Annotated in this window: 40 protein-coding genes and 1 pseudogene (1 of these 41 running past the window's edge); 12 read left to right on the top strand and 29 right to left on the bottom strand. The window is 47.2% G+C overall.

The genetic code is table 11. From position 1 onward, the window contains the following. The 7 genes from QUB33_RS09495 to glyA all read right to left on the bottom strand — a co-directional run. A protein-coding gene (locus QUB33_RS09495; protein WP_333349746.1) for an HDIG domain-containing metalloprotein crosses the window boundary here: on the bottom strand, window positions 1–461 show its start. 2,095 nt of this gene lie to the left of the window's left edge; 461 of the gene's 2,556 nt are visible here — the first part of the coding sequence; it begins with the start codon at window positions 459–461; its stop codon lies off the left edge, out of view. Between the two features lie 418 nt (window positions 462–879). Beyond that, window positions 880–2,025 (bottom strand): ADP-ribosylglycohydrolase family protein, encoded by a 1,146-nt coding sequence (locus tag QUB33_RS09490; RefSeq protein WP_333349744.1) that lies wholly within the window; start codon window positions 2,023–2,025, stop codon window positions 880–882. A 167-nt stretch (window positions 2,026–2,192) separates the two neighbouring features. Then, a complete protein-coding gene (aroQ, locus tag QUB33_RS09485) occupies window positions 2,193–2,633 on the bottom strand; it encodes a type II 3-dehydroquinate dehydratase (protein WP_138920973.1) in 441 nt (146 codons plus the stop codon). Window positions 2,634–2,752: 119 nt separating this feature from the next. After that, window positions 2,753–2,890: a hypothetical protein gene (locus QUB33_RS09480; protein ID WP_333349742.1), complete on the bottom strand. Its 138-nt coding sequence runs from the start codon at window positions 2,888–2,890 to the stop codon at window positions 2,753–2,755. A 299-nt stretch (window positions 2,891–3,189) separates the two neighbouring features. Next, window positions 3,190–4,446, bottom strand: coding sequence for a competence/damage-inducible protein A (locus QUB33_RS09475; protein WP_333349740.1), 1,257 nt, complete (start codon window positions 4,444–4,446; stop codon window positions 3,190–3,192). Window positions 4,447–4,550: 104 nt separating this feature from the next. Beyond that, the gene (locus QUB33_RS09470; protein WP_333349738.1) at window positions 4,551–5,606 is read right to left on the bottom strand and encodes an MraY family glycosyltransferase; all 1,056 of its coding nucleotides are present in this window, start codon (window positions 5,604–5,606) and stop codon (window positions 4,551–4,553) included. 455 nt (window positions 5,607–6,061) lie between these two features. Then, the gene (gene glyA / locus QUB33_RS09465; RefSeq protein WP_333349736.1) at window positions 6,062–7,345 is read right to left on the bottom strand and encodes a serine hydroxymethyltransferase; all 1,284 of its coding nucleotides are present in this window, start codon (window positions 7,343–7,345) and stop codon (window positions 6,062–6,064) included. 168 nt (window positions 7,346–7,513) lie between these two features. On the opposite strand from glyA, the gene QUB33_RS09460 reads away from it, so the two are divergent. Both QUB33_RS09460 and QUB33_RS09455 read left to right on the top strand, forming a co-directional pair. Then, entirely contained in the window at window positions 7,514–7,711 is a 198-nt protein-coding gene (locus tag QUB33_RS09460; RefSeq protein ID WP_006631916.1) for a hypothetical protein, read from the top strand. 142 nt (window positions 7,712–7,853) lie between these two features. Next, window positions 7,854–8,327: a Tic20 family protein gene (locus QUB33_RS09455; protein ID WP_190663120.1), complete on the top strand. Its 474-nt coding sequence runs from the start codon at window positions 7,854–7,856 to the stop codon at window positions 8,325–8,327. 87 nt (window positions 8,328–8,414) lie between these two features. On the opposite strand, the gene QUB33_RS09450 is transcribed toward QUB33_RS09455, so the two are convergent. The 8 genes and pseudogenes from QUB33_RS09450 to QUB33_RS09410 all read right to left on the bottom strand — a co-directional run bounded on the left by QUB33_RS09450 (window position 8,415) and on the right by QUB33_RS09410 (window position 17,556). Next, window positions 8,415–9,194 (bottom strand): fumarylacetoacetate hydrolase family protein, encoded by a 780-nt coding sequence (locus QUB33_RS09450; protein ID WP_333349734.1) that lies wholly within the window; start codon window positions 9,192–9,194, stop codon window positions 8,415–8,417. Window positions 9,195–9,296: 102 nt separating this feature from the next. Continuing rightward, on the bottom strand, window positions 9,297–9,971 hold the full coding sequence (locus QUB33_RS09445) for a 5-formyltetrahydrofolate cyclo-ligase (protein WP_333349732.1): 675 nt from the start codon (window positions 9,969–9,971) through the stop codon (window positions 9,297–9,299). Between the two features lie 152 nt (window positions 9,972–10,123). Beyond that, window positions 10,124–11,336: pseudogene (locus QUB33_RS29645) on the bottom strand (transposase). A 143-nt stretch (window positions 11,337–11,479) separates the two neighbouring features. After that, window positions 11,480–11,707 (bottom strand): hypothetical protein, encoded by a 228-nt coding sequence (locus QUB33_RS09430; protein ID WP_333349726.1) that lies wholly within the window; start codon window positions 11,705–11,707, stop codon window positions 11,480–11,482. A gap of 669 nt (window positions 11,708–12,376) precedes the next feature. Continuing rightward, the gene (locus QUB33_RS09425; protein ID WP_333349724.1) at window positions 12,377–13,321 is read right to left on the bottom strand and encodes a GDP-L-fucose synthase; all 945 of its coding nucleotides are present in this window, start codon (window positions 13,319–13,321) and stop codon (window positions 12,377–12,379) included. Between the two features lie 605 nt (window positions 13,322–13,926). Beyond that, window positions 13,927–14,958 carry a GDP-mannose 4,6-dehydratase gene (gmd, locus tag QUB33_RS09420; protein WP_333349722.1) on the bottom strand — a complete coding sequence of 344 codons (1,032 nt, stop codon included), beginning with the start codon at window positions 14,956–14,958 and terminating at the stop codon, window positions 13,927–13,929. 456 nt (window positions 14,959–15,414) lie between these two features. After that, entirely contained in the window at window positions 15,415–16,146 is a 732-nt protein-coding gene (locus QUB33_RS09415; protein ID WP_333349720.1) for a sugar transferase, read from the bottom strand. 243 nt (window positions 16,147–16,389) lie between these two features. Next, window positions 16,390–17,556, bottom strand: a complete 1,167-nt coding sequence (locus QUB33_RS09410) for a glycosyltransferase (protein ID WP_333349718.1) — start codon at window positions 17,554–17,556, stop codon at window positions 16,390–16,392. 300 nt (window positions 17,557–17,856) lie between these two features. Here QUB33_RS09410 and QUB33_RS09405 point away from each other — a divergent pair, with 300 nt between their 5' ends. Continuing rightward, window positions 17,857–19,941, top strand: a complete 2,085-nt coding sequence (locus tag QUB33_RS09405; protein ID WP_333349716.1) for an iron uptake porin — start codon at window positions 17,857–17,859, stop codon at window positions 19,939–19,941. Window positions 19,942–20,413: 472 nt separating this feature from the next. On the opposite strand, the gene QUB33_RS09400 is transcribed toward QUB33_RS09405, so the two are convergent. Beyond that, window positions 20,414–22,177 carry an NFACT RNA binding domain-containing protein gene (locus QUB33_RS09400; protein ID WP_333349713.1) on the bottom strand — a complete coding sequence of 588 codons (1,764 nt, stop codon included), beginning with the start codon at window positions 22,175–22,177 and terminating at the stop codon, window positions 20,414–20,416. 229 nt (window positions 22,178–22,406) lie between these two features. Next, window positions 22,407–23,960 carry an NAD(P)/FAD-dependent oxidoreductase gene (locus QUB33_RS09395; RefSeq protein WP_333349794.1) on the bottom strand — a complete coding sequence of 518 codons (1,554 nt, stop codon included), beginning with the start codon at window positions 23,958–23,960 and terminating at the stop codon, window positions 22,407–22,409. A 67-nt stretch (window positions 23,961–24,027) separates the two neighbouring features. On the opposite strand from QUB33_RS09395, the gene QUB33_RS09390 reads away from it, so the two are divergent. Beyond that, the gene (locus tag QUB33_RS09390; RefSeq protein ID WP_333349711.1) at window positions 24,028–24,612 is read left to right on the top strand and encodes a hypothetical protein; all 585 of its coding nucleotides are present in this window, start codon (window positions 24,028–24,030) and stop codon (window positions 24,610–24,612) included. Window positions 24,613–24,841: 229 nt separating this feature from the next. On the opposite strand, the gene QUB33_RS09385 is transcribed toward QUB33_RS09390, so the two are convergent. Next, window positions 24,842–25,189, bottom strand: coding sequence for a hypothetical protein (locus tag QUB33_RS09385; RefSeq protein ID WP_333349709.1), 348 nt, complete (start codon window positions 25,187–25,189; stop codon window positions 24,842–24,844). Window positions 25,190–25,535: 346 nt separating this feature from the next. On the opposite strand from QUB33_RS09385, the gene QUB33_RS09380 reads away from it, so the two are divergent. Continuing rightward, on the top strand, window positions 25,536–25,721 hold the full coding sequence (locus tag QUB33_RS09380) for a ribbon-helix-helix domain-containing protein (RefSeq protein ID WP_332952640.1): 186 nt from the start codon (window positions 25,536–25,538) through the stop codon (window positions 25,719–25,721). 313 nt (window positions 25,722–26,034) lie between these two features. On the opposite strand, the gene QUB33_RS09375 is transcribed toward QUB33_RS09380, so the two are convergent. From QUB33_RS09375 to QUB33_RS09355, 5 genes are all read right to left on the bottom strand, one after another. Further along, the gene (locus QUB33_RS09375; RefSeq protein WP_333349706.1) at window positions 26,035–28,074 is read right to left on the bottom strand and encodes a HAMP domain-containing sensor histidine kinase; all 2,040 of its coding nucleotides are present in this window, start codon (window positions 28,072–28,074) and stop codon (window positions 26,035–26,037) included. A gap of 499 nt (window positions 28,075–28,573) precedes the next feature. Further along, complete coding sequence (locus QUB33_RS09370) at window positions 28,574–30,490, bottom strand: HEAT repeat domain-containing protein (RefSeq protein ID WP_333349704.1); 1,917 nt, start codon at window positions 30,488–30,490, stop codon at window positions 28,574–28,576. 459 nt (window positions 30,491–30,949) lie between these two features. Continuing rightward, on the bottom strand, window positions 30,950–32,125 hold the full coding sequence (locus QUB33_RS09365) for a family 10 glycosylhydrolase (protein WP_333349702.1): 1,176 nt from the start codon (window positions 32,123–32,125) through the stop codon (window positions 30,950–30,952). 210 nt (window positions 32,126–32,335) lie between these two features. Next, entirely contained in the window at window positions 32,336–33,598 is a 1,263-nt protein-coding gene (metK, locus tag QUB33_RS09360; RefSeq protein ID WP_190663141.1) for a methionine adenosyltransferase, read from the bottom strand. Between the two features lie 322 nt (window positions 33,599–33,920). Beyond that, window positions 33,921–35,111: a transposase gene (locus QUB33_RS09355; protein WP_333349700.1), complete on the bottom strand. Its 1,191-nt coding sequence runs from the start codon at window positions 35,109–35,111 to the stop codon at window positions 33,921–33,923. Window positions 35,112–35,254: 143 nt separating this feature from the next. On the opposite strand from QUB33_RS09355, the gene QUB33_RS09350 reads away from it, so the two are divergent. Beyond that, entirely contained in the window at window positions 35,255–36,979 is a 1,725-nt protein-coding gene (locus tag QUB33_RS09350; RefSeq protein ID WP_333349698.1) for an AAA-like domain-containing protein, read from the top strand. 91 nt (window positions 36,980–37,070) lie between these two features. Here the strand turns inward: QUB33_RS09350 and QUB33_RS09345 are convergent, their stop codons facing one another. Continuing rightward, on the bottom strand, window positions 37,071–37,418 hold the full coding sequence (locus QUB33_RS09345) for a rhodanese-like domain-containing protein (protein ID WP_333349696.1): 348 nt from the start codon (window positions 37,416–37,418) through the stop codon (window positions 37,071–37,073). Between the two features lie 112 nt (window positions 37,419–37,530). Then, a complete protein-coding gene (locus tag QUB33_RS09340; protein ID WP_333349694.1) occupies window positions 37,531–38,160 on the bottom strand; it encodes a hypothetical protein in 630 nt (209 codons plus the stop codon). Between the two features lie 196 nt (window positions 38,161–38,356). Here QUB33_RS09340 and rpsD point away from each other — a divergent pair, with 196 nt between their 5' ends. Then, window positions 38,357–38,965, top strand: a complete 609-nt coding sequence (rpsD, locus tag QUB33_RS09335; RefSeq protein WP_193975783.1) for a 30S ribosomal protein S4 — start codon at window positions 38,357–38,359, stop codon at window positions 38,963–38,965. A 387-nt stretch (window positions 38,966–39,352) separates the two neighbouring features. On the opposite strand, the gene QUB33_RS09330 is transcribed toward rpsD, so the two are convergent. From QUB33_RS09330 to QUB33_RS09315, 4 genes are all read right to left on the bottom strand, one after another. After that, the gene (locus tag QUB33_RS09330; RefSeq protein ID WP_333349693.1) at window positions 39,353–40,555 is read right to left on the bottom strand and encodes a catalase; all 1,203 of its coding nucleotides are present in this window, start codon (window positions 40,553–40,555) and stop codon (window positions 39,353–39,355) included. Window positions 40,556–40,735: 180 nt separating this feature from the next. Continuing rightward, on the bottom strand, window positions 40,736–42,400 hold the full coding sequence (locus QUB33_RS09325; protein ID WP_333349690.1) for a peroxidase family protein: 1,665 nt from the start codon (window positions 42,398–42,400) through the stop codon (window positions 40,736–40,738). 75 nt (window positions 42,401–42,475) lie between these two features. After that, window positions 42,476–43,498 carry a DUF2235 domain-containing protein gene (locus QUB33_RS09320; RefSeq protein ID WP_333349688.1) on the bottom strand — a complete coding sequence of 341 codons (1,023 nt, stop codon included), beginning with the start codon at window positions 43,496–43,498 and terminating at the stop codon, window positions 42,476–42,478. A 632-nt stretch (window positions 43,499–44,130) separates the two neighbouring features. Beyond that, window positions 44,131–45,564, bottom strand: a complete 1,434-nt coding sequence (locus QUB33_RS09315; protein ID WP_333349792.1) for an MFS transporter — start codon at window positions 45,562–45,564, stop codon at window positions 44,131–44,133. A gap of 810 nt (window positions 45,565–46,374) precedes the next feature. On the opposite strand from QUB33_RS09315, the gene cbiD reads away from it, so the two are divergent. From cbiD to QUB33_RS09290, 5 genes are all read left to right on the top strand, one after another. Beyond that, entirely contained in the window at window positions 46,375–47,532 is a 1,158-nt protein-coding gene (cbiD, locus tag QUB33_RS09310) for a cobalt-precorrin-5B (C(1))-methyltransferase CbiD (protein WP_333349686.1), read from the top strand. Between the two features lie 347 nt (window positions 47,533–47,879). Continuing rightward, window positions 47,880–49,484 (top strand): glutamine-hydrolyzing GMP synthase, encoded by a 1,605-nt coding sequence (gene guaA / locus QUB33_RS09305; protein WP_333349789.1) that lies wholly within the window; start codon window positions 47,880–47,882, stop codon window positions 49,482–49,484. A 705-nt stretch (window positions 49,485–50,189) separates the two neighbouring features. After that, on the top strand, window positions 50,190–55,991 hold the full coding sequence (locus QUB33_RS09300) for a CHAT domain-containing protein (RefSeq protein WP_333349684.1): 5,802 nt from the start codon (window positions 50,190–50,192) through the stop codon (window positions 55,989–55,991). Between the two features lie 304 nt (window positions 55,992–56,295). Continuing rightward, window positions 56,296–56,511: a hypothetical protein gene (locus QUB33_RS09295; protein ID WP_190659239.1), complete on the top strand. Its 216-nt coding sequence runs from the start codon at window positions 56,296–56,298 to the stop codon at window positions 56,509–56,511. Window positions 56,512–56,666: 155 nt separating this feature from the next. Next, entirely contained in the window at window positions 56,667–57,563 is an 897-nt protein-coding gene (locus QUB33_RS09290; protein WP_333349682.1) for a pirin family protein, read from the top strand. Window positions 57,564–57,671 lie beyond the last annotated feature (108 nt).

Raw genomic sequence — 57,671 nt, 5'->3', positions numbered from 1 at the left:
TCTCGATAAATTTGTCCATCAACTGCAGGATCGAGCATTAATATCGCTACAGCTCCGATCCGCGCTGCTTTCCGCTGTTCTTCAGTAGTCTTGTAATCGGGGATGCTAGCACTAGCAGGAGCCTTAATCGTCTGAGGAGCTTTCGTCCCCACATCCAGTTTCGGCTGATTGTAGAAGCGGTGGCCCAGAGTGCTGCTTAGGGAAACTACCGCTACGAGCGCCAACATAGGGGAACGAGCTTGATTTTTGAGGCTTGATTTGGAGGTTTTACTTGTAAATACTGTAGTAAAAGTCTCGGGAAGAAGCCATTTCTGGCGCGACAAACGGCTCAGGAGAGGCCCGCCAGCGCGTGAGGTATCTGCTTTGCTGCAGCCATTTTGCACTTTAGCAATGTGTTGGCGTAGTGAGCGCGCAGCCCCTAGCTGCTCAATCTGCCGCATCAATGAGGAGAGCGTATTCATTTGTGTCGAAGATATATCACTGTTATCCAGCAGCTTTGTCAGAATTTCTGACTATGCATCTTGATTGATTTTATCCGAACTACCCTGGCTGAATATTCAACCCTCCAGGCTACTTTGCCTGACTATCGCCAGCAGTTGGCTTTCCTAACGGTGGCCAACAACCCAAGCAGCTTCTTTGCTTCCCTTGTTTATCTTGAACAGAACTGGCGCGCGAGGGCTAAAAACCCCGTTTCTCCGTAGATTCTTCGTTTCCCAACCCCATATTCTCGTTTAAACCTGGCTTGTTGGGGCAGGCGCGTCCGATTTAATTTTTCACTTTTTAATCTTTAATTGTCGCTCTCCTTCCACTTTCGCTGTTGACTTGTTAATGGCTAATTGCTAATTTCTGGTTTCCCCTTACCGTTCAAAGCTCCAAACTTTATATTTTACGAGGTCTAATGACATAAGGTGCAGCCACCGCTCGGGCTAGCGGGGCGGAATCCAGTCCGGCATCTGGCCTGTAAACTCCCGCCCAAACAGCAAACAGGTTATTTGCTAACTCTACAATTTTTGCATCGCTGCCAGTTCCCCAGAGCGAAGTTTCTCGACCGTCGGCTAGCTGCTGGGATTTAACGTCAGGCGAAGATACCTGTCGCCATTCTACTGGAATCGCAGCAACGCCGTTATAGGCTCCAGACAAAGCTCCTGTCAAAGCGCAGGTGAGTTGTGCAGCTATACCACAGCGGGCCGCCCGCACCACTGACAAGCGTAAATCTTCTGGGGTGTTCAAGAAGCAGTAAAAAGCTAAGGTAATGGGAATGAAATTTCCTGGGTTAATTGACTCGGTTTGTAATTTTTTCTCGCCTTCGCCCTGTCTTTCTCGCAAAGCTGTGGCAGTTTTGCACAGATGAGTGGTGGCTGTTTCTAAATCGGCTCCCTTTTCTAGTAGTATTTGCACTTGCAGCAGCAGCTCTGTTAAGGCATTATCTGTTTTCAGGTAAGCAAGTATTTGCTCAATCGCTGTCGCCGGGTCAAGTCTTTCTTTGAGAGCTCTGGCGATCGTATATGCTACTGCTAAAATTGCTGTTTCCCATTCTGGCTGGTTTTCATGATGCCAAACCTCTATCGCCAGCATGATTTTTTCTCGCAGCTTGGCTTTATTTTCGTGAAAAAACATCGCGGATGGCAGCGCAGCAACGGCAGCTTCACCAGGGTTAAGCAGGGTTTGAAACTCACTGTTGCGGGGATGGTAAATTTCCGACTTGGCAAATGCTTCCCAAGTATCGCGCCAATCTTTTAAATCTAAACTTCTACACCGAATTAAACTTTGAGCGCAAGCTACCGCAAGTCTCCCGGCTTCGGATGAGTCTTTGCCACTGAGGATTTTGCTGTGGAGAGAATTCAACGCCAATGTTGCCCCACTTAAGGTCAATTGTTGGTGTTTCGTCAGTTGTAAAATTGGCTGCAAGTCTTCTGTTTGTGGGGGAATACCCACGAGTTGCCTCTGGTATTGCAGGCCTATAGAGTCTCCTAAAACTGCCCCCAGGATGGTTCCTTGAAACTTGCTCAACAGGGAATGCCGCATTTGAATTTAACTCAAGTTGTTAGTAATTGGTAATCGGTAATTTAGAATTCTTCCTGGTTTGCTTCTTTGCCTAACTATTGTGATTAATTTTAATTCAACCCAAACATATAAGGGCTGGTTTTCTATCTAAAACCTGCCCTCATCCGATCGCTACAATCGGTAAATTTTTAATTTTTAATCAAGTAACTAACTAGAGCTTGCAACCCCAGCCGATAACTTTCTGAGCCAAAACCGCTGATTTGCCCGATCGCCACCGCTGCGATAAACGAGTGATGCCGAAAAGCTTCCCGTCGGTAAATATTGCTCAGATGAACTTCTACCGCAGGGATATTCACTGCGGCGATCGCGTCTCTAATTGCCACACTCGTATGAGTATAAGCTCCAGCATTAATCAATAAGCCTTGGTGCTGCCCTAACATCGAGTGAATTGCATCCACCAAGACCCCTTCATGATTCGACTGCTGAATAGAGACTTGCACCTGGAGGGCTTGCGCTTCTCGTTCTAGCAACTTGTTGATATCATTTAAAGTCGCAGAACCATAAACTCCAGGTTCTCGCTGACCCAATAGATTCAGATTAGGGCCGTGAAGTACCAGGATATTTAACAATTTTAAAATTTCCAGCGCAACAAAAATTATGAGAGTTTTGACTTGGGATTTACAACCAATCTGTAACCTCAAAGCTCAAACCTCAAACCTGAAACCTCAAACTTCAAATCCAGTCAGGACTACCGACGATTCCTCGGTTGGTTGACAGGAATACGAATCGGTTCGAGTTCCGGTTCAGGTTCGGGACTCAGCAGTCCTTCTATCAGCTTGCGAACCCATTCTTTAATTTGTTCCAGTACCTTTTCAAGGTCTTCCATTGAACGGATAGCTCCTTTTTTTATAGTCTAGATTGCTAAACCGACGGCTAAATATCTGAAAATAAGCAAGCACGACTTTGAAACCAAAGGTCAAACTTGCTTTCTCGCTTGCTGGTTATTTTGAGCAATGGAGAGAGTCAGTATATTGGCCAATCAGTCCTATCTTATTATCATAACGAATCTTTACAGATAATCAATAGGCCAGCGGAATATTGCCGAACTATCTCGGAGTATAGAGTGTTAAATAAAGCTTAAGTTTACGGTTGAGTGTTGACAATTGACCAATCGTGGGATTTTTTCTACGCTTTGGCCAACAATAATTTACGCCGGAGCCGATCGAGCGCGGTACAGCTACTCAGATTCCGAATCCAATCGCGCCCTCTGGCATCGCCAAAGCGGTATTCAAAACTTTCTGCGTCGCCGTACGGCCCTGCTAAACCGACATAAACCAGTCCGACAGGTTTAGCATCTGTGCCACCTCCGGGTCCGGCGATGCCTGTAATGCTCAATCCCCAATTGGTATTGAGGCTGGCGCGCACTCCCGCAGCCATTTGTTTTGCCACTTGGTGGCTGACTGCCCCAAAGTCGGCTAAATCTTGCGGATTAACACCTAATAATCCTTCCTTAACCCGATTGTCGTAAGAAATAATCCCGCCTAAAAAGTAGGAAGAACTGCCGGGAACACCAGTCAGCATCGCCCCCAATCCTCCTCCCGTGCAGGATTCAGCCACGCTAAGAGTTTGCCCCGCATCCAGCAACAATTGGCCGACAGTCGAAGCGAGGGTATCGCTATCAGCACCGTAACAGTCTAAGCCGGCAATTTGCCGCAATTGTTGTTCGATCGGCTCAATCAAGTTTTTCGCAGCCACCGACGACTCCGCGCGGGCCGAAATCCGCAGTTTGACTTCGCCGTGATTGGCGTAGGGAGCCACAGTAGGATTAGTTAAATTCAGAAAACTCTCTACTTTTTCCGCCAAGGCCGACTCAGCAATCCCCCAAAATTTCAATGTGCGGCTGTAAATAGTTGCGCTGCACCAGCCGTTATTTTGCAGGTAAGGAACGGCGGTTTCTCGCCACATCAATTGCAATTCCGCCGGTACGCCGGGAAATGTCATTAGTGTCACGTTAGAAATCGGCTGCCAAATAATGCCCGGTGCAGAACCGCTGCGGTTTGGCAGAATGTCCGCACCTTCTGGAATTAAAGCTTGTTTGCGATTGCTGGGACTCATTGTGCGTCCCCGCTGGGCAAATTTGTATTCGATATCTGCGATAATTTCCGGCTTTTCGATGAGGGGAACCCCAAAAAAATCGGCGATCGTTTCGACTGTCAGATCGTCTGGTGTGGGGCCCAGGCCTCCGGTGAAGAGCAAAAGCTGCGATCGGCTGACAGCGATTTCTAACACTTGTTTGATGCGTTCTGGATTGTCCCCCACCACTGTTTGATAGTAGTGAGGGATTCCCAGACTCGCTAATTCTTTGGCTAAGAACTGGGCATTGCTATTAAGAATATCGCCTAACAGCAATTCAGTGCCAACACAAATAATTTCAGCAACCATTCAATTTTAGATTTTAGATTTTGGATTTTAGATTGGAGAATTAATTGGGGAATGATAACAGTCAACAGTCAACAGTCAACAGTCAACAGTCAACAGTCAACTAACTATCGAGCGTGTCTCCAAACTTTCCAGCTAGCATATCCCAGCAAACTTGTTGCACCCATAGCGTAAATTACGCCGCTAGGAAGCGAAAAAGCTAGGGCTAAACTTCCTACCCACAGTGTCAATGAGTAAATAAATAAAACCGCAAATCGATGGGATAGTCCGGCTTGTAGAAGTCGGTGGTGGAGATGGCGCTTGTCAGCAATAAACGGTGACTTGCCGTTGCGAAGTCGATCGAGAATCACCGCCGACATATCTAAAATCGGTACAGCTAAAATTAAATATGGCAGCAACACAGAAGTAACAGCCGTAGTTTTAACTAACCCAATTACTCCCACTCCAGCGAGAGTAAACCCGATAAAATAAGCCCCGCCATCTCCCATAAAGATTTGAGCCGGATTGAAGTTGTAGCGCAGAAATCCCAAGGCACCGCCAGCTAAAGCCGCTGCAATCAGGGCCGCCGCCGGTTGGTGCATCGCCAGACTGACAATCAGCATCACAACTGCTGCAATCCCTGAAACTCCGGCAGCTAAACCGTCTAAACCATCAATCCAGTTGATGGCGTTGGCCATGCCGACGAGCCAAATCACGGTAATTGGCAAGCTCAACCAGCCAATATTAGTAAGTCCCAAGGAGGGAACTGTGAGAAACTCAATTTGTACGCCTGCCATCCAAACGATGCTGGATACGCCAATTTGCATGAGCAAGCGTTTTAATGCCGAGAGCGAAAATAGGTCGTCTGCTAAACCGATGAGGAAGAATCCGATGCCGCCGAGGGTGACTCCCCAAATTTCGTATTCGTCTTTGGGATTGAGAACTTGTCCGTTAGCATCGATGAAGCCTCCTGAGAGCCAGACAAATAAGAGGGCAGTGATAGTGCCGAGAAAGATGGACACTCCTCCCAGGCGCACCATAGGGCGCTTGTGGACTTTTCGCTCGCCTGGCCGATCGACTCGCCCGCTTTTGAGACCAATTTTTTTGACTATTGGCGTACTCCAGAGGACGACGATCGCAGAAATCAGAAAAGCTACTACGTGGTACAGATACTGTTGCGGCATCTGAAATCAATTTTAAATAGTGCGGGGCAATTAGGCTGTCAGGCAGAGTCTACTACATTTCAGATGGCTTATAACAAGGAAACATCTTGAAGAGCGACTGGGGGTTTGGGAGGCGGAGATTTGCCGGAGTGGCAGTTGCCGTGGCGCGAATTGTGAGGTTTTTAATTGATAACTCTCGAATTGACGATTTGAAATATCGACTCTTTCGCGATCGAAAGAGTCGATATTTGGCAAGCGGGCCCAGTTGAGCGGTATTTTTCACAACCGACAAATACCGTTAGTCAAACCAGCCCCGCCCGACAAATATCTTTACTAAAAACCGTATTGGCGATCGATATTTTTTGGTGAAAACCGCTTTTCAATATCGCTACCGGCAACTCTCAATCTTTTCCTGCTCTTTTACCCTTTTACCCGTACACTTCCAACTACCAATTCCCCATTGCCGATCAGGAAAATTAAGCTAATGCCGGCACTTTCAAGTACAAGTGGGGATATAAGGGGAAGCGATCGCACAGTGCCGCTACTCGTCGCAGGCATTCGGCCGCGACGCTTTCATCATCTGGATTTAGCAGGCGATCGGCGATAATATTGCCAATCTCGGTAAATTCTGGTGTTCCCATACCCCTGGTGGTCATCGCCGGCGAACCGAGTCTCAAACCGCTGGTGACAAAGGGCGATGCCGGATCGAAAGGCACGGTATTTTTATTAGCAGTAATATTCACACCGCTGACTAATTGGTCCGCTCGCTTGCCTGTCATGTTTACCGATCGCAAATCAACTAGCATTAAATGATTGTCCGTGCCGCCGGAAACGAGTTTTAAACCCCGCTGCTGCAACTGTGCAGCTAAAGCCCGCGCATTTTCAATTACTTGACCCGAATAAGTTTTAAATTCAGGCTTTAATGCTTCGCCAAAAGCTACTGCTTTGCCCGCAATGACGTGTTCTAAGGGCCCACCTTGAGTGCCGGGGAAAACTGCTTTGTCAAACTTTTTACCTAATTCCGGGTCATTGGTCATAATCAAGCCGCCACGGGGGCCCCGCAGGGTTTTGTGAGTGGTGGTGGTGACTGCGTGACAGTGGGGGAGGGGGTTGGGGTGGTGCCCTGTGGCGACTAACCCGGCGATGTGGGCGATGTCGGCGAGCAGGTAGGCTCCAATTTCATCGGCGATCGCTCTAAACTTTTCAAAGTCAATAATTCGCGAATATGCTGAATAGCCGCAAATTAGCAATTTCGGTCGGTTTTCTTTGGCAAGTGCCAAAATTTCGTCGTAGTCTAGCTGTTCTGTTTCTTGGCTGACGCCGTAGTGAAAAGCTTTGAACCATTTGCCGGATACGTTGACCGGCGAACCGTGGGTCAAGTGTCCGCCGTGGGACAAATCCATGCCCATAATTCCGTCTCCGGGTTCCAGCAAGCTCAAAAATACTGCAAAGTTGGCTTGAGCGCCGGAGTGGGGCTGGACGTTGGCGTGAGCTGCTCCAAAGAGCTGTTTGGCGCGGTCGATCGCAATTTGCTCGATGCCGTCAATAAATTCGCAGCCGCCGTAGTAGCGTTTCGTTGGCAATCCTTCGGCGTATTTATTGGTCAGCACTGAGCCTTGAGCTGCCATTACCGCTGCGGAGGTAAAGTTTTCGCTGGCGATGAGTTCTAGGTGGTCTCGCTGCCGCTGGAGCTCTTGCCCGATTAAATCGGCAATTAGCGGATCGGTTTTGGAAAGGAATTCTAAGTTAGTGTCCGTCACAATAATCAACCTCTTGACAAATTTGGGATTGGGAATTGGGGATCTTATACGGTACTACGGATTTCGCACGATTGACATAAATATTACGTTGTGTTCAGGTTAAGCCGTTTGTCCCCAACTCCTGACATACAATGAAACTACTGGTGTGAAACCTGTCGGAGGTATCAAATGTTAGTCATTTTAATGGAAAATCAGATGCTTGCTCCTCAGTGTGTTTGCCAAAGTTGTTTGCTGGCCGATCGCACAGGCCAACCGCGCTGGAGCGGTGGAGAGCTTCGCTGTGGCCATCCAGTTGCTAAACCTACGGAAAATTTGCCTGATCGGTACGAGTGTCAAATGGGCTTCGTCATTGCCAATATTAAATAAGAAAGCCTGCCGTTGGTAGTTGAGGCTGCTCCCCGCTGAGTGAAAAGCAAGTTCCGGCAGAGTCGAAACACAAACCCTGCTGCTGCGTTATCCTGAGTTTAATGGAATTAATAGTTAATCGATCGACTCAGGAGAGTTCATTATGACTTGGCGCGGGTCTACAACTGTTCGAGACCGGATTTTTGCTTCTTTGCCTTATTTGCTCCCGTTGGTTGACGGGCTTGCCTTTGGCAGGTTTCTGTTTCAACAGTTTCCTGTCCTGCAACTGTTGTTGATACCGCTAGCTCCATTGATGCAAATTTATAGTTTGCCCTTTGCTAGCTTGATTATCTTCTTTGCCCTGTATTTAGGAGTAGTTAGAAACGAAAACATCAGTCACTTCATTCGTTTTAATGCGATGCAGGCGATTCTTTTAGACATTGTTTTGATGCTGTGCGGCCTGGTTTTGCCGATTTTTTCTAACGGCGTCCAAGTCGCATTTATTGCGGAAACTCTTTATAACATGGTGTTTTTGGGCGCTTTTGCTGCATTTGTCTATGCAGTCGTGCAGTCGCTTTTGGGACGCTATGCAGAGATTCCTCCGCTTTCGGATGCTGTTTATATGCAGGTACGTTAGTCAATTGGCAGTTGGCTGTTGACAGTTGACAGTTGACAGTTCGCAGTTGTTAGTTGTTAGTTGTTGGTGATAATGACCAATTACCAATTACCCATTACTAATAACTACTGTATTTTCAAGACTGCCGATGCCTTCAATTTCGATGCGGACTCGATCGCCTATTTGTAGCGGCCCTACTCCTTGCGGCGTTCCAGTCAGTATCACATCGCCCGGAATTAGGGTCATTATTTGACTGATGTAGGAGACGAGAAAGTCTGGGGAAAATACCATGCGATCGATCTGGGATGACTGTACCGGTCGCTCGCTCTCATTGATAAAAGTCTGCAATTGTGCAGCAGGACTCAGTTCGCGGACAATCCAAGGCCCCAAGGGACAAAAAGTATCGAACCCTTTGGCCCTGGCCCACTGGTTGTCCCGCTTTTGCAAATCTCTGGCTGTTACGTCGTTGGCGATCGTATAGCCCCAAATTTTGCTGTGTGCTTGTTCGGGAGTGCAGTTGGTACAATATTCGCCAATTACCAGGGCCAATTCTCCCTCGTAGTCTACCCTTTCCGACTGCTGCGGATAGCGAATCGCTGCACCTGCAGGGATGACAGCACTCGGAGGCTTGAAAAACAGCAGGGGTTCTTCCGGTACTGGGGTTCCCATCTCGGCGGCGTGATCGACATAATTTTTGCCTACGGCTACAATTTTTGAGGGAGAGCACGGGGCCAGAATTTGGTAAGTATCTGGTGAAAGTTCCAAATCGGTTGGTTGTCCTTTTAACCAGGGCGGTGCATCAAATACTTGAACGCTGTGACTGAGTTGCAGTAAACCGTAATGGATGTGTCCTTGTGTTGTTTTTACTCGAACGTAGCGCTGAGCCATAGTATTTTAGATTTTAGGTGTTAGATTCTAGATTCAAAAAGACTTGTGCAAGTCCTAAATAGAATATATATAAACATGGATCTAGGGATAATTTCTGAAAATTTATTGCTCGATCGACCTTCTTGATTTTTGCTGTACGATTGTCCAATCGCTTTCTGTGCAAATTCCGTGCAGCGGTTTATCCCAGGAGTCAACTGGTAGTTGGGCGATCAAGGCAAATTCAAAGATAATGCCGATCGCAACTTTTGATTCCCACTCAGCTAAACTGAGCATTCGATCGTAATAGCCACCGCCGTAGCCCAAGCGATAGCCGCGAACATCGCAGCCTACTGAGGGTACGAGCATTAAATCTACTTCTGAGTGGTCTATTTTAGGAGCATCCGGCAGGGGTTCTAGTATGCCATAAGCTCCAGTATGTAAAGCATCTCCGGGCTGCCAGATGTGCCAGGATAGCTCTTTACCGACACAGCGGGGAAATCCCCATTTTTTAGGGGTGGGAATGGCATTTGTGGGACAGGCATCTTGCCTGTCTCCAAAATTGAGCAGCCAAGATGCCTCCTCCACAGAAGATGTAAATAGGGGGCTTAAATCGGGTTCTTGGCGACAACTGAAGTAGGCGAGGATTGTTTTTGCTTGGGTGAATAAGGGCGACTTTTGCAGATGATTGCAGATGCGATCGCTCTTTTGTCTCCATTCTTGTGCTGATAGGGATTTGCGGGTGTTGAGGAGCGATTTTCTTAATTCTGTTTTAGTTAATGAAGGTTCAGCAGTATTCATATTTTCGATCGAATCTCTCGTTTGACTTCCAGTCAGACAGGGGTTTTAAACCCCTGTCTCACAGCGAAAGTCCTCTAAAAGAGGACTACCATTAATTGCATTTTCATCACATTCTGTAGTCGGTTTTAACTGAGATCTTGCACCATTCTCAATTAGCCATACTGCCAACCACTAACAGTGATGTCAAAACCCTGCTGACGAGCTAAACTCTGGGTGCGATCGATATTAATTAACAGCCCCAAAACTACTAGAGATGCCAACAAAGTTTCTCTCGCCAGTAGCGCCGCCTCTCCCCAATCTGGCAAGGTAGTTTTTCCCGATGCTAGATATGCCCAGAAGGCGAGAAAGTAGGCAATAAAAGATAATACTAGCCAGCGATAAACTCCCAATAAAGTGCTTTGTCCAAACCGATGCAAACCAAACCGATGTTTCACAGTTTTAAAGAATCCTTCAATCTGCCAACGTCTTCTACCGAGTCGAGTAATGTAGACAGCAGATAAAGGTTTTGTCGAAATTACAAAGCGTTTTTCGAGACTGCCATCATCCCGTTTGAGCCAATACCAAGACAGGGTGACGGGAAAGTTTAATCCTTGCAGCACTACTTGCTGACCCCTTTGCAGTCCTTGGTTTACCTGCCGCGCATCTGCCAACCTCCGATCGCTCCTAATCCCAAAAATACCACTTGTACGTGGTTGTTTTTTTACCCATTTGAGCATTTCTATACTGCCAAATGCGCTATCACCTAATACTCTGATTTCATAATGTGCTGTTAAGGTTTTTGGCAGAGTTTTTAGCAATCTTTGACCGAGTTTTATTGGCGCCAACTCTCCCTTGCCCCGATAGACTCGGAACCCCCAGGGGACTCGACTTCTTCCCACAAGTATGTAGAGGACTAACAGGTGCAATCATCGTTTACCATTATATAGCAAGTCTATTTGAGTTGTGAATGTAGAACAACCTGAAACGTTTGTGATAATTGAATCCATTGTTTACAAATCAAATGGTTTTGCTATAGACTCTAATTAGTTTCCCTAACCCTGAGAACTTACCAATTTTTTCGAGGGTGGTCATATCCAAAATTACCGTCAAAATTGGTCGCCTCCCAACCCCTGTTTCGGCTTTGACTTGCCTGATAATTTCGGTTCGCACAACTCGAATTACTGCCCGCACTGACCATTGGTAATGATTGAGGAACCGACTAATCGCGCTGGCACTTACTGTTTGAGAGTGCTGAGGTAAACTTTGTCCTGTTGCTTCTAGAAATAGACCTAGCAAGGCTCGCAGACTTTTTTGTTAATATTTGCTTGGCATTAAATCCATCAATGTATAGACTAATGCTTGAGGGTAATTAAGGATGGTTAACATTAACTTGTCACATTGTTTATACGTCTTTTTTTTCACATTTTGGCACAAAATGCAAGGGCTAATTGAGAATGGTGCAATATCTCAGTTTTAACCGACTTTAGCTTTGAGGCAGGGGTTGAAACCCCTGCCGGACTCGGAAAGTATCAACCAACTGGATTTGATATTACATATTGTCTCACCACAGGACAAACGCTGAATAGCGTTTCATTCTCCTGTTCTTCTATTTCAACTAACGATCGCCTCCCCAAAGATTGCAGCCCGTTGAATAACTCGGAGGACGATAAATCGGCATCTTGTAGCAATTGCTCTATTGAAACTGGATTTACTTCGCGGCTGAGTCGGGAGATTAGTTTTTTCTCTAATTCTGACAAGCGATTTATCTGCCCATGCAAGTTTAATGCTAATTCTTCCCCTAAGAATAGCTTATCATATTTTAAATTACGTAACCCTACCTCGGAATATTTCCTGAATGGTGGTGGCGACTATTTTCAACCACAATGGATTGCCTCAGTAGGCGTTAATTAGGTTTTTCCATTTTTCGGAATTGAGTAACCTTTTATGTCGGAAAATTTCGGTAGCGGCTACACCTATGCCTTTGAGTTGTAAGCTCCGAACTGGTGAGTTTTCACCTGTTAAGGCAGTAATTTCTCTGGGAGGTCCCCAACTGTTGAGGATTAAGCAACTGTTGTGGGTTGTTTCTCCAATTTGTCTGAATAGGATGCTGTAATTTTCGCATTCGGGGCGATAATTTCCTGGTAAAAGTAATTTTTGCCGGAGAACGTGCTCCTGATGCCGATCGATCGGTATGATTTCTTAGTTCCCCTCTGGGACGACAAGAGGCAAGTGTAATAGCGGTTTCAACTGCCAACTATTGTCAGTGAATTTTTACCCGAATTTGTATAATTTCTTAGTGCCAGAAGGCGGACTGGTTTGTGTAGGATAGGTGGCAAGGGCCGACTATTATAAATGAGGTTTCTAACCCGCATTTAGTATTATTCCTAAAAAAAACCGGTTTCTTCAAGAAACCGGGTTCTTCAAACTCAAACTGCGTGTTTTCGATACCACTCAATCGTATTTTTCAACCCTTCCTTAAACTTCACCTCCGCAACAAAACCAAACTTTTCCTTAGCCCTTGCCGTATCCAAACAGCGGCGCGGCTGACCGTTCGGTTTGTCTGTTTCCCAAACAATTTCACCCTCAAATCCCATCAATTCGCAAATCGTTTCCACTAAATCGCGAATTTTAACTTCGCTATTCGTTCCCAAATTAACCGGGTCAGATTCACTGTAATCTTGCGTTGCCATCACAATTCCTCGGGCGGCATCTGTGGAATACAAAAACTCGCGGCTAGGGCTGCCGTCGCCCCAAACTGGCAGTGTTTTGTCTCCCCTTTCTTGGGCTTCGTAGACTTTGCGAATTAATGCGGGGATGACGTGGGAACTTTTCGGGTCAAAGTTATCTTCCGGACCGTACAGATTTACTGGTAGCAAGTAGATACCGTTGAATCCGTATTGCTGGCGGTAGGATTGCAGTTGCACTAATAAGGCTTTTTTGGCAATTCCGTAAGGTGCGTTAGTTACCTCTGGATAGCCGTTCCACAGGTCGTCTTCTTTGAAAGGAACTGGGGTCAAGTTGGGATAAGCGCAAATCGTGCCGACGCAGACAAATTTTTCGACTCCTGCTTCGTAGGTGGCGTGGATTAGTTGCGCGCCCATCATCAAATTGTCGTAAAATAATTCAGCTGGTTTGACTAGGTTTAAACCGATACCGCCGACGTGGGCGGCGAGGTGAATGATGATATCTTGTTGGTCGGCGGCGCGCTTGCAGTTTTCCATGACGCGGAGGTCGCAGTCGCGTGATCGAGTCACCGAAATTTTATCAGCATCGGCCCCTGCTTTCACTAGCTGGTCGATTACCTGACGGCCCAAGAAACCGGCGCCGCCCGTGACTAGAATGCGTTTGCTGCTTAAATCCAAGCTTGTCATAAATTTAGCCTCGGGATTTTGAATAAGGGTCGATCGACAATTTCAATTCTCAAATTCTTGCTTTAGCAAAAAAAGCCTCCAGCTACAGGACGCGGTTGCCCACAAATCTGTTTTAGCTGCTGCTGATAGGGACTGCTCCGTGCACACCCGAAAGTTAGATTTATTAGTAGGGAGTCCTCAACTATCATTTTAATGTTTTTATTAGCCCGCACCTCCGAAAATTTTGGGAGCAATTAAGCGGGCTCTTTGAATGCCGAGCGCGCTAATATAGCGGTTCTCACACGTGGTGAGGTAAGTAGGTAGGCGGGATTAAACCGAATAATGTAACAGTATGTAAATAGGCTTAAGTCAGCCAGTAAAGAGCATTTGGACACTTTACATCGTTTACATAGTTGCGTTTGAAAGCGCCGACTTACTTATAGAGGCGAGTCCTATGCCCTATGAGCACCTCATGTTACTGAGAAAGGCTATAGCTGTAAGAATCCTCTGATCAGTTATGAACTGTGTGCAGGGGCAATCCCCCCGGTGCGCGCCTTTCGCCAATCGGGGCAGACACGGGGCACTACCCCTACAAATTGTTCGCACTGACCGCTTTGTTTAGGGGCTTAATCAAATCCGTTGCCAGAACCCCGACCTTGCTGGTCTAAAGCTTTGATGTCAGCATCTACCATTAAATGTACTAGCTCCTGAAAAGTTACAGAAGGTTCCCAATTTAATTGCTGGCGCGCCTTAGTCGAATCGCCTATCAACAGTTCGACTTCTGCCGGCCGCAAGTAGCGTTCGTCAAACTCCACATATTTTTGCCAATCTAAATTGACGTACGTAAAAGCCAAATCGAGAAATTCCTTAATGGAATGGGTTTCGTTGGTAGCAATGACATAATCGTCAGGCTTGTCTTGTTGCAGCATCAGCCACATCGCCCGCACGTAGTCTTTAGCATAGCCCCAGTCCCGCTTAGAATCGAGATTGCCCAAGTAAAGTTTTTTCTGCTTGCCCGCAACAATTCGGGCAACAGCGCGAGTAATTTTGCGGGTTACAAAAGTTTCGCCCCGGCGGGGAGATTCGTGATTGAACAAGATGCCGTTGCAGGCAAAAAGTCCGTAAGATTCCCGATAATTTATTGTTTGCCAGTGCCCGTAAACTTTGGCGCAGGCGTAAGGGCTTCTGGGATAAAAAGGAGTTGTTTCCTTCTGCGGAACTTCCTGCACCAAACCAAACATTTCCGAAGAACCTGCTTGATAGAACCGCACTTCTATGCCGGTGCGGTGCTGATAGTCCCGAACTGCTTCTAGCAGCCGCAATACTCCCATCCCTACGGCGTCAACCGTATATTCCGGCGAGTCAAAACTGACTCGAACGTGAGATTGAGCACCTAAGTTATAAATTTCTACCGGCTGAACTTCTTCCAATATGCGGCGGAGAGTGGTGCCGTCCGTCAAGTCGCCGTAGTGTAGAAACAGGCGTGCACCCTCGCTGTGAGGATCGACATAGATGTGGTCAATTCGATCGGTATTGAAACTAGAACTGCGCCGGATAATGCCGTGAACTTCATATCCTTTCTCTAACAGTAATTCGCTCAAGTAGGAGCCGTCTTGACCTGTAATACCTGTTATTAGCGCTCGCTTACGTTGCGTCATCTGATTTTCCTTTGACAGGCTGTGTTAATTCACAATAAACTTTTTGGCAGAGGCTGTTGCTCCCTGCCGACCGTATTCTCAAACTCTACGTTAACTGCTTTATAAAACTTACTCAAACTTAACTTTAGTTACCTAAAGCCAGTTGAAGTTTACTTCCTACGCTGTTGGGTAGTGGGCTATCCCAAGATAAGTAGGCTATCCCCCTTAAGCCAAAGGTTATAGAGTTAAGTTTAACACCTAAACCTAAAGTAGTCTATCTAGAAGAACTGATCTTTCTAGATGAATAAGAGGTAGGTTTATTTAAGTATTTGCCCCTTTAGTTAAGCTCACAATTCTTCGATCGGCATCCAGGAACTGTTTAGTTTTGACAAAGAGTTTGTCGCTGATTGTCAGTAGTCAGCATCAGTGGTCAGTAACAAATAAAACTAACTACCGATTGCTGACTGCGGACAAAAATTAATATGCGCCGTTATTTTTGGGAAAAATCACAACTCCAATTGTTTTGAAAACAATCCACATATCCATCCAAAGGTTTTTGTCATTTGCGTAATAGAGGTCGATTTGGACTCGGCGGGGATAGGGAATGTCGTTGCGACCAGACACTTGCCACAAGCCTGTAATTCCAGGTCTTATGGTGAGAATTTTGTTGATGTGACGGCCGTATCTCGGCAGTTCTTCTTCAACTAAAGGTCGGGGTCCGACGACACTCATATCTCCTTTTAAAACATTCCAAAACTGGGGAAACTCGTCTAAACTGGTCATTCGTAAAAATCTTCCAATCCAGGTAATTCGAGGGTCTTGTTTTAGCTTGAAATTGTCCTCAAACTCTTGACGCAAATGCGGAGAATTTTCCATGATTTCCAGCAATATATCGTCCGCATTTTCCACCATCGTTCTGAATTTAAGGCAATAAAACCTTTTACGGTTTTTGCCTACTCGTTCCTGTACGTAAAAAATAGGACCGGGCGAGCTTAAGGCGATTAAGAAAGCCAAAAGCAGGTAAACCGGAGCAAACAGGATCAGAACCGATAAGGAAAACAGGATGTCAAATAACCGCTTGAAAAGTTCTCCGTCGAGGTTCTGTAGAGAACGACTTATGCGTCTATCTCCTTGCAGGACAGACCCAAAACCGCGTTTTGCGATCGCTCGAATTACCTTGCCGGAGATTAGTTGGCTGTCGGCAGTCATCTTACTCCTTCACTTCACACCACACACAGTCCTGATCATAAAGCCTCAAGACGCTTTGTTCTCTGAATTATGTTTCCAATACTCAATTTTCTGCCTTCTGAAGGCTTCAAAAGGCAGAAGGAAGAAGGAAGAGGGCTTCTGGCGACAGAAGGAAAAAGGCACAAGGCACTTATGCAGAGGTCTTCTGAAGGCACTTATACAAAGGCAGAAGGAAGATTGTCCCGCTATCGGGTTCTGGCACTCTCAAGCCCCAGACTCGGTAAAATCACGGGAGTGAAATTCCTGATAGCAGCGTTCCACAAAAGCTAGATAGCGCTGCCCAAAAACTTCGGGGCCAAACTGTTCAGCGCGCAACCTGCTGATTTCTGGCCGAAATTTGCCCTGCAACTGCTCAAATTCCTTGACAGCTTCGACTAATGCTGCTGCGGTTTGGAAGGAAAAAAATAAACCAGTCCCTGTGTCTGGGTGTTGGCGAATGTCGAGCACTGTCTCCAAAGCGCCCCCTGCTGCATAGGAAATTACTGGTGTTCCGCAAGCTTGAGCCTCTACCAAAGCTATGCCAAAATCTTCGCAAGCTGCATAGACAAAGGCTTTCGCCTCTGCCATGTACTTTTCCACTATGGAGGCGGGCTGCCAGCCGAGCACTTGCACGTTGGGTTTGGCGATTTGCCGAATCATTTCTAATTCTGGCCCGGTGCCGATGACAATTAGAGTATGCCCGAGTTGATTGAATGCTTGGACGATCGCACTTACGTTTTTGTAACTTACTAACCGACAAACTGTGACGTAAAAGTCCTGTTTTTGTCGCATCAAGGAAAATCGCTCGATATTTACCGGCGGATAAATCACCTGGGCCCGCCGCCGATAGCACCGCCAAATTCGGCGCGCAGTGTGTTGAGAGTTAGCGATGAAATAATCAACACGATTGGCCGCAATTACGTCCCACTGCCGCAGTCGATGCAACAAATATCGCGTCAGCAGACCCTGGATGCCCCGTCCGGCTTTGCTGCTACGCAAATAGTCAAAAGTTAAGTCCCAAGCGTAGCGCATGGGAGTGTGGCAGTAGCAGACGTGCAGTTGCTGGGGACTGGTGAGGATGCCTTTGGCGACGGCATGGGATGATGAGAGGATGATGTCGTATTCTCGCAGATCTAGTTGTTCGATCGCGATCGGCAGAAATGGCAGATATTTTTGGACACCGCTGCGGGCCTTGGGAAAGTGCTGCAAAAATGTTGTGCCAATCTGTCGCCCAAAAAGATAGCTTTGGGGATTGGCCGATTCAAAGTCGATGAGGGCATAGACATCTGCCTCGTCTACGTGTTTGAGGATTTCCTGTACTACGAGTTCTGAACCGCCAGTAGCTAAGGGCGTCAACCATTCGTGAACTAGGGCGTATTTGAGTTTTTTCACTTGTATTTGTAGCCGATCAAACGATTTGTTAGCGCCAGTGCTGTCAATATTAGTCTTACTGAGGGATAACTTACGCAATATCGGGCCATCAACCAGGTTTCTATGTAAGTATTTAGCTCAAACCAAGGATTTTGGGAATAAACGGAGTTTTTGTCAAATCAGCCACAACCAAACTGCACTCTCCGGCAGTGATTTCCCCGATTGTTGACAAGAAATACTATTAGGCGGAATATTGAGGGTGATTTGCGAGCGCCTAAATCTTCGGAACCGGCGATCGACCGTAATGTGGTGTGAGGAAAAATGTCCAAATTTTCGTGGAAGGGACTTTTAGTTAGTCCGGGTGTATTGGCAGCAAGTTTAGTCATATCTTCGACGGCGCTAGCAGAGCAACCTGTAGAAATTGCCACGGCAGCTCAAGCTGATAAATTGCAATTAGCAGGTGCTACAACCGAGGCAGCAAAGTCTGAGACTGCGGAGCCTGAGACGGCCGAACCAGCGTCACTAGCTAGCAAATCAACTGTTGAAACTATTGAGAAAGAAAGTGCGAACCTATACGAGGGCTTCGCTAACGATTTGATCGCCCCAGTTGCCGAACAAGCAAAAACACCGGAAGTTGCAGCAGATTTAGGCGAAACCAAACCCGCAGTAGCGCCCGCAAATTTAAGTCCCGAACAACCTGTCGCGGAGCAAATCCCCGCAGTAGCGCCCGCAAACTTCAGCGAAACGCAACCCCCCGTACCACCGGCTAATTTAAACGCAGAAAAATCCGCCGCACAGCCCGATCAGATTTCGCAATCCATTGATTCAAGTGCCCAACCTCAAGCACAGTCTAATCTTTTAGAACAAATCAATCAATACAGCACAGAAGGCAGTAGCAGCGAAGATGCGGCCGGCCAAGTAACATCTGTGTCGCAACTTTCCGACGTTCGGCCCACCGATTGGGCTTTTCAAGCTTTGCAATCTCTAGTAGAGCGCTACGGGTGCATAGCTGGCTATCCTGACGGCACTTTTCGCGGCAACCGGGCGATGACTCGCTACGAGTTTGCAGCGGGTTTAAATGCGTGTTTGGATAAAGTTAGCGAGCTGATTCAAGGCGGTTCCAGAAATCTGGCGACGCGAGAAGATTTGGCTTCTGTGCAAAGGTTGCAAGAAGAATTTGCGGCGGAATTGGCAACTTTGCGCGGCCGCGTCGATGCTTTGGAAGCGCGCGCCTCTGAATTAGAAGCAAATCAGTTTTCAACTACGACTAAACTCAACGGCGAAGTCATATTTGGTTTGGCGGGTATCGCCGGGGGAGAGGATGCCGAGGGCCGCGAAGCTGATAAAACCACGGCTTTTGGCAGCCGGGTTCGGATTAATTTTGACACGAGTTTCTCTGGAGAAGATTTGCTCAGAACTCGACTGCAAGTTTTGAATCTGGGTGCGTTTTCTACTAATAATACGAAAACTGCTGAAGGGGAATTGCGGTTTAATGTCGGGCCTTTTGGCGAGGCTAACAATATAGTAGCTTTAGATGCGCTGCTTTACCAATTCCCTATCGGCAAAAGCACTACTGTAATTCTAGAAGCCAACGCCGGCGCTGCTGACGATTTTACCAACACTGTCAACCCTTACTTTGACGGAGACGGCAGCTACGGCGCTCTTTCTAACTTCGGTACTCGCAACCCAATTTACTATTTGCTTGGTGGTTCTGGCATCGCTCTGCGGCATCAGTTTGGGGAAAAACTGGAGCTGAGTTTGGGATATTTGGCCGGCAATGCTGCGAACCCGACGCGGGGAAATGGTTTGTTTAATGGTTCTTACGGCGGTTTGGCTCAGTTGACTTTTACACCGAGCGACAGCATTGCTTTAGGTTTAACTTACGTTAATTCTTACAGCTTAATTACCAATACCGGCAGCAATGCTTCTAATTTTCCGCAGCGTCTCGGTTCCTTCGGGTTCGACAGCGATACCACTCTCCCGATTTCTAGCAATTCCTACGGCGCGCAAGCTTCGTGGCAGTTGAGCCGGAGATTGGCAATTGGCGGTTGGGCGGGTTACACCAACCAGCGCATTTTATCCAACTTGGCTACTCCTACGGGTTCTGTGCAGCGTGGGGATCAAAAAATCTGGAACTGGGCAGTTACTTTGGCTTTTCCAGATTTGTTGAAAGAAGGAAATGTGGCGGGGATTATCGTAGGTATGGAGCCGCGGGTAACGAGTTCTACTAATCGGACTTTGCCGGAAGATAAGGATACTTCGCTGCACGTTGAAGGTTTCTATCAGTTTAAGTTGAGCGACAATATTTCTATCACTCCTGGTCTGATTTGGCTGACTGCTCCCGACCACAATAAGAGTAATTCTGATTTGGTGATTGGGGTTGTCAGAACGACGTTTACTTTCTAGGAGCCGCCTTTGGGGATTTTAGATTTTAGATTTTAGATTGGCAGTTTTAATCTAAAATCTAAAATCGCCCATCTAAAATTGTCCGAGCTTGGGTTTAAGGTTTCAACAAAAACGACCAGCTTTAGCTAAAGCTGGTCTGCACAAATAGTTAAATCCGTTGTGTTGTGTTCTCACAGTGTTTTTCTCACAGTGAGGAAACCCAAGTTGCACATTTCTTTGCAAAGGGTTCTAAAAGAAATATCATCTCTCTTAAGTGGTATTATAACAACAAAATTTAATTTTTTGTAATAAAACTTTACATTACAGCCTAATTTTAATTTTTAGGCGACGATCGCACTTTCGGTCACTTTGTATAATCCAGCCTGAGTTAAAAAACGCGGTTCCTGCCTAGGTTTATCGGTTGCAAACCCGTTATTTTGGGTAAAAACGAGGTTTCGATTGCCGATCGACCACCTTTCTCACTTTATATAAATCAAGCCGGAGCTTGCTGCGGTCTACCCCAGACAATCCGCTCCTGTTTGTATACAACCATACCAGGTTTAGCACCTTTCGGCTTGTATACATATTTCGGTTCTGTATAAACCACGGGGACTTGTTCGCTGTGGCGGGCGCGACTGTAGTACGCAGTCATGTCGGCGGCAAATTGCAAATCGGTTTCTTCAGCCACAGTACCGGGTTTGAGACGCAGCAAAGCGTGGCTTCCGGGAATCTCTAGGGTGTGGAACCACAAGTCGTAGTCGTTGGCGGTGCGAAAAGTGAGTTGGTCGTTTTGGCGGTTGTTGCGCCCGATTAATAATTCAAAGCCGCTGGGGGTTTGGTAGCGGTGAAATTCGATCGCAGCATTTTTGTCGGTACTGCGGTAATCTGGTACGTCTAGATATTTTTGCTGGATCAGTTCTTCGCGGATTTCGGCGAGGGTTTGCAAATCTTGGGTGTTGCGGTAGGTTTCCAATACCGAAAGTGCGACTTCAACTTGTTCTAAATAGTCGATTTCTTCCTGTACGGCCGCTAACAAAGGTTCTACTGCAATGCGGGCTCTTTTAAGTTTTTGGTGTTTTTTGTAGATTGCTTGAGCGTTTTGAACTGCGTTTTTTTCCGGGTTTAGGGGAATGATAACTGGTTTCTCGGTTTCAAAGTCGGGGAGAGAAATTGATTTCATTCCCGGTTCCCAATGCTGCAAAGAAGCCATCAGCAAGTCGGCTTGGGATTTGTGGGTGTCGGCGTCTGCAGATTGCTGCAAGCGTTCTTTAAATGTGTTGGCTTTGAGGCGCAGTTTTGCCAGGACGTTGTTGAGTTTTTGGGTAAGCTGATGCCGCAGTTGGGCGAATACTTCTTGATTGATTTGGCCTGTGTAGTAGCTGTTAAGTATTTCTTGAACGGAAGAGAAGGAAGAATCAGAGGGCGGGCACGGGGGCACCGCCCCTACATTGTGATTTTCTGGTGCGGGCCAATCGATGACGGTGTAGCCTTCGGGGGTAAAACTCGGATGAAATTTGGAGTTTTCTAGGCATTGCAGCCAGTATAGCCAGCGCTGGAATAGTTGCTGCCATTGGTCGGGATTGAGGCTGTCGGTGGATTGTTCGGGGTCTAAAGAAGCCGATCGAATCATTGACAAAACTAAGGCTTTACTCATCCCTCGGTAATTCTTCAACAGATTGCCCTTTAATTGCCCAGGAACCAGGCTAACTCGTGATTGCCAGCGGTTTTGAGATTCGCTCAGACTCGGGACTGCATCGGTCAAAGACGGGGGCATTTCGTAGGGTTGCCCGGTTTGGATGGGACGGACGGTGGACTGTTTGGCGCTGACTTGGTGGGCGCAGGTGACAACGAGGTTGTCTTGGGCGGTGAGGATGACGTTGCTGTATTTGCCCATGATTTCGGCGTAGAGGTGCCAGAGGGCTGGTTCTCCGGGGCGTTTGGCGAATTGCAAGTCGATGACTCTTTCCCAGGATGCAACGGGGGCGATGGAAACTAAGGCTAAACCGCTGAGTTGGTGCCGCAGTTGTTCGCTGAAGGTGAAGGTGTCGGGAATGCGGGGCGGGGGGTCGCCGACGCAGATGCGGGCGGCCACAGGATGCCAGGAAAGGTCAATCCAGCCGCGCCCTTTCATGGTACGCAGCGCCAGGGACACGGTGAAGCGATCGCGCTGGTAGACTTGTTCTAAGCGCGCTGGCAGCCATTGGGCTCGCAGTTCGCTGCAAGTGGCGGTTAAAGTTGTAAAGTCTACGGGTTGCACGGTATTCTCAGGGCGATCGAACTATCTTTTTCTATGCTGACAGATATCGGTCACATTTTACTAACTCTATAGAATTATTGTTTACTCTTGCTTGGCGTCCTTCGCTAGGAAAGCGCTTCCATAATTCCGTTAAGAAATAACAAATAACTAATAGACATCTCCTAAAAAGCAGGTTTTGAACAGGCAGGGTGCCTGTTCCACAAGAATTATGGGAGATATCTAATAACAACTAATTAATAACTTCCCGAATCAATTGCAAATGTTTGTACAAAGGTGCGATCGTATTGGCGGCGATCGCACCGCTAGCAGCAACAGCGGGCAAACCTATTCCCGGAAACGTCGAATCTCCGCAGCAAAACAGCCCCGCTAAAGGTGTTGTCGGCCCGGGAAACAAGCCGCTACCCGCCCGAATTCCGGGCCCGTAGGAACCGCGATGGCGGCGCAAAAACCGTTGGTGGGTTAGGGGTGTTCCAACTAAGGTGACTTCGCAGCGCGATCGAATATCGGGGATAATTCTCTCTAAGGCTTCCCACATTACCTTGGCGCGCGCTTGTTTTTGCAACTTGTACTCTTCGCTGGTCCGATCGAGCTTTTGCCACAAATCGTAAGGCTCGTTTCCGGGGGTATATGCGTGAATGACGTGCTTTCCCGGAGGCGCGAGGTCGTGGTCGAGGAGGGAGGGAATCGAGACGAGAACGACGTTCTGAGGGGCCGAAACGCCCATTTCCCAGTCTTTGACGAAGATGTAGTGACAAGCCAAGTCCGATCGCACTCCGGCAGCATCAATTCCCAGATGCAGGTGCATGAAGCTGTCGCACTCGGGCGTCGCCTGCCGCTGTTGCCGAAACCTTTGCGGGACTGAGGTTTCAGGCAACAGTTTCAGGGTATCCCAAACGGAAGCGTTGGAGACGACGGCTTTGTGCGATCGAATTATTTTGCCCGATCGCAGCCGCACGCCCGCAGCCCGGTTGTTTTCCACCAAAACTTCTGCAACGTGGGAATTTAGCAGCAACCGCCCTCCGTGGCGCTCTAAACCGCGTACCAGGGCATTTACTAAAGCTGCACTACCGCCGATCGGATAGTCCAAAACTGCATTCGGGCGATACCAGTCGGCGAACATGAAAGCGACTTCGGCTGCGATCGTTCCGTCGGCGGGAAGTCCAGACAGCAGGAAACACAACAAATTCAGCCAATTTCGGACAAACGGATCTTTGACATTTTTGTCCATTATTTTGCTGAAAGGGCCTGCAAGTGCGATCGCCTCGCCAGCACTTTGCAGGAAAGCCGGCGCAAATTGGCCGAGGGTAAAAACAGCGCCCAAATCGAAGCGCAAAGCCAGGGAGGGCAAGGCTGTGGCAGCTTTGGCGTAGGGCTCCATGATGCGCTGGAGTTGCCGCCATTCGGCGACTGCTTCGGCGCCACGCAGTTGTGCGAGCACTTCGCCAAATTGACTCGCACCGACGGATGTGTCGAAATCGCCTTCTGGCAAACAGCAACCCCAGGTATCGTAGGTAATGCAGGGGAGTTTTTCGCCGATCGCATCCAAAACTTGCCGCAGCGGATTCGCAGACGGGCTGTAGGATAATCCTGAGTACAGGGAGGGCCCGGAGTCGAAGCTAAATCCGTCGCGTTCAAAACCGTGTGCGGCCCCGCCCGCGATCGAATGGCTTTCGCAAACCACAACCTCAAAGCCATAGCGGGCGAGCATTGCAGCGCAAGTCAAGCCGCCAATCCCGCTGCCGATGATGATGATTTCTGTGTCTGTGGGGGCGATCGCAACCATGTTTTTCTCCGCTACATCAGCTAATATTATCTCTGTTACCAAACAATAAAACTGGTTTGTATATTAAATGGAAAATATATCTATTCTAGAACAAGCCGCTAAATCTAATTCTAAACCATCTTCCAACGCAGTAGTTGCCGCCCTCCTAGAAGCTGAGAAAAGCGCAAAAAAAAATAAAATTCGCTATTCTTTCGAGCAATTAATCGGCAACTGGCAACTCTGCTTTATCACCGGCACAAAAAAGACTCGACAAAAAGCGGGAATTGTCTTGGGTGCGGGACGTTACATCCCTCAGTGGATTGCGAAAATTCAAATTGCTTATTCGGCTGAACCTGTTGCTGAAGGGGAAACGCCTAGCGAAATCGGCAGGGTGGAGAATTCGGTGCAAGTTGGGGCGATCGAACTCACTCTTTCCGGGCCGACTAAGTTTTTGCCTAACAATATTTTAGCTTTTGATTTTACCAGAATTACGGTGAAAGTGTTGGGTAAAACTGTGTATCAAGGATTTATTCGCGGTGGAGAAGCGCGGGAGGCAGAATTTTTTAGTTTGAGTGTGGGGAAGCAGGCATTTTTTGCATATTTTCTGGTAGAAGATGGGATAATTGCCGCTAGGGGAAGGGGCGGTGGCTTGGCTTTGTGGGGGAGAGTTTAGCTGGAAATGTGCGATCCGGAAACAAGAGTATTGATTGGTGTCAACTTATCTGTATTTCTCGTTTGTATCGAAGCGTATATCCCCCTAAATCCTCAGGGCTGTTTCATGCTTCCGAGGCCCGCTAGGGGTTGAAACCCCCGACGGACTTTTGCTATTAAGCGGGGGTTAAAACCCCCGACAAACTTAATAGGGAGTCGCTACAATTGTTATCATCATTTGTGTTTATTTGTTAGCTGCGATCGCACACAACCTCAAACACTCCATCAGGAATAAACCGACACAAAGCCCTCCGCCGATCGTCCGCATCTTGGCGGTTGACAAAACGCGCAATTGTATAGTGCTCAGCATTCGGTAAAATTCGGACGATCGCCCAAGAATTGATCTCGCCCCCCTTTGACTTTTCAGGTGTTTCCCCTCGCGAATTTGAGTTGAGTTTGATCGCGGGACGATCGGCGATCGTCGGAGAATTTGCTTTTCTGAGAGTGTTGAGGTAGCGGGCGATCGTACTTCCTTTGAGATTCGCCCCGACGCGCAGAATCAGAAACACCGCAAAGCTTTCGATCTCTGGCCCAGTCATGCGCGTGCGATCGGTCTCAAAATCCTCATCAGATTAGCTGCGGATACCCGACAGCAGTTGCGTTATGCCAAAATCATTCAAAGCTTGTTGATAGCCGCGGTTATATTCGCTGCCGTCGCTCACAGGCTTTACCATAGTAATAGTCTCCTTATTATGTGGATTGTCTCCTTGTATTTGGTGAACCATCAGCCAGCGCGGGCCCTGCAAAAGTTCAGCGCTGGCTTTTGACTCTCTAAGAATTTAGCGCATAATGCAGCATATTGCAACATTTTGCTGCATATTCGACAAAATTGTCTAAAATACTCGACAATGGCGATCGGCTTAAATAAGAAACAATTAACCTCTAATGTCTAAACGCATATCAACCTCGATAGGAGAAGGAATCTATGACCTACTTCAAGAGTGGGCAAATGAGGAACGCCGTTCAATCAGCGGCTTGTCAGCATTCATTTTGGAACAAGCTGTGAGGGAACGTCAAAAACAAATGCAAAAACAGTCCCCACCATCCGATGAGAAACAAGATAAAAGTTGAGGGTAGTTTGTGCGATCGCTCTTTTACTCCCTTCCCCGTAGAAGATTATCTACTTCTTCCTGATTCTTCCTGATTCTTCCTTCGCGTCTTCGCGGTTCAATAATACTAAATGAAATTTATTATAATCGATTTAGGTTGCAGTTCAGGAGCCAGCGGTTTGTGCTGTTTGAATTGGTAAAATAACCAATTAGGATTAATAGAGTGCGATCGCCCCCAGTGACAAGATGAAAGCATTGGAACATACCGCCAGAGGTTTGAAACATAAATTTTCGCCCCTCTGCCTACCCCCTAAATCTCTGGCCCAAACATCACATTACCCGTTTCCCGCCGGTATGCGGACAGTGAAAATAGAGCCTTTTCCCTCTTCGCTTTCTACCAAAATTTCCCCGCCCATCATGTGACAGTAGTAGCGACTAAGTGTCAGCCCCAATCCAGCGCCGTCGTAAGGTCGCGTTGATGAACAGTCAGCTTGCACAAAAGCTTCAAACAATTTGTGCTGTTGTTCTTCCGACATTCCAATTCCGGTATCTTTAACAGAGAAACAAATCCAATCCGACTCTTGAACATTCAGCAGGGGACAAGCGATCGCCGCAGCATGAGTTTCATCGGCAGGTATTGAATCGTCAATCGCCGATCGATCTGCTGTATTCAATTTGCCACTGCCTTCAATGCGCCTGACACTCAGTTTCACCCTGCCGTTTTTGGTGAACTTAGCAGCATTACTCAGCAAGTGCATCAAAACCTGCCGCACTTTTTTGAAATCTGCGTGCATGATACCCGCAGTTCGATCGCACTCTATTTCTAAAACATTGCCATTTTTCTCTAGCAACTGTTTCGCGGCCCCCGCAACATTGTCAACCAGGGATTGGATGTCAAACTCCTGGATTTCGAGTTTCATACCCCCCGCTTCAATTTTTGACAAATCGAGAATATCATTAACCAAAGATAGCAAGTGCGTGCCCGCCTTCTGAATCTTGTCCAAATCGGGTACAAACTCATCACATCCCGCATCTTGGGCATCTTCTGAAAGTAGTTGACTGTAGCCGATAATCGCATTTAAAGGCGTCCGCAACTCGTGGCTCATATTTGCTAAAAACTGGCTTTTAGCAGTGTTAGCGGTGACGGCGGCTTCCTTAGCTTGTTTCAATTCTTTTGTATGTTCGGAAACTCGCTCGATCAGGTGATTGAGAGACACAGCTAATGAGCCTATCTCGTCTTGTCCGGTGACGGGGGCTCGCAAATCAAAATTCGACTCGGCGGCCACTTGTTCGGCAATCTGAGTGACGCTCACGACTGGTTTGGCGATCGCCCGACTGGTGCGGTCAGCCACAATTCCAGCCACCACTACCGACAGCAGCATACTAATAATAATTATGGCTTTTTCCGTTCCTTGAGCGTCCTCCATCACTTCACCGCCTTGCCCCTCTTGCTGCTGGGCCATATCGAGGATTTTGCTCAATTCCTCAAGGTGGCTGTTGAGCTGTTTTACACCTTCTCCGCTTTCTGTCGCCAACAATTTTCTGGCCGACTCTATCTCCCGAGGTGACAGTTGCGATTGCTGGATTTGCTGCAAAGTTGGCTGGAGAGTATCGGCGTAGGATTCTAAATCTTCGGTGCAATCTTGCAGTAAACTTTTGAGAACTTCCGGCTTTGCTGCCAGCCAAGCAGGTTTGCTGTTGACAAACTTCTCTATACGCAACTGCAGCTCTTTTGCCTGAACAATACTCTTGACAAACTGCTCTTGTTTCAGTTCCAGCTTGGCAGGATTATCTACAAAAGAATCTAGCTGCGCTCCCTGCAATTGTGCCGCCAGCGCTGCATCTTTAAAATTGCCCAGTAATTGCGCTTGTAGGTGAGCGTCATTGAATTGTTTTAATCCTTGTCCTTGGTAGTAATCGGCAATCACCAGCCCGCTCATGGAGCCAAGAAATCCGATTCCTATTGCCAGGAAATACCCACCGCCAATTTTTTTATGGATGGACCAACCGCCAATTTTAGATGGCAACATTTTGCGGATTTTTAAGGATGATATTTCTACAAAATCCTGGGCAGATATGTTTTTTTCTGCGGTTTCTAGAGAACCGACTTGTTCAGAAATAAAGAGCGGCATCAGTTTACCTACCTTGCTATTTTTTTGGTTTACCTTTCGCGGTACCACAGGTTCTTTCTGCGGGTTAAATGGTTCTAACTCGGAATTGAACTCGCCCTGGCATTCCGAAACGGCAACCGATAAACTTGCTTCGTTCCCTGTTTTTTTGAGCAAGTTAATTTTTGACATATGCAACCACTGTATTCTGTTAAAATCTAGCACGCTCTTAAGTTCTCCAAACGGAAAAGCTTGTCTATTTTCCATTAGACATCTGCGAAAAAGCATCTGAAACTCTTGTCGAACCCGAGGAGAAACTTAAATTCGGTTGATGTCTAATGATAATTACCCTGTTGAGGGCTGTTACCAAATTACTTTTTCGACTCGTAAAGGTCAGCAGCAGGCAAAATAAAGAAAAATTTATCTTGGCAGTGTAATTATCCCCGCGTGGAATGTTACAGGCAGAAAATTCTGTCTGATGCGTTTGGCCTGTGAGCTCCCCCAAGCTGATATTGTCTGTTGACAATGCACCCGATTCCTCAGCTTAGGAGTTTTGCTGCCAGCAATGCGACGATTGCTTGACGGTTTTTGTTGAGCATCCGACGACTGTGTAGCACAGAATGTCACAAATGCAGCAGCCGATCGAACTTTTGCACCCTGGCGATCGACTTTTGGCATCGTTGCCCCGCACAGACAAGTCTGAGGTGAAGTGTCGTTAGTTGAGTATAACTGTAGCGCTTGCGAAAAGAAACCCGGTTTCTGCGAGTCAACTGTTGGCGATTGCGAGTTCTGGAGTTGCGGTGGTCGATTCGATCGCCAGTGCTAGCTTACCGTCTCTACCCAAAGCTTCATCGGCCAAGTGTACCATCCAGCGATTCGGCTTGGCTTGGGGTCTGGCGGCGAGCACTAACGCCCAAGCTTCCCGTTCTTTGCCGCGACCCAACAGCGCAGCACAAACAGTCAAAGCTGTAGCCGTTGAACGGCTGATCCCACTTTGGCAGCAGATGAGCAAACTGCCTCCCTGGGACGAGATTTTGAGGGCAAAGTCAATAATTTTCCGTACATCGTCAAGGGTAGGCAAGATTTGATCGGGGTCGTCAACGGGGGTGTCGAGGTCGTTAAACTCCAGGCACATTCGGTTCGGGATTCGATCGAAAGTTTTGGGTTCGGGCACGCCTGGACTGCCGATCGAGATCAGGTATTTAATCTCGCGTCGCGCAGGGCGCTCAACAATGTATTGGCTGGCTTCTACTTGCGAAGCAATCAGGATTTCCGGCAGTTTTTCACCCGATAAATCTGGGGAAACAGAAGGCTCAAAATCAACTGTTTCTGCCTGAGTGCTGACCTCTGCCAAGTATTGGGCAGCCAGGGCGCGAACGTCAGCAAATTCGCGATTTAAAGCTGTTTCCAGAGCCAAAATAGCAGTCGTTGAGCCAATTTGACCGAGGGATGTAACAGCCTTTTGGCGCACTCCAGAAGTTTCGTCCCCCAGCAGCCGCACCAAACCTGCCACAGCTTCCTCTGTCCCAATTTCCCCCAAAGCAGCAGCAACTCTCCACCGCACATAAGATTCGCTGTCGCCAATTGCGCTCGCCAGTCCCGCAACTACCATTTTTTGCAATTTCGCATCTCCCTCTGTATTGATGTTCCCGAGGGCAACCGCCGCCCTGCCGCGCACAAAAATATCTCGATCGGAGAGCGAACCGATTACCGCCACCATAGCCACCTCGCTGCTGATTTCCCCCAAGGCAGAAACTGCACTGCCGCGCACGTCTGAGTCGTCATGCTTGAGGGCTTGCACCAGCCCGGCCACAGCCGTTTCCGTGCCGATTTGTCCCAAGGCCTCGGCGGCCCTCAAAGAAACTGCATAGGAGTCGGGATCGTCGTGAAGCAATTCTATTAAGCCGGGTACTGCCTCACAATCGCCGATTTTCCCCAAAGCCGCCGCCGCCCTAGCGCGGACGATGTGATTTTCGTCTCTGAGGGCATTCAGCAGCCCGGGAACTACCTCCGAGACGCCGATTTTCCCGCAGTTGACCGCCGCCCGCCAGCGCACCTCGGAGTCTGGGTGTTTGAGGGCGTTGAGCAGCGCGGGAACGGCTGTTTTCGGGTTAATTTTCCCCAAGGCCCAAACAGCCCAGGCGTGCACCTTGGGCTCTGGGTGCTTGATGGCTTTGAGCAGTGCTGCGGCGGCTGGTTTTGAGTCAATTTCTCCTAAAGCCCAAGCAGCCCAAGCTTGGATTTGGGAATCTTTGGATTCGAGCGATCGGGCTAATTCAATGACTGCAGCTTCGGAGGCAATTTTCCCGATCGCTCGAATCCCATGAAGGCGCACGGCACTTTCTTTGTGGTTCAATGCGGCCACCAGCATCGGAATTGCCCGATCGGAACTTGTTAGGGCCAGCAGTTGAATTTTGAGCAGCGGCGAGGTGGGGATTTTTTCGATTAATTTTATGGTTGCTGTTTGAAATTCTGGCTTTACCGTTCCTGCTAGCTTCGAGCCGAGTTTTAAATTTACTTTTAGAGCTAATTTTACAGCTCGCAAAGCCAGACTTTGCTGTTCTACTTGCGGCAATATTGTCGCCAAGGTTCGCATCCCTTGTTTTTGTTTCAAATATTTTTGATTGAATTGAGCATCGCTGAGCTCGGGTAGCTCTTGGATGAGGTTTGCGGCTGAGTTCACTGATTTATCCTAATATTTTGGCGAGCGGTTGAGATTGCTCTTTTAAACTGCCTTTAAAAAATATGGTGTCTACAAAACGCTACTTCTAAAAAAAAGCTTGCACCCACTTCTAAAATATGTCTTATTCCACTATTTTTGCAACTCCCCAATTATTAATTATTGGGTTTGTTTGGGCAATCACCTTGACAATTAGTAGCGCTTGCTGCTTGGCATTGCTGGGTTTTGAGATAGCCTAACTCTGCTATATCATTTTATCCTCACATCTTGCACCATTGTCAGCAACAGGCAAGATGCCTGTACCACAAGAAAATTCACCCTTTGTGGAACCGGCATCTTGCCTGTTAATCAAAGCTTATTGAGAATGGTGCAACATCTTATTTTATATCAACTTGGTTTGAAATAGCGATCGGCGGGGTTGACCGCAGCCAACCGGAAACAGCTTGATTGCGGGACAATCTCTCAACGAGCATAGGGCCCTTTTTTCAAAACCTTAGCCAAAGCGTTATCGTTATCTCGCAAACCTTCGTAAAAAAACATCACTTCTCCTTGAATGCCCTGAGAGCGGTTGTAAGCAATTACTTGCAACAACAGCTCGGGAGTTATGCTATATTTGCTGCCTCGATTCGTCAACAAAATACCGGGCGACACGCACTTTACTTGCTGCCCGCTAAGCTGTCCCGACATCATTTTATCGACCAATTGTTTGTAAGCATTAAAATCGCGGCGATAAAACTGAGGGTGAAACAGATCGACCAAGTTTTTGTCAACCCAAGCTTTAGAATCTTGCAAATATTCCACCAGTCCCCAGTCATAAGGACTCGGCGACATCGATAGCAACAAATCAGGATTAATAGCTTTCACTTCTCGGCGTAAACGAGCTACAAACTCAGTAATAATATTAGCACGCCACTGCACCCAATGTTGGTCTTTACAATCGGACGGTGCTGCTTTACCGCACTCTTGTCGATAGCGTTTAACCGTTTTTTCGTCGTAACCGCCTTCTACCGGAAACGCAATGCGATCGTCTCCTTGAACTCCGTTTACCGGATAATTCTTAGCAACTTCCAGCATCAACCCCAGCACAAAGTCTTGCACTTCCGGGTCAAGAGAATTCATCCAGTCAAAGTTATTTTTCTTAAGTAAATTGCCGCTGGCATCACGGGCGGTCCACTCAGGTTTTTTCGCCAGCAAATGACCGCCCTTGCGATTGTAAGAACTCACAAATCCGTATTCAAAACAAGGAATCACTTTTAAACCAGCTCTCTTTGCCTCAACACATATTTCTGCTAAGGGGTCGCGACCTTGATAGCGCGAGTCAATTTCCACCCCAAATTTTTCTCGCATAATTTTAGAAGGATAAGCCGTATAACCCTGGCTCCAAATTATAGGAAAAACGGTATTAAATCCTGTATCGGCGAGAAAGTCCATTGCCTCAGCAATTCGCTCTTTTGATGTGAGAACTTTGGAGTCCGTGGTGGTTATCCAAACGCCGCGAATTCCACCAGGATTGTTAGTCGCAAACGAACTTGGCAGCGTTGCTGGATTTGGTGCCGACAATCCAGTAGTCCCCAACCGCTGTTGGAGGGAAGAGGCAAAACTGCGAATTGCTGATTGGAAAGGTGTGAAAAATCGCATTTATTTATTTATTTTTTTTTGTTGGAAGGTGGGCATTGCGCCCGCTACGTTATTATTGATTGGTAGCACTCGGTATTATTTATGAATAAGATGCGCCGAAGAACCGCCTATATTATTTATGGATAAGGTGCGGAGTACGCACCCTATATTCATTGGTAGCACCCGATATTATTTATGGATAAGGTGCGCTGGGCGCACCCCAAAATTGTACTATCCAGCTACTCCAGACAACTTCTGGCTCAAAGCTTCTTTCAAAAGTTCCGCCTTATCAGTTTCCTCCCAAGGCAAATCTAAATCAGTGCGCCCGAAGTGACCGTAAGCCGCCACATCTTGATAGAAACGGCCGCCTCTTTCAGCAGGCAAATTCTGCAAGTTAAATGCTTGAATGATGCCCGCAGGACGCAGTTCAAAATGCTGCTTCACAACTTCCAAAAGGCGATCGTCATCAACTTTTCCAGTGCCAAAAGTTTCGATCATCATGCTAACCGGCCGCGCAACGCCGATCGCATAACTCAACTGCACTTCGCACTTTTCGGCCAAACCAGCCGCCACGATATTTTTAGCAACGTAGCGACAAGCATAAGCCGCGCTGCGGTCTACCTTGGTGGGGTCTTTCCCAGAAAAAGCGCCGCCGCCGTGACGGGAATAGCCGCCGTAGGTATCCACAATAATTTTGCGGCCCGTCAAACCCGAATCTCCTTGAGGCCCGCCGACCACAAATTTGCCGGTGGGGTTGACAAGGAAGCGAGTTTCTGCATCCGGCTTCACGCTAATATCGGCAAACACAGGTTGGACGATAGCAGTCCAAAGGTCTTCTTTGATTTTGGCTTGAACTGCCGCTGTGTCTGTGATGTCGCCGATCGTTTCGGTGTGCTGGGTAGAAATTAAAATTGTATCTATGCCAACAGGTTTGCCATCCTCATAGATGACTGTAACTTGGCTTTTGCCGTCGGGACGCAGGTAAGATAACTGACCGGTTTTGCGGACTGCTGCCAGTTGACGGCAAATCCGGTGCGCTAAACTGATCGGCAGAGGCATCATTTCCGGCGTTTCGTTGCAAGCAAAGCCGAACATCAAACCTTGGTCGCCAGCGCCGATGGCGTCTAATTCCTCTTCACTCGATTGTTCCCGGCTTTCGTGGGCTGTGTTCACCCCTTGAGCAATATCGGGAGACTGAGAATCAAGAGCCACCAACACTGAGCAACTATTAGCCGAAAAGCCGTTGTCAGCGTGGATGTAGCCAATATCGGCTATTTTTTTCCGGGCTAATTCTATGTAATTTACCTGAGCTTTAGTGGTAATTTCGCCCGTCAGCAGCATTAAGCCAGTGTTGACGACAACTTCGGCTGCGACGCGACTTTTGGGGTCTTCAGTCAGTAAGGCATCTAAAATCGTATCTGAAATTTGATCGCAGATTTTATCGGGATGGCCTTCAGTGACCGATTCAGAGGTAAACAGGTAGCGGCGTGACAATGATTATTTCTCCTTTGATGGGGACTCTTCCTGCACGACATCTACGGCCGACGAGTTATTTTTCCGGTAAAGAGCCAAGAATGATCGCGTCTGGGCTACCGTCGAATTTTTGTCGGTCTGGAGAAGTGTTGAAGCAGGGTTTGAGACTGGGTAAAGTGACACTACTATAGCAAAGTCAGTTCCGGGAAGTCCCTAAAAAGTTAGATTTTTTAGGATTGTCGATCGATCTTGGACACCGCTCGTCTATCTCCTAACCTGACAAAGGTAAGATACATTGACAACTCCTCGACCCGAAGGCACGAGGATTCTTGGTTCATTGGGACTACTCATGTAGCTTGCCCTCCCCAAAATTCACTGCGATTTGCCCAACCGCTGTATATCCACGCTGCAACACCACCTGCGCGGCTGCAACATCTCGATTCGTTTCATAGCCGCACGTTTGACATCTATGCACCCGTTCGGATAGTTCTTTTTTGCCTGTATGGGTTTGACATAAGGGACAAGTTTGACTTGTTCGGTTCGGGTCTACTTTTGCAAAGTATGCACCTCGCTTAAAGCAAACATGACCCAAGATATTCAGGAACTGACCAAACCCTGCATCAAGCGTGTGCTTGCTCATCATTCCGGCTGACATTGCTTTGAGGTTCAAGTCCTCAGCAAATACTGTTTGGGCGGAGTTACATAAATGATGTGCGGTCTTGAAATGAAAGTCTTTTCGACTGTTCGAGATGTATTCGTGGTGCAAGGCTATTTGGTGATGAATTTGACGAAACTTTCTAGAGCCTTTTTTCTTGCGCTTGAGTTGACGTTGCAGCAATTTCAGCTTGCGTTGTCCATCCACAAAAAATCGAGGTCTATCAATCAATTCACCATCAGAAGTTGCCAAAAAATGTTTTAACCCTAAATCAATCCCTAATCCATGCCCTGAAGGTGGGGCTTGAGGCACTGCGACATCACATTGCAAACTGAGCATGGCTACGTAACCAGAAGCCCTCTTAACAACGCGAATTTGCTTGACATCAAACCCTTGAGGGATTGGACGTGACAGGTGCATTTTTACTAACCCAATCTTGGGTAGGTTGATCCAATCGGCATTATCAAACCGTATAACGGATTCTAGATTCAATTGAGGGAACACAAATGAGCGCAGCCGTTTTTTGAATCTAGGAAAACCGTGTCCTCGTTCCCACATCGCCACAAACGCTGCCTCTTGTTGGCGCAACGCCTGCTGCAAGACATGGGTGTGAGGTAGTTTCAAGTCAGGAATTAATTTCTTTGCTTGGGCCAATGATTTGCATTGACGGGCAAAGGTTGGACGCGGTGCATCAGTAGGGATAATGTATTCCTGCTTAATGCTGCACGAGTTTATATCACACTTACGAGAATTAACCCAATCTTTTCGTTCTCGCAATGCAAAGTTGTAGACCTGGCGGCAAATATTGAGCCACAGGTCGAAAGTTTGGCGTTGCGCGTCGGTAGGAATGAGCTTGTACTCGTAGGTTAGATTTAACATACAATCATTTTAGAGCCAGCCTGAATAAATGCCGTGCTGTTTATTCAAAAACCTCTCGGAGAGATTCCGAACCGAAAGTCCCCCTAGAAGGGGGAGGCTTGTATCCCATTTTTTTGGTCAGGGTATCGCCTTGTGCAAGGACTATGGCAGGACTCCAAAAATCGCCAAACTCGATCCAAACAGTTGCCGAGCTAGATTTTCCCGGCGGCCCCATACCGCTTGACTCTCCATTTTATATTGAGCGCTCAGGGGCCGAAGCCTTGGCCTGTGCAGAAATTAGCAAACCCGGAGGCCTCGTTCGCATTAAGGCTCCCAAAAAAATGGGCAAAAGTTCGCTGATGCTGCGGATAATTGACGCGGCAGTCGATCGTGGATACCGCACAGTAACTTTAGACTTTCAGCAAGCCGACACAGCGGTTTTTGGTAGTTTAGATAAATTTTTGCGCTGGCTTTGTGTCAATGTCGCTCGGCAACTCAAACTCGAACCAAATATTGATGAATTCTGGGATGAAGATATGGGCAGCAAGGTAAGCTGCACTATTTACTTTGAAAACTATTTGCTCCAACAAATTGACAGTCCTATTGTCTTGGCGATCAACGAAATAAATCGGGTATTTGAACGCACCAATATTGCTCAAGATTTTCTGTCGGTGATCCGTTTTTGGTACGAACAAGCTCGCGCTAGCCCAACTTGGCAAAAACTCCGCACCGTGGTTATTCATTCGACAGCAATTTATATTGATTTGAATGTTAATAAATCTCCATTTAATGTAGGAATGCCGATTAAACTCTCAGAATTTACTGTTGAACAAGTTCAAGATTTGGCGGGCAGATACGGACTAAACTGGAGCGATCGCGATCCGATACAGCAATTAATGAGCATGGTAGGCGGGCATCCTTATTTAGTGCATTTAGCGCTGTATCACCTGGCTATTTCGCAACAAAACAGCCAGTCGGTCGATCGGGAGGAACCGGCCGAGGAACTGGGGCGAGCCGAGTTGGCAGAAATGTTAACAGCAGCTCCTACTCACAACGGAATTTATAGCGATTACTTGCAAAATCAGTCGATCGCCATTCAACAGCAGCCCGAACTCGCCTCCGCATTCCAACAAGTTATCGATGCTAAAAATAGCATTCACCTCGAACCTTTGATGGCTTATCAGTTAGACAGCATGGGACTGGTCAAATTAGAGGGAAATAACTGTAGTTTGTCTTGCGAATTATATCGCCTGTATTTTCAAGGGCAAAATTTGTGCGACGACAAGGGGTCGGTGGTTCGTTTTGAGCAGTTGCAGCAAGAAAATCAAAGGCTGCAAGCTTTGGTGAATGTGGACGAACTTACTCAAATTGGTAACAGAAGGCATTTTGATAGTTGCTTGCGAACCGAATGGGAACACATGGCTCGCGAGGGGTCTCCGATATCTTTAATTTTGTGCGACCTCGATTATTTCAAAATATATAATGATACCTACGGACATCAAGCAGGAGATGATTGTTTGCGATTGGTAGCTCAGACAATTCGCCGATCGCTCCAGCGTCCTGCTGATGTAGCTGCTCGCTACGGGGGCGAGGAGTTTGCTGTGATTTTACCTGAAACTGATGCGTCGGCGGCTGTGGTTGTTGCCGAACAAATTAGAGCCAAAGTGAAAGATTTGAAGATTGTTTTTAACCCTAAGAGTCTTGACGGTCTGCCTAATTCTGTGGTAACGATTAGTTTAGGAATTGCCAGCGTTGTTCCGAGCGAGGAAAATGATGCGGTAACGCTGCTACTGGCTGCTGATGAGGCTCTTTATGACTCGAAAAGGCAGGGGCGCGATCAGGCTACTCTCAGTACGCTTTTAAACTTTCGATTTGCTGCTGTGAATTAGCTCATTCCGGGGGAATATAATCGATTTATACACACACAAAGTCCGCCTGCGCGGACTCTGAAAAAACGATAGTTGAGAACTGGATTTGATGTTAATAGCGGGGGATGGTTCGATCGACCACCATTGAGTAAGCATCTATGCCGCCAACAATATTTTTAACGTTGGTAAATCCTCGCTCCGTTAACCAATGGCACATTTGAGCCGATCGCACTCCGTGATGGCACAGAACTAGGGTTTCTGTGTCGCGATCGAGTCTAGCGTCAATTTCACCAGACCATTCGGCAAACTCGCTCAGCGGAAAAGCTACAAATCCCGGCAGCGCCGCGAGTTCAATTTCGTAAGGTTCCCGCACGTCTACGAGCTGCAATTTATCAGCATTCGTTTCTGCTAATTGGCGACCTAATTCTTCGACTGTAATTTGAGCAAAAATTTCTGACATTTGATTAGGAAAAAGTAGTCATCAGTCATTAGTTAACAGTCATCAGCTAACAGTTAACAGTCAACAGTCAACAGTCAACAGTCAACCGTCAACCGTTAACAGTCAACCGTTATTAATTGGGGGGCGAAGGCGGTGGAATTAGCTCCACAGGAGGGGTAGGTGCAGGACGCCCGTCCAACTGGCTCACGTTGCCGCTGGGGTCAAGACAAGTGGCGATTAACCGATCGGTGGGAAAGTCGAGCCTGCCGCTCAAACCGACTACGCATTCAGCAAACTGTTGTGGCAATAAACTGCGGCGGCATCCATCGAGCACTACCAGCGGATCTGCAGGTTGAGTTCGACTTTTGCCGTTAATATTCACTACGCACCTAGCCAATTCTTGGGGACGCCTCACCCGCCGACAGCTAGAGAGCGCTTCGACACCCGGAATATTGGTTTTGCGGTTGATTTGGAGGGCGCATTTAGATATGTCGCGGGGGCGGAGGGCGTCAGCACAAGCGGCGGCGGCGGCCTCTGCCCCCACTCCGGCATCCATTAATTCCAGGGCGCAGACGCGATAGGGATTCCTATTGCGAGGGATTCTAATAGTGATGGCTGATGCTGGTGAGATTGGCAGTGCTGTTGCCAACAAACCCAGTGCTGCTAGCTGCGTGCCGAAAGCCAAGATCCAGCGCGCGGTAGGGCTTGAGCCTATCGGTGCTGGCTTTGGGGAAGAAGTGCGGGAAGAATTGCGGTTGTGCATGGCAGATCGAGTAGTGAGTTTTTTTGGCTGATTGGGGCGATCGAGCGATCGGCTTTTCCTTCAGAATTTACCGCACATTATGGATCGCCCTCCGGTCGATCGTTTTTTTATCGATCTTTATTTGAATTTTGACCGTTACCAACATATAATATAGAGTCTGCATAAAATTGCATACAGATATTAGAGAGGAAAATAAATGTCTCGATATCGAGGCCCCCGATTGAGAATCGTCCGTCGCCTGAAAGAGTTGCCGGGTCTAACCCGCAAAACTCCCAGACGAGATTATCCGCCTGGACAGCACGGTCAAAACCGCAAAAAGCTCTCTGAGTATGCGGTTCGCTTGCAAGAAAAGCAAAAACTCCGTTTCAATTACGGTGTGACGGAACGCCAACTGCTCCGTTACGTCCGCAAAGCCCGCCGTGTCACGGGCTCCACAGGTCAAGTGTTACTGCAATTTTTGGAAATGCGCTTGGACAATACTGTGTTTCGGATGGGAATGGCTCCAACCATTCCGTCCGCTAGACAATTGGTAAATCACGGTCACATAACTGTCAACGACCGTGAAGTCAATATCGCCAGCTATCAGTGCAAGCCTGGTGATGTAGTTGCGGTGAAAAATAGAGAGCGCTCGCGCACAATGGTAGAAGCTAATCTCAAAGACCCAGGCTTGGCTCACTTGCCCAATCACTTGGAATTTGATAAGCAAAAACTAATTGGCAAAGTTAACGGCGTTATCGAACGCGAGTGGATTGCTCTACAGATTAACGAACTGCTAGTCGTGGAATACTACTCACGGCAAGCCTAATTTATTAGTCATCAGTCGTTGGTCATTAGTCATCAGTTGGTTGCTAGCAGAATAATTAATAATTGGGTAGGAACCCAGTTATTGATTCATTGCTACTGAATAATGAGGACTAAGGACTGAGGACTAAGAATTCATAATTTTCTACACTCCCACCCCCTAAAAAGGGATGGGATTTTTTGAAGGTTTCCCTTGTTAACTTCCTTGAATTGCCATTTGCTCAGACGAGACCTGGTTGTTGGCATTAAATGATATCAAATCCGTTAGCATCGGAATAGTAAATTCGAGTTCACTGTTGATGGTTGACGCCGTGAACAGTCAACAGTCAACCGTCAACATCATTCCGGTGTAACCGGAAATGATATGATGTCCCAGCCTCAAATTATTGCCTTAAAATGTTTCTTCTCCGGTTGGTTCTTGGTGGACAAGACCTCGCTTTTGAAGGCGATAATTCGCTACAACGGGGTAAACCACACCGCGTATCCGATTGATCGCACCTACTGGACGATGAACTGCTAAGCCGTTCCAGGGAGAATATCTCAGGTTTTCGTTGAAATCAGATTGTTTTTCATAATCAATAATCTGATGCTTGACGGTGAGACGACCTACTCTCTTGAAGGGTGATTCCTGTTCCTTCCAGACATTGATGCCATCGTCGATCGGCATTTTTAGGCTGGTTTGGAACTGAATGCCAAAATCCCAACAGTATTGGGCATCAGGTTTCGCCAGGGCTTGAATTAGGTCATCCCGGTAATAATTGTCTGGTTTATTGGGATCTAAACCCAAGGCTTTAGCGCGATCGACAAAGGGAATTTTAGGGATTCCCGGTCGAGATTGTTCTGGAATTATCTCGTGCGGTGGTTTGCATGAAACCGGAGTAAACCCATACTTAATTACAGCAGGGTATTCCACAGGAACTAGACCAGGCTGGGAGGGATCGAAATCGGGATGGAGACCCAAACCAGAGGGTGAACCGCTCCAATATTTGGCTGTTAGCAAACTCTTCGGAGTCCGGCTACCCGTAAGCGTTGACACCGCTAGAAAGTGTCTGGGATGTCGAATGAGCCACTTTTTCAATGTATCTGGTGATTCCACAAGAGCAGAAAAAAAGCCGTAGTAATCTTTGATGGTTTGGCTCACAAATATCTCTGAATTGTGAACAATGATGTCCTGGGTTTTTGACTCGTGGCTTTGCGCCAGTCTTTCCCCTTCCACCCCAATCACTTTCACTGAAATTGAGCGCGAATCTTTAGCGTAATCATTGGCTACTTTGGTAGCCCCGTTAGCAAATCGCAACCAAACAGGATATTCTTTGGGTTTTGCTAGCAAACCTTGCTTAATGGAAATCGCATTCAGTTGCGAAGAAGTTAACGAAGCGCGTTTGCCCACTTCCCGTTTAATCGCTTCCTCATCAAAGTCAAAAATTTCCAGAGCTCCTTTAACGCACGCATGAGTTTTGGCGTGAGTATCTCGCAGCGCCCGCTCCTTATTCCCGTAAAGATTATCCATCCGAAGCTTGGCCTGCTCAACCAAAAGATCGTAGTATTTGCGTTCGTCCTGTTCGGGATATTCGGTAAATAACTTCTTGCTCATAAATAACCTTCTGTTAATCGCTAAAAAAGGTTCTACACAAACCGTTGCCTCTGTTAAATAGTAGAGCTGCTGGTGCAATTGCTCCCGAATTGGCGTAGGCGATCGCTTGCGAAAAGATCGCCTTTTTATTCCTCATTTTTGAGGGCGCAGGTGTCTTTGCGCCCCCAACTAATTTGAGTCTTAGTTGTCAGCTACAACTTTAAGATCGAAGGAGACTTTGTACTTGGGATCGCTTAAAGGAACATTACGATTCACTAAATCAGAGACTGTTTTGGTATTTTGGATAATTTCCCAACCAACCTCGGAAAAAGTTTCCTTATTGAAGACTTTAGGCGATAACAAAGGATTAGTTAAAGCTTGGGAGAAAGCATCGATGCCAATTATCCGTGCTACTAAAGGCGGAATTGCTGAATTTTTCCGGACATCTTCAGCGTACAATCCGACAAATAGTTCAATCTTATCAACATGACCGTACAACTCTTTTAATTTCTGTTGAGCGTATTCGTCACCCGTAATTTGATTGAAATCAGTCACCCTGGGATAACCACACATTTCGCGGTAATCGTTATAACTGGCTAACTGCGCCTGCCGTCCGAGTTTAACAGATGCTAGTTCGGTAGCATCAATAAATGTATAGGGTGTTCCTGCGATCTTAAAATCAGGTGTGTTAAACAAACCAATTCTAGTGCCTGGTTGGGAACAACTTTCTTCCATCAATGCACCCAACCCTTTATCGATTAACATCTGATTATTCCAGAGGGAATCGTACATGGATTTTTCTTTGCCGTCATAGATAAAGGTTTCCGGAATCGCACTATGCCAGCGATAGACAAAACTAAACTCAATCGCCATCCAATTTTCTCGATACCAACTTTCCTTGGTAAAAGCTTCAGGATCGGCAAAGAACCTAAAATTATAGGGCGTAATGTGGAAAATGTACTCTTCCATAATGATATTAAGAACAATCACCATGAGAATATTTCTCGCGGTTTGGAAGAGCCTCTCATCGTCCCATTCCGGATAGCTTTTGGACAAAACATCACAAATTCGATTATGCTCCCTGATACATAAAGTGTTGAGCATGACATAGCCAATTTGGACGTTTGCCCGTTCAACTCCCATTGCAAATAGCTTGCCTTTCTTTTCGGGCGGTTGTCTTTTCTCGTCATTAAGGGGTGCATGAAGACCTTCAAATTGAGGATCGATAATACCCTGCTCAGGATCGGCATAATAAAAAAGTGGATACTCTTCTTCTACGCCATCTTTGCGCTTGAGTTTTTGGGTTTTAAATTTACCGCCTTTGAAAGCTCTGAGCAGATTTGTTTGTTTGCGGGTCAACCCGTAAACATTACACATATCAATCTGATGGTTGGAGGTATTTTTGAAGCGGTTTTGCTGATCTATCCGCAGAAAACTATCTGTAAACCACTGCACCCAATAGGGAAAGAGCAGAGTCGATTTTTCCGAATAAATGGTTTTTCCATCTCTTTTTTGGAATAAGGTCTTTAATTTGTCGAGTGGTGGTAAATTCCCTTCTTTGTTAAATTCTGGGTCGGGAGGTAAATGTCGCCCAGTATAAGTCTTGTCTGTAAGTGAATCCCAAGAGATGTAGGTATCAGTTTTCTTGGGAATATCTGTCCCTGGAATTTTGGGATCTAAGCCCATTAAGCTATAGGGAAGCGGGCGAGTCGGAAGTTTGTAAATGATGCTATTGAGAAAAAATTTGTTTAGTTTACGTTTCAGAGGCTCGTAACTTTGAACTAAATCCCAAATGGGTTTGAAATGAGTCAACGTATATGCTAAAGCTTTGTTGCTCAATCCATCTCTAGATGTATCTCTTGTCATGATTGCTTTTCCTTTCGATTATTGTAGATTAGATCGTCTTCTTATGTTAGGTTCTGAGAGCTTGATAAAGTTTGATCATTGTTCTATATTTTCAATTACTTTGGAGAGAAGATTTTCCAGATTCTTAGGCCGATAGTCTTGGCGTTTTTTCAATCGCTCGATCGCGCTTTCATGAAGAGCCTCAATGGCATCGCCCACCTCGCGGAACTTAATTCCTGCCAATTTGAAGAGCCCTGGATCGTTTTTAAAATCAATATCATAATTAGGATTGATACCTGTGGGGATGGCACTTGGATCGAATTCAAGCCCCAATCCAAGGTTACGGGTTGAATCCAACATCCACTGCAAGGCTGTATCTGATAACCCGCTGTATTCTTCCGTTCCACCGCCGATGCAGATATGCGAGCCGGGAAACCAAACTTGAATAACCCGCTGGTTCTCAACATCAGGATTTTTTTTCATAGGCGTAACATCAAAGATTTCGCGAACTTCGTCGATCGCCACGGCATGCAACGCATTCTGAATCGATTTATTTAAAGCGGTGTCGTGGAATCTGTACCTTTTCTTGAGCTGTTCGTCATACTTTTTGAAGGCGGGTAGAACAGGAATACCAAGGGCTCCAACGGTGTCAAAACAACCAAGCAAGGTAATCGGGACGCGATCGCCATAATCTTCGCGGTAATTGGCTGCTAGCCGATCCTTTGGTTTAATGTCTCGGTTACGGTAAAGCTCGTAAGCTTCTGATGCCCTGGTAATATGAGGGCGGGCTAGGAGGCCCGAGCAATGGATCATCCCCGCTAGACTCCTGACTGTGTAAGCCCCGCGACTGAACCCGAAGAGATAGATTTCGTCACCCTTCTCATAGTTGAGAGAAAGAAAACGATAGGCATCTTGTATATTTCTATCGATTCCCAGTCCAGTGGCTCCGCCCAAAATCTTGTTACTATCCGATCCAATTCCCTCGTCATAAAACACGATTTGCGGAACCCCGTCACTGGCGGTCGATTTCACTGCCTGGGCAAGTTTAATCACATTACTTGGGTAACTACTATTGAGTTGTTGCCAAGTGCCATCACAGCAAACGATCAGACGTTTCATTTTTTAATTCTCTCTTTGAATCGGAAATTTGAGAGCGAGCTGTCCTTGGTAATCGGTTACTTGAGATTGCCAATTCGCGTTTTTCTGTCGCGTCAGGCGCTCCCTGCTAATTTTTGGCTTGAAATTGTTATGTGGCTGGGCAATTTTTAGCTATTTCGATTCTCAGGATATTAGTCCCAAAACACCCTCTAGTTGAGTTTGTTGTATTAAAATGTTAAATTTATTTATTTTTCTTAAATTAAAATATTTACAGTGTGAAATAGTAGCTTTGGTTCAGGGAAAATGCTCGCTTTTCCTAAAACGTAAAAAATTCAGAGCGTGAAATAGTAGCTTTGGTTATGGAAAAATGCTCGATTCTCCTAACAGAAGTAGCGCTCCGACGCCCTAGCTAAGAAACATTTAAACACATTTACGCTATGCCAGGTCAGTTTTTAGAACAGCTATATCTTATCGATTTGTCAGTTAGCTGCAAGATAATGGTGAGGTATTGGCAGAACACCTAGCAGGTTTGGACTATGTTTTGGATTAAAATTTGTTTCAAGCACTCTCAGGTTTTGTGTGATGTGCTTGAAGTTTTTAACAATCTGTGAGCTTTTCTGGTTTCTCGATCGGTAAATTTGTGCGAAAATTTCCTAGCCGCGGTTTAAATTGAAACGTCCCAAAGTGGGGACGATCGACCGCAGCGACTGGCTACGAGGTTCTCGCACCAAAACCAAAGGCAGAAGGGCAATCAAGCGAACACCAGCCGAGAGGGCAAACACTGCTCCCAAACTCATGCCAGGAAGTTCGGCAAGAAAGCCGCCGGCGGTAGTTCCCAAAGCCCCAGCTACTCCCGAAACTGCTGCGGCGATCGCAAAATAAGTCGAAGGTTGCTCGATCGACGCTATCTCCATTTGAATATTGTTAGTACACAGCCCGATCGCGCCTAAAGTCGTTCCCCCCAACAAGTGCAGCAGCGGCAGCCACACCCATAGAGCAAAAGGGTAATTGCCCGTACCCAACCACAACAAAGGCGTTACCGCTACCACCAGCCCAACCGCAATTAGCAGTGGGCGATTTCCCCAGCGATCGGCCAACTTGCCCCAAAACATCAGCAGCAGTAGATTTGCGCCGGAACTTAAGCTGGTGTAAATCGTTACCAAACTCACATCCAAGCTTAAATCTTTCAGCAGGTAGATATTAAAAAAAGGCGCGCTGAGATTGACAGCAAATGTCCACACACTGAAGTAAAGAATAAACATTAAAAAATTAGAATCTTTCAGCACAGAAGGCACAAAATCTGTTATTTGCTTTTCTTTTTTCTCTGTAAGTCGATCGCTCTCTGCATCTTTTTTGTATACCTGGGGATTCACATCACCCATGAAAGATTGACACCCCAAACTAATCATTCCCGCCAAAACACCCACAAATAAAACAATACCGTAGCCAAAAATTCGACCGCCGTCGCAAGTTGACACTCCCAATCCCATCAACGGCACTCCCAGCAAACTGATGAAGCTGACAGCACTGTTGCGAAAGCCAAAATAGCGTCCCCGCAAGCGCTGAGGAACCACAGCAGCCATCCAACTGAACCAGCTAGAATTGGCCAGAGCTGCCAGCACACTAGCGGCTACGACTGTTACCAGCGTCCATTGCAGCAGTTGGTGGGGGTCTGCGTGCTGGGAACCCCAAACAATTGCCACCGCGAACACCAGCCACAGCAGCCGCGACGCGCCGAATACAAATAAGTTGTACCAGCGGCGGCTGGCTGTCCGGTCTGCGATGTAGGCTCCTAGTGGTTGCAGGAGATTTACCACCATCGGAATAGCAGAAAATATACCTATTTCCACACTGCTCGCGCCGAGTTGCAGCAAGAAGTTGCTCAACAGTACACCGGTGGTCGCCGACTCGAAGAGAGTGGCAAAAACGCCGTCTAGAGTAGAGGCTTTCAGGGTCGATCGAACGTCTTTTTTAGAAAATTTGAGATCTGTTTTTGCAGAGAGAACGAGCTGAAATATTTTCGGGTCTACTATTTCTGGACTCTGAAGAGAGAGAGATTCATTTAACTCTGCAACTGGTTCAACCATAGTCAATCGATTTTAGATTGTAGATTTTAGATTGAAAACTGTCCAACCCAGGTTTGGTAATGGTTTGAGGCTGGCTGGCCATTAAATTATTTTTCACGCGCCGTGTCAATAAAATTTAATCTTTCTGCTGAAAATTGCTGACCTAGCCTGTTAAGATAAAACCAGCCCCGCCTTCAAGATGTGAGCTTGAAAGCTAGACTGGCACTTCCGGGTAATGGTTATTAATATAGATGGCAAGCGATTACTGGAACATCAACCGCTTGGGAGATATAAATTTGCTAATTGTCCAAAAGTAGGTTTTAGCGCTTAACAAGGAAGCGATCGCAGCATTTCGCCTGCCAAAAATTGCTCGAATTCCGCCTCAAACAAGTCGCCCCAAGGGCCAAAGCAAATTTCGCGCCCGATCCTCCATTCCGCTCTCAAACCTTTACGGCTAGCTAAATCTATAAAAGGAAGTACGATCGACTTGCGGAGTATAGCGGCTAACTATTTGTACCTAATTCCTGGAATCCGTTTGTTCAGTCCCAGCGATCGCGATCGAGATTCCGGGTTGTTTATAGGAAATCCCCCGCACCTGCCCGTAAGGCTTCGGAGTGGGTTTTTGGCGCTCCTCTACGAGGGCTCCGCTAACGCACCTCAAAAAAATTGTGGCTGAGATCGGCAACTGGTAGGACAAAATTATTACTTGACAAAAATTACCCTAACTGGTGATAATAGCAAACCCTAAAATTAAGCTTAAATGTTTGAGGGGTCTTATTGCTACAGCGTGAGGTCGAGCCTCAGTAAATTTACGGATTTTTGCATTAGATCGTGACAAAAACTCAACCTTTATCCGGGTATACACTGCCAGTATTTGCCTGTGCGGCCGCACTTGCAGCTTTGCGGTGCTTGCGTGAGGGTATCCAGTCTGTTGATAGCGTATCAGTAAATTTACTGGAACCGCCAATAACGGCAGAAATTCCGATCGAACAGGCGTCTGTACTCAAAACTGGTACCGCTTTAGGAGTGACTCGCTCCGATCCGGGGGACAATCTCGATCTGACTCGCAATACCCCCGTTTGGGGAATGGTGGAATTGGGGAATTGGGAAGAGGGAGAGAGGGAGAGAGAGGGAGAGAATGGGGGAGAGTCCGAGCAGATTGTGATTCTCGGCGGTGAAGGTATCGGGCGTCACACAGTCGGTGGAGGGGCCGCAATCTATGATTACGCAATGCGGCTGTTGCGATCGAATCTGAGCCGAGAACTCGCACGGGGAGAAAAAATTACTGTCACCCTGATTCTGCCGTCTGGGCGACAACTAGCCACCCGCACTTCTAACGAAGCTTTCGGCGTGGTAGAAGGACTTTCGCTGCTGGGTACAACTGGCATTTCTCAACCGCTGAGTGCCCCTGGACAGTTGGAAGTTTACCGCGAACAACTGCAACAAAAAGCCGAACTGTTTGACTGTTTGGTTTTCTGCATCGGCGAAAACGGTTTGGATTTGGCGCGACAACTGGGGATTAATCCCGAGAGGCTAGTCAAAACCGCTAACTGGCTCGGCCCGCTGCTGGTAGAGGCAGGATATCAGGGCGTGCAGTCAATTTTGCTGTTTGGCTATCACGGGAAGCTGATGAAATTGGCGGCGGGAATTTTTCACACTCACCACCACCTCGCTGACGGGCGTAGGGAAATTCTCACAGCTTACTGTGCTAAAGCTGGAATGCCTGCCGATGCGTGTTCCGCAATTTTTGCCGCAGCGACAGCCGAAGAGGCTCTCGGGCAACTGCGGGCTTTAGACGCCGAGTTTGGGAGCAATTGGGTCGATCAAATTTACGGCGACATCGCCCGACAAATAGACTTGCGGTCATCGGATTGCATTTTTACTCACACTAACTTGCACATCCCCGTGGGCTCGGTGATGTTTGGGCGCGATCGCAAAATTATTGTTAAAAGTGATATAGGAGATACATTTTTGACCCAAATTTGTTAATCTAGTGTGAATATCCCTGAATTCTGTTTAAAACATCGCTCAGGGATAATATTTAACAAGTAATAATTCTTTGTCCCTAGACCTTAATTATACTAGGTTGCTTGGGGACGCAGTTTTTGACGCAAGAGTTCAATTAATTAGGGTAAGGATTGAAGTAAATCTATGCTTGGCCTCGACCCTATTAATCGACTACGAGCGCTGACTGCAATCTAGTATAAATAAGATTTATTCCTAGCGACTAATGCTTGCTCGCCTTCCTCAGTCTTGTACTGAAGCAGCGACAAATACCTCCCCTACTTTCTGCCCAATTAGCAATTAGCAATTACGCAATAACCGTGACTACTCAAATAAAAACTGAATCAGACCTCCTCACAAACTCTTCTCTGGGGCAGAGCGAGCGCCAGATCATCCTGATTCTCGACTTCGGTTCGCAATATTCCGAACTGATTGCTCGTCGAATTCGCGAAACTCAAGTATATTCAGAAGTTATTTCTTACCGGACTACGGCAGAACAGTTAAAAGCTATCAATCCTAAAGGAATTATTCTTTCAGGAGGCCCGAGTTCTGTATACGATGAAAAAGCACCCCACTGCGACCCAGAAATTTGGAATTTGGGAATACCGGTGTTGGGAGTGTGTTACGGGATGCAGTTGATGGTAAAGCAGCTCGGAGGCACGGTTGAGCGATCGAAATTAGCGGAATACGGCAAGGCATCGCTATTTATCGACGATCCTACGGATTTGCTGACAAATGTCGAAGAGGGCAGCACGATGTGGATGAGCCACGGAGACTCCTGTACTGAGCTGCCGCCTGGTTTTGAGATCCTCGCTCACACGGACAATACTCCGTCTGCTGCTGTTGCTAACCACGAGAAAAATTTATACGGGGTTCAGTTTCACCCAGAAGTAGTTCACTCGATCGGGGGAATAGCTTTAATTCGCAATTTTGTTTACCACATTTGCGAGTGCGAACCGACTTGGACGACAGCTACTTTTGTAGAGCAATCGATTCGCGAAATTCGAGAGCAAGTCGGAGAGAAACGAGTTTTGCTGGCTCTATCGGGCGGTGTAGATTCTTCTACTTTGGCTTTCTTGCTGCACAAGGCGATCGGCGACCAACTTACCTGTATGTTTATCGACCAAGGGTTTATGCGGAAGTATGAACCAGAACGGTTGGTAAAATTATTTAAAGAGCAATTCCACATTGACGTTGAGTATGTGAATGCTCGCGAACGCTTTTTAGCTCAACTTGAAGGGATTACCGATCCGGAAGTAAAACGCAAGCGGATTGGTCACGAATTTATCAACGTATTTGAAGAAGAATCGAAGCGTCTGGGCCCCTTCGACTACCTCGCACAAGGTACTCTTTATCCTGATGTGATTGAGTCGGCTGACACTAATGTAGACCCGAAAAGTGGCGAGCGAGTTGCTGTTAAAATTAAAAGCCACCACAACGTGGGGGGTTTGCCGAAAGATTTGCGATTTAAGCTGATTGAACCGCTGCGAAAACTGTTTAAGGATGAAGTGCGAAAAGTCGGCCGGTCGATCGGGCTTCCCGAAGAAATCGTGAACCGGCAACCTTTCCCCGGCCCGGGATTGGCGATTCGGATTATAGGAGAAGTTACCGCAGAGAGACTAAATATTTTGCGGGATGCTGACTTCATTGTTCGCCAAGAAATTAACCGGCACGGATTGTACGGTGAACTTTGGCAAGCTTTTGCAGTTTTGCTGCCGATTCGCAGTGTAGGCGTGATGGGCGATCAGCGCACTTATGCTTACCCGATCGTCTTGCGATTTATTAAGAGTGAAGACGGGATGACGGCTGATTGGGCGCGGGTTCCTTACGATTTGTTGGAACTGATCTCGAACCGGATTGTGAATGAGGTTAAGGGGGTGAACCGAGTGGTTTACGATATTACTTCTAAGCCACCGGGAACGATCGAGTGGGAGTGATTTGTAGTTAGCGATTAAGTAGGCGGACTAATTTTTTTGTCTGTCTACTTATTTTGATTTTGGATAAAAGGGCGATTCCCTCTGGGATAGCTACGCTTCACGGCTTCAGGGGATGGGGGAGTGGGAAGGGCGATCGCTTTTATAGAACCCATTTGACATTTTTTACTGTCTTGAAGTAAAGTGACTGCAAAATTCGTATCCAGCAGTTATGCCATACTCTACCAGTCTCACAGACGAAGAGTAGATCATCCTCAAATGCTTGTTTTTTCCGGTTGTGACAAGGTAGGGGAAGAGAACGGGCAAATGCTTGGATAGAGACGTGCAAAATCCTCGTCAGTAATTTTGAGAGAACTCTGGTTGATGCGAGTGCCAAGTTTAATCTTTGTTTTATTACAAGACTTAGGACAATTTTTGATAACCAACCGTAGAATATGGCTTTCAAGGCGATTCGGCAATCGAACTACCAAGGAAAAATCAAGGGTTTCAGACTAAGGACTAAAAACTCTCCAGACTATTTTTATTAGGCTGATGCCGATCGGGCTTGCAGCCGCTTAGATCTCAAATGGGTTCTATAAACGTTCGCCAGTTAAGCTAAGAGCGGACTTTTTAACGTGCTTAGCTTAAACTCCACTCATGTTGTTTGAGTAAAAAGTTTTATTATAATTTAAGCGCACTCAGCAAAAAAATATTTTACGGAGGAATCTAATGATTATAACAAGAATAACTCAAAGATATCAGCAGCAACTGTTGACTTGTAGTTGGGTGGTATCTTTAGGTTTTTTACTGTTCTCACCTGCTGCTACAGGACAGCAAATCACTCCGTCTCCCGATGGCACAGGAACTGCTGTTAATGCCTCCGGCAATCAATTTAACATCAACGGGGGACAGCTCTCAAAAGACGGCACTAATCTCTTTCATAGCTTTCAGCAGTTTGGACTCAAAGACGGTCAAATTGTTAATTTTATTTCCGATCCGAATATCCGCAATATTTTAGGGCGAGTTGTGGGTGGCGATGCTTCTTATATTAACGGTTTAATTCAAGTAATAGGCGGTAATTCTAACTTATTTTTGATGAATCCAGCGGGGATTGTTTTTGGTTCCAACGCTCAACTGAACGTGCCTGGTTCATTCTTGGCAACGACAGCAACCGGAATCGGATTGGGCAACAATTTGTTTCAGGCAGTTGGCGTTAATGAATACGCTATGCTAACAGGAACGCCAAGCATTTTAAATTTTGGTACAGCTCAGCCAGGGGCGATCGCAAATTTCGGTCAACTGCGCGTACCGTCCGGGCAAACGCTAGCTTTAATAGGGGGAACAGTTTTCAGCCCCGGTACTTTGTCAGCACCTTCCGGGCAAATTGCGATCGCATCGGTGCCTGGACAAAACTTAGTCCGCATTTCTCAAGCAGGGCATCTGCTGAGTTTAGAAATTTCCCCCTCTTCTAATCTAAATTCTGCTTATGTGCCGTTGAGTCCCCTCACCCTGTCCCAACTGCTGACAGGGGGTAGCAGCAATGCTACAGGCGTTACAGTTAACAGCGACGGAAGCGTACAGCTAACGAATTCAGACTTGCAAGTAGAAGCTGGCGATGTGGCGATCGCCGACACTCAGGCAACAGGTGCGAACCAAAATTTAGCAGTGTCTGCTCAAACGGCTACTGTGTCAGCCGCGCGTAACCTGACCCTAGCAAACAGGCAACTACAAACAACTGGTGACTTGAAATTGCAAGCGGGGGAAGCTGTCCGCATTCGCGACAGCGCGGCTAACTCTTTTGTTACTGATGTGGGTGGAAACCTAACCGTGCAGGGCGATCGCCAAATAGACATCCAGGCGCGCAATCACTCCCAAAGCTTACTGAGCGCTGGCGGCCGCATCACACTTACCAGTAACGGTACTGTATCCGGTGATGCCCTCTTCAGAGCTGGGAGCGATTTCTCTATTGCCACACTTCAAGGTAGCCCCGGCAACTTCGCCAGTTCAGGCGGTTCTACGATCGTCTCAGGCGGAAACGTCTCTTTTGGTAATTACGCAGGCGGTTCTCTGGGAGTGCAAGCCGAAGGCACGATCGCATCCGGTGATCTCACTATCAGTTCCGCATCTAGCGATCGACCGCAGTTGGTTTTTACGGCTGGCAACCTACCCGATCCCCTCACTGGAAACAGCACTCTAGCACCCGCCAGTTCTTCACCTGCCAGCATTCAAGTTGGCAATATCGCGATCGCAGGTTCAGTTTTTTTAGGCGCTGCAAACAGCATTCAAGCAGCATCCATTACTTCAAATGGCGGAGATATCGCGCTGGTAGCGTCCGGGGACATCGCAGCGGAAAACCTGAATACTTCAACTTTGGGCAATGCCGGCAATATTACCCTCTACAGCGCGGGGGGAAGCATTAATACGAGCGCCAACACCTTGAACGCTTCCTCGATAACCGGTAACGGTGGGTCAATTTTCCTATATGGGACAAACGCGATCGCCAGCGGTGGAATTACAACCTCTAGCTTCCTTGGAAACGGAGGCAAAGTCACCCTTTATGGAGAAGGCAACATCAGTGCCGGCAACATCGACACTGGCGGAATCGCCGCAGGCGAGATCAGCTTGCTTAGCAATCGAGGTGCGATCGACACCAGCGCCAGCACTCTGAGCGCGACTGGCGGCAGGGGAGGGGGCAACATCTCTCTCAATGCTTACGGCAATATAGCAACGGGAAATATTCTCTCTAGCGGTGGCAAGATTACCCTCAGCAGTCAAGCAGGTGCGATCGGTGTCGGCGATCTCAACTCTGGCAGCGGCACTGCAGGTGGCGATGTCGGGCTTTTGGCATTTGGTAGCATTGCAGTCGGAAACATTGTCTCAAACGGTGGCAATATCAGCCTCAATAATATCGGCGGCCTCTCTACCAGCAGCATCAGCGCCAGGAATTTTGATTCGAGTTCTGACACAGGAGTGGGAGGCGCCATTGAACTCAAAGCTCGGGGGGGTGATACTGGGGGTGACATTGTGACTGGTAATATAACCTCCGGTGGCGGTCGCATTTCTGTGTCCAACCAAGGCAACTTTAACGCCGGCAATAGTACCCTAAATTCCAGCTATAGCGGTGGAGTTGGAGGCGATATCAAAGTAAACGCAGGGCCTGTAACTCTGCAAAATGTCATTTCTGGAGGTGGCTTTATTAACTTCTCTACTCTAGAACTTAATGCCAGCGGGAGTATCAATTCTAGTTCTAGCAACGGAAGAGGTGGCGCAATCAACATTGAAGGATTTGATGTTAGTGTCAGAGATCTTATTTCCGGCCATAGTGCGATTGGTTCTCTGAATGAGCCACTTGGCGGAATCACGCTCAATATTAGCGCTTTAAATTCTACATCTCCCGAAGGGAGAGGGGGCAATATTAAAATTAACGCGGGTCGTTTAACTGTAGGAAATATTACTTCTGGCGGTAGTCCAATTTTCCTTGCAGGAACCTCAAGCATTAATGCCACCGGAGAAAGAATAGATTCCCGTGCTAGCGCAGGCGTTGGCGGTAATATTGAAATTCTTTACAACACAGACATCACCGTAGCAGGTTCCATCCTCTCTGGAGGGGGCAATATCAGCCTGCTCAGCCCTCGTGGCAGCATTAATGCTAGAAACAGCTCCATCAACTCTGTAGCTGAGGCGGGCATACCGGACGGAAACGTCACTTTGCAAGCGGAGAACGCGATCGCTCCCGGCACTATCCTCACCAATGAGGGTACGATTCGCCTCGCTACCAGCAGTAATGACCCCAATAGCATTGATACCAGTGGCAGTCGATTAATATCTGTGGCAGAGCCTACCCTTGCTCTAGGCACTTCGCCTCTTCCTCCTTGGCGGACTGGCCTTGGGAGTGGTGGGTCTGCTCCCCTAGTACCGCCAGAACCACCAGCACTCGCTGCACTCGCACCACCTGCGATTCAATTCCCTGCGATCGCACCTCTAGGCTTAGGTGTATCACCACCAGATAATCCTAATTCCCCTGGGTTAGCTCCCACGCTACCGCCAGAAAGGGGCGTGCCAGAACCACTACGTCTCCCAACCACCACACCACTCGTACCAACGCTTGCAAACTCAGATGCAATACCAACTGCAGCAGCCACTGTACCTGTCTCAGTGCAAGTCTCTAATACACCGCCAGGAACTCCTAATACCCTTGCCGCTCAACAATTGAGCCAGCTTAATGGCGATCGAAATCGCGAACCGCAAAACTTAGCCAGCCTGACACCGAGTGCCGCTCAATGCTTAACTGAGGAACAATTACTGGGGCAGCAAGCAGGATTGCCTCTCCAGACTGCGCCAAAAGACTACAGCAAAGCGATCGCCTGCTACCAGCAGAATTTAGAGCTGGCGAGACTTGGACGCGATCGCGCTAGGGAAGGCTACGCGCTCAACAATCTAGGCGCGACTTACTACGCGATCGGAGATTATGAAAAAGCAATTTCTTACCACCAGCAGCGCTTAGCACAAGCTGAATCCAGGGCCGATTTATTGGGAAAGGGACAAGCTTTTATTGGTTTGGGAGCTGCTTACGGCGCGATTGGCAATTATAAAAAAGCAATCGAATACTACGAGCAAAGTTTGGAAGTAGCGCATTCCCTAAAATCGGCTGATTTAGAGGCGAGTGTTCTGAGAAATTTGGGATTACTTTACTATGCCCAAAAAGAGTATAAAAAGGCAGTTGAATATCAAGAGCAAAGTTTAGCTATCGCTAAACAGCAGCGCGATCGCCGAGGCGAAGCTCTTGCTTTGAGCAATTTGGGATTAGTACACTATTCCCTAACCGATTATGCCAAAGCAATTGATGCTCAGAAGCAAAGCTTAGCGATCGCCTCAGCACTGGGCGATCGCTTCGTTCAAGGTCGTGCTCTAGAGAATTTAGGAATTGCTTACTATGCAGTCAAAAATTATCGTCAAGCGATTGAGTCTCACCAACAAAGTTTAGTCATTGCCAGAGAACTGAGCGATCGCCACGCTGAAGGCCGCGCACTCACAAATTTAGGTGACGCTTTATACAAAGCAAAGCAACCAGAAGAAGCTATCAAAGCTTTATTTTCAGCCCTTGAAATTTGGGAATCTCTGCGGTCAAATTTAGAAAATAACGACCTCAATTTAGTTTCAATTTTTGAAACCCAAGAAACAAGTTATAGTACATTGCAAGAAGTGCTTGCCAATCAAAATCAGCATGAGACAGCGCTAGAAATAACAGAGCGGGGACGGGCGCAAGCTTTTGTGAGATTATTGACCAACCGTTTTTCTTCCCAGTCAGCACAGGCTACCCTAAAGTCATCGGAAAGTCAAATAAAACCGCTCAACATCCAGGAAATTCAGCAAATCGCTAAACAACAAAATTCCACTTTAGTTTCTTACTCGATTATCAAAGAAGTTAGAGAAGCTGATGGTCAAAGAAAGCTGCAAGATTCAGAACTTTATATCTGGGTAATGCAGCCCACCGGAAAAATTGACTTTCGTCGCATCACTTTGAAAGGTTTGGTTGAGGAAAAAACTTCATTAAAAGCCTTGATTACTGAAGGTCGTTGCTTCATTCCCAGTTGCCTGCGAAACAAGCAGCGATCCCAACCAGGTACAAATCCCACCCCAACCCGGCCTATTGTCGAGCAACGATTTTTAAACCCGTCATTGCAAGAACTTTATCAACTACTGATCGAACCAATTGCTGACCTTCTACCTCAAGATCCAGCGTCGCGAATTACCTTTATTCCTCATGAATCTTTGTTCTTAGTTCCCTTTGCCGCGTTGCAAGATACTTCGGGAAACTACTTGATAGAAAAACATACTATTTTAACAGCACCTTCAATTCAAGTGCTGTCTTTAACAAAGAAACAGCAACAGCTTGCTTCAGGAAAAGGTGCGCTAGTCGTTGGGAATCCTACCATGCCAAGTGTTGCTTTTACGACTAACCAACCTCCTCAAAAACTGTCATCACTCCCACACTCTGAAGCCGAAGCGATCGCGATCGCTCAGCTTTTGAATGCTGAACCGCTTACAGGCGACAAAGCGACAAAAGTAGCAGTTTTACAGCAAATAGAGCGATCGCGCATCGTGCATTTAGCAACTCACGGCATCCTGGATGACGTGGAGGGATTGGGGGTACCTGGAGTCATCGCACTTGCCCCAAGCAAGGATGACAGTGGTTTACTCACTGCTAGCGAAATTTTCAATTTGAGGTTGAATGCCGAACTCGTCGTTTTGAGTGCTTGCAATACGGGTCGCGGTCGTATTACAGGTGATGGCATCATTGGTTTATCACGCTCGTTTATTGCAGCAGGCGTTCCGAGTGTTGTAGTTTCTCTGTGGTCAGTATCCGACAAATCAACAGCCGACTTGATGGCGGAATTTTATCGACAGATGCAGCTAACCCCTGATATTGCCCAAGCGCTGCGGAAGGCCATGCTGGTGACATTGGTCAAACATCCTAATCCTGTAGATTGGGCTGCTTTTACGCTCATTGGCGAAGCAGAGAAACGTTAACCCGGAAAAGCTGATTTCCTGTCGTCAAGAGGTAGTTCTTCCTATGAAAGTCTGAAACTTTTGCACAGCAGGAAGTTCAGACTCGTGCAAGACGAAAATTATTACGGTGTGATAGTCAAAGGGCGGAAGGTGGGTTGTAGTTGTTCCACCGCTGCATTGGTTTCAATGTTGTGACTTCGATCACTGGTAACACGGACTTGGTTCACCCAATATTCTCAGTATTATCACGGGAAACACCCAGCACCATCACTTGCTCTTAGGAGAAACCACGAGATGATTAAGGTGTCGAGTTCAAAATAATCCCATGTTTCAAGTTAATCTTCTCCCCGGCGCTATCAACGAATTAATTGCCACTGTCACCGATACTCACCGCGTTACCAAAGCTGACCGCTACGGCATGATGGCCGCCATCCTTGATGAGTCCATCAGTGAAGAAGAACGTGGCTCACTCGATCGTCTGATTCGCTCCCTGGTCAAAGGTAGGATTCAAGTCAGTGATGAACTCTCCATCGTCTCGTAAGCAGAAAGCTCGTTGAGAACTCGACACTCTACAACAGCTTTCGATTGGGAAAGTTTAGACCAGTCACTGATATTGCGATCTGCCTCTACAAGGATAGCTTTTTGTATAATGCACTTTTGACATAAACGATTAGCGTTCCCAACTTTATAAACATTATGACGGATACCATCCAGCATCTCATTGAGCCACACATTCAAGATTTGGGTGGGTTCCAAGCCCGTCGCTTGCTTCCCTCAGACGTTCTAGCACTGGTAGGCCCGTTTATCTTTTTTGACCATCTGGGCCCTGCGGTGTTTCCACCCGGCCGGGGCGTGGATGTCAGACCGCATCCGCACATCAACTTAGCCACCGTCACCTACCTGTTTGAAGGGGTTTTGCTGCATCGTGATAGTGTCGGCAGCGTTCAAGAAATCCGTCCCGGTGCGGTGAACTGGATGACAGCAGGGCGAGGCATTGTCCACTCCGAACGCACGCCTGAGGACGAGCGCAGCAAAGAAGCCATCCTGCATGGCATCCAAACCTGGATAGCCCTTCCCGATGAATACGAAGAAACCGACCCCTGGTTTCGGCATCATCCGGCTTCTGAGCTGCCGGTTTGGGAGGATGCAGGAGTTTCGTTCACCCTAATTGCGGGTGAGGCCTATGGTCGTACTTCGCCAGTTGAAATATTTTCACCCATGATTTATCTGGACGTGCAACTACCTGCTGGAAGAGAATTTACCTTACCGGGCCATTACAGCGAACAGGCGGTTTACAGCGTAACAGAGGGGCTTGTTATCGATGGAGTGCCTTTAGAACAACATCGGCTAGCGGTTCTAAATTCAGGCACTGAAGTAAACATTTCTGCTTCAGGCAAGGCTCGTTGTATTGTGATTGGCGGTGAACCTGTTGGTGAGCGCCATAAGTGGTGGAATTTTGTTTCGAGTCGCCACTCGCGCATTGAGCAAGCTAAACTCGATTGGAGAGAGGGACGCTTTGCTCAGGTTCCTCAAGAGACAGAATTTATCCCGCTGCCAGAAGAGCCACCTTCTCAAGCAGAGCAACCGTTGTGAATAACCGCAGGGATTTAAATTAAAAAACAGTTTGGGAGCATCCCGCTTTTTAACTAAGCAGAAATACTGAGTTTAATGTGGTTATTTAAATATGCACACCTGAGTCTT

Source organism: Microcoleus sp. B3-A4, from assembly GCF_036705385.1.
Taxonomy (GTDB): Bacteria; Cyanobacteriota; Cyanobacteriia; order Cyanobacteriales; family Microcoleaceae; genus Microcoleus.
This window is presented reverse-complemented; position numbering and strand designations above follow the sequence as displayed.

Coding starts and splice junctions, on each gene's coding strand:
- QUB33_RS09490 (WP_333349744.1), bottom strand. CDS start 2,025: ATGCGGCATTCCCTGTTGAGCAAGTTTCAAGGAACCATCCTGGGGGCA.
- QUB33_RS09480 (WP_333349742.1), bottom strand. CDS start 2,890: ATGGAAGACCTTGAAAAGGTACTGGAACAAATTAAAGAATGGGTTCGC.
- QUB33_RS09475 (WP_333349740.1), bottom strand. CDS start 4,446: ATGGTTGCTGAAATTATTTGTGTTGGCACTGAATTGCTGTTAGGCGAT.
- QUB33_RS09470 (WP_333349738.1), bottom strand. CDS start 5,606: ATGCCGCAACAGTATCTGTACCACGTAGTAGCTTTTCTGATTTCTGCG.
- QUB33_RS09460 (WP_006631916.1), top strand. CDS start 7,514: ATGTTAGTCATTTTAATGGAAAATCAGATGCTTGCTCCTCAGTGTGTT.
- QUB33_RS09455 (WP_190663120.1), top strand. CDS start 7,854: ATGACTTGGCGCGGGTCTACAACTGTTCGAGACCGGATTTTTGCTTCT.
- QUB33_RS09450 (WP_333349734.1), bottom strand. CDS start 9,194: ATGGCTCAGCGCTACGTTCGAGTAAAAACAACACAAGGACACATCCAT.
- QUB33_RS09445 (WP_333349732.1), bottom strand. CDS start 9,971: ATGAATACTGCTGAACCTTCATTAACTAAAACAGAATTAAGAAAATCG.
- QUB33_RS09425 (WP_333349724.1), bottom strand. CDS start 13,321: ATGACAAGCTTGGATTTAAGCAGCAAACGCATTCTAGTCACGGGCGGC.
- gmd (WP_333349722.1), bottom strand. CDS start 14,958: ATGACGCAACGTAAGCGAGCGCTAATAACAGGTATTACAGGTCAAGAC.
- QUB33_RS09415 (WP_333349720.1), bottom strand. CDS start 16,146: ATGACTGCCGACAGCCAACTAATCTCCGGCAAGGTAATTCGAGCGATC.
- QUB33_RS09405 (WP_333349716.1), top strand. CDS start 17,857: ATGTCCAAATTTTCGTGGAAGGGACTTTTAGTTAGTCCGGGTGTATTG.
- QUB33_RS09395 (WP_333349794.1), bottom strand. CDS start 23,960: ATGGTTGCGATCGCCCCCACAGACACAGAAATCATCATCATCGGCAGC.
- QUB33_RS09390 (WP_333349711.1), top strand. CDS start 24,028: ATGGAAAATATATCTATTCTAGAACAAGCCGCTAAATCTAATTCTAAA.
- QUB33_RS09385 (WP_333349709.1), bottom strand. CDS start 25,189: ATGACTGGGCCAGAGATCGAAAGCTTTGCGGTGTTTCTGATTCTGCGC.
- QUB33_RS09380 (WP_332952640.1), top strand. CDS start 25,536: ATGTCTAAACGCATATCAACCTCGATAGGAGAAGGAATCTATGACCTA.
- QUB33_RS09375 (WP_333349706.1), bottom strand. CDS start 28,074: ATGGAAAATAGACAAGCTTTTCCGTTTGGAGAACTTAAGAGCGTGCTA.
- QUB33_RS09365 (WP_333349702.1), bottom strand. CDS start 32,125: ATGCGATTTTTCACACCTTTCCAATCAGCAATTCGCAGTTTTGCCTCT.
- QUB33_RS09355 (WP_333349700.1), bottom strand. CDS start 35,111: ATGTTAAATCTAACCTACGAGTACAAGCTCATTCCTACCGACGCGCAA.
- QUB33_RS09350 (WP_333349698.1), top strand. CDS start 35,255: ATGGCAGGACTCCAAAAATCGCCAAACTCGATCCAAACAGTTGCCGAG.
- QUB33_RS09345 (WP_333349696.1), bottom strand. CDS start 37,418: ATGTCAGAAATTTTTGCTCAAATTACAGTCGAAGAATTAGGTCGCCAA.
- QUB33_RS09340 (WP_333349694.1), bottom strand. CDS start 38,160: ATGCACAACCGCAATTCTTCCCGCACTTCTTCCCCAAAGCCAGCACCG.
- rpsD (WP_193975783.1), top strand. CDS start 38,357: ATGTCTCGATATCGAGGCCCCCGATTGAGAATCGTCCGTCGCCTGAAA.
- QUB33_RS09330 (WP_333349693.1), bottom strand. CDS start 40,555: ATGAGCAAGAAGTTATTTACCGAATATCCCGAACAGGACGAACGCAAA.
- QUB33_RS09325 (WP_333349690.1), bottom strand. CDS start 42,400: ATGACAAGAGATACATCTAGAGATGGATTGAGCAACAAAGCTTTAGCA.
- QUB33_RS09320 (WP_333349688.1), bottom strand. CDS start 43,498: ATGAAACGTCTGATCGTTTGCTGTGATGGCACTTGGCAACAACTCAAT.
- QUB33_RS09315 (WP_333349792.1), bottom strand. CDS start 45,564: ATGGTTGAACCAGTTGCAGAGTTAAATGAATCTCTCTCTCTTCAGAGT.
- QUB33_RS09300 (WP_333349684.1), top strand. CDS start 50,190: ATGATTATAACAAGAATAACTCAAAGATATCAGCAGCAACTGTTGACT.
- QUB33_RS09295 (WP_190659239.1), top strand. CDS start 56,296: ATGTTTCAAGTTAATCTTCTCCCCGGCGCTATCAACGAATTAATTGCC.
- QUB33_RS09290 (WP_333349682.1), top strand. CDS start 56,667: ATGACGGATACCATCCAGCATCTCATTGAGCCACACATTCAAGATTTG.